At 62.4% G+C, this 56971-nt stretch carries 53 protein-coding genes; 30 read left to right on the top strand and 23 right to left on the bottom strand.

The features are described 5' to 3' along the window. Positions 1–352: 352 nt before the first annotated feature. Entirely contained in the window at positions 353–2323 is a 1971-nt protein-coding gene (locus tag BLT09_RS25370) for a putative bifunctional diguanylate cyclase/phosphodiesterase (RefSeq protein ID WP_413468447.1), read from the bottom strand. Positions 2324–2657: 334 nt separating this feature from the next. On the opposite strand from BLT09_RS25370, the gene BLT09_RS25365 reads away from it, so the two are divergent. Beyond that, complete coding sequence (locus tag BLT09_RS25365) at positions 2658–3692, top strand: class I SAM-dependent methyltransferase (protein ID WP_091598145.1); 1035 nt, start codon at positions 2658–2660, stop codon at positions 3690–3692. 54 nt (positions 3693–3746) lie between these two features. Here the strand turns inward: BLT09_RS25365 and BLT09_RS25360 are convergent, their stop codons facing one another. After that, entirely contained in the window at positions 3747–4667 is a 921-nt protein-coding gene (locus tag BLT09_RS25360) for a sugar kinase (protein ID WP_091598142.1), read from the bottom strand. Between the two features lie 208 nt (positions 4668–4875). Between BLT09_RS25360 and BLT09_RS25355 the strand changes: the two genes are divergently transcribed. The 3 genes from BLT09_RS25355 to BLT09_RS25345 all read left to right on the top strand — a co-directional run bounded on the left by BLT09_RS25355 (position 4876) and on the right by BLT09_RS25345 (position 7432). Next, positions 4876–5340 carry a FixH family protein gene (locus tag BLT09_RS25355; protein ID WP_091598139.1) on the top strand — a complete coding sequence of 155 codons (465 nt, stop codon included), beginning with the start codon at positions 4876–4878 and terminating at the stop codon, positions 5338–5340. Between the two features lie 13 nt (positions 5341–5353). Continuing rightward, on the top strand, positions 5354–6556 hold the full coding sequence (locus BLT09_RS25350; protein ID WP_091598306.1) for a cytochrome-c peroxidase: 1203 nt from the start codon (positions 5354–5356) through the stop codon (positions 6554–6556). Positions 6557–6700: 144 nt separating this feature from the next. Beyond that, complete coding sequence (locus BLT09_RS25345; RefSeq protein WP_091598136.1) at positions 6701–7432, top strand: cysteine hydrolase family protein; 732 nt, start codon at positions 6701–6703, stop codon at positions 7430–7432. A 21-nt stretch (positions 7433–7453) separates the two neighbouring features. Here BLT09_RS25345 and BLT09_RS25340 read toward each other — a convergent pair whose 3' ends face one another. Next, entirely contained in the window at positions 7454–7906 is a 453-nt protein-coding gene (locus tag BLT09_RS25340; RefSeq protein ID WP_023803583.1) for an Lrp/AsnC family transcriptional regulator, read from the bottom strand. 162 nt (positions 7907–8068) lie between these two features. Here BLT09_RS25340 and putA point away from each other — a divergent pair, with 162 nt between their 5' ends. After that, a complete protein-coding gene (putA, locus tag BLT09_RS25335; RefSeq protein ID WP_091598133.1) occupies positions 8069–11680 on the top strand; it encodes a bifunctional proline dehydrogenase/L-glutamate gamma-semialdehyde dehydrogenase PutA in 3612 nt (1203 codons plus the stop codon). 278 nt (positions 11681–11958) lie between these two features. Here the strand turns inward: putA and hmuQ are convergent, their stop codons facing one another. The 4 genes from hmuQ to BLT09_RS25315 all read right to left on the bottom strand — a co-directional run bounded on the left by hmuQ (position 11959) and on the right by BLT09_RS25315 (position 16095). Further along, a complete protein-coding gene (gene hmuQ / locus BLT09_RS25330) occupies positions 11959–12273 on the bottom strand; it encodes a heme-degrading protein HmuQ (RefSeq protein ID WP_023803585.1) in 315 nt (104 codons plus the stop codon). A 66-nt stretch (positions 12274–12339) separates the two neighbouring features. After that, positions 12340–13329 (bottom strand): TonB family protein, encoded by a 990-nt coding sequence (locus BLT09_RS25325; RefSeq protein WP_091598303.1) that lies wholly within the window; start codon positions 13327–13329, stop codon positions 12340–12342. Positions 13330–13426: 97 nt separating this feature from the next. Next, a complete protein-coding gene (locus BLT09_RS25320; protein ID WP_091598130.1) occupies positions 13427–13870 on the bottom strand; it encodes a hypothetical protein in 444 nt (147 codons plus the stop codon). A gap of 5 nt (positions 13871–13875) precedes the next feature. Next, positions 13876–16095, bottom strand: coding sequence for a TonB-dependent hemoglobin/transferrin/lactoferrin family receptor (locus tag BLT09_RS25315; protein WP_091598127.1), 2220 nt, complete (start codon positions 16093–16095; stop codon positions 13876–13878). A gap of 206 nt (positions 16096–16301) precedes the next feature. On the opposite strand from BLT09_RS25315, the gene hemP reads away from it, so the two are divergent. From hemP to BLT09_RS25290, 5 genes are read left to right on the top strand one after another with little or no spacing between them, the layout of a single operon-like run. Continuing rightward, a complete protein-coding gene (gene hemP, locus BLT09_RS25310; RefSeq protein ID WP_091598124.1) occupies positions 16302–16538 on the top strand; it encodes a hemin uptake protein HemP in 237 nt (78 codons plus the stop codon). Between the two features lie 11 nt (positions 16539–16549). Next, a complete protein-coding gene (locus tag BLT09_RS25305) occupies positions 16550–17611 on the top strand; it encodes a hemin-degrading factor (RefSeq protein ID WP_091598121.1) in 1062 nt (353 codons plus the stop codon). A gap of 47 nt (positions 17612–17658) precedes the next feature. After that, on the top strand, positions 17659–18525 hold the full coding sequence (locus tag BLT09_RS25300; RefSeq protein WP_167366536.1) for a heme/hemin ABC transporter substrate-binding protein: 867 nt from the start codon (positions 17659–17661) through the stop codon (positions 18523–18525). 11 nt (positions 18526–18536) lie between these two features. Beyond that, positions 18537–19637 carry a FecCD family ABC transporter permease gene (locus tag BLT09_RS25295; protein WP_091598115.1) on the top strand — a complete coding sequence of 367 codons (1101 nt, stop codon included), beginning with the start codon at positions 18537–18539 and terminating at the stop codon, positions 19635–19637. 25 nt (positions 19638–19662) lie between these two features. Next, positions 19663–20451: a heme ABC transporter ATP-binding protein gene (locus tag BLT09_RS25290; protein WP_091598112.1), complete on the top strand. Its 789-nt coding sequence runs from the start codon at positions 19663–19665 to the stop codon at positions 20449–20451. Positions 20452–20670: 219 nt separating this feature from the next. Here BLT09_RS25290 and rirA read toward each other — a convergent pair whose 3' ends face one another. Beyond that, positions 20671–21132, bottom strand: a complete 462-nt coding sequence (gene rirA, locus BLT09_RS25285; RefSeq protein WP_091598109.1) for an iron-responsive transcriptional regulator RirA — start codon at positions 21130–21132, stop codon at positions 20671–20673. A 198-nt stretch (positions 21133–21330) separates the two neighbouring features. On the opposite strand from rirA, the gene BLT09_RS25280 reads away from it, so the two are divergent. From BLT09_RS25280 to BLT09_RS25270, 3 genes are all read left to right on the top strand, one after another. Then, the gene (locus tag BLT09_RS25280) at positions 21331–22626 is read left to right on the top strand and encodes a DUF445 domain-containing protein (RefSeq protein ID WP_091598106.1); all 1296 of its coding nucleotides are present in this window, start codon (positions 21331–21333) and stop codon (positions 22624–22626) included. 95 nt (positions 22627–22721) lie between these two features. Next, the gene (locus BLT09_RS25275) at positions 22722–23150 is read left to right on the top strand and encodes a phasin family protein (RefSeq protein ID WP_091598103.1); all 429 of its coding nucleotides are present in this window, start codon (positions 22722–22724) and stop codon (positions 23148–23150) included. Positions 23151–23380: 230 nt separating this feature from the next. Continuing rightward, positions 23381–23881: a MaoC family dehydratase gene (locus BLT09_RS25270; RefSeq protein ID WP_091598100.1), complete on the top strand. Its 501-nt coding sequence runs from the start codon at positions 23381–23383 to the stop codon at positions 23879–23881. Between the two features lie 21 nt (positions 23882–23902). Here the strand turns inward: BLT09_RS25270 and BLT09_RS25265 are convergent, their stop codons facing one another. Then, on the bottom strand, positions 23903–25306 hold the full coding sequence (locus tag BLT09_RS25265) for an aminotransferase-like domain-containing protein (protein WP_091598097.1): 1404 nt from the start codon (positions 25304–25306) through the stop codon (positions 23903–23905). A gap of 106 nt (positions 25307–25412) precedes the next feature. Between BLT09_RS25265 and BLT09_RS25260 the strand changes: the two genes are divergently transcribed. Beyond that, entirely contained in the window at positions 25413–26276 is an 864-nt protein-coding gene (locus BLT09_RS25260; RefSeq protein ID WP_091598094.1) for a DMT family transporter, read from the top strand. 206 nt (positions 26277–26482) lie between these two features. On the opposite strand, the gene BLT09_RS25255 is transcribed toward BLT09_RS25260, so the two are convergent. Then, a complete protein-coding gene (locus tag BLT09_RS25255) occupies positions 26483–27523 on the bottom strand; it encodes a zinc-dependent alcohol dehydrogenase family protein (RefSeq protein WP_091598091.1) in 1041 nt (346 codons plus the stop codon). A gap of 29 nt (positions 27524–27552) precedes the next feature. Next, complete coding sequence (gene maiA, locus BLT09_RS25250; RefSeq protein WP_091598088.1) at positions 27553–28203, bottom strand: maleylacetoacetate isomerase; 651 nt, start codon at positions 28201–28203, stop codon at positions 27553–27555. A gap of 303 nt (positions 28204–28506) precedes the next feature. On the opposite strand from maiA, the gene BLT09_RS25245 reads away from it, so the two are divergent. After that, positions 28507–29190: a response regulator gene (locus BLT09_RS25245; protein WP_023803603.1), complete on the top strand. Its 684-nt coding sequence runs from the start codon at positions 28507–28509 to the stop codon at positions 29188–29190. 122 nt (positions 29191–29312) lie between these two features. On the opposite strand, the gene BLT09_RS25240 is transcribed toward BLT09_RS25245, so the two are convergent. Both BLT09_RS25240 and BLT09_RS25235 read right to left on the bottom strand, forming a co-directional pair. Next, the gene (locus BLT09_RS25240) at positions 29313–30653 is read right to left on the bottom strand and encodes an ATP-binding response regulator (protein ID WP_091598085.1); all 1341 of its coding nucleotides are present in this window, start codon (positions 30651–30653) and stop codon (positions 29313–29315) included. Positions 30654–30661: 8 nt separating this feature from the next. Beyond that, on the bottom strand, positions 30662–31741 hold the full coding sequence (locus tag BLT09_RS25235; protein ID WP_413468446.1) for an FIST signal transduction protein: 1080 nt from the start codon (positions 31739–31741) through the stop codon (positions 30662–30664). 293 nt (positions 31742–32034) lie between these two features. Between BLT09_RS25235 and BLT09_RS25230 the strand changes: the two genes are divergently transcribed. The 4 genes from BLT09_RS25230 (at position 32035) to BLT09_RS25215 (ending at position 36656) form a co-directional block, all read left to right on the top strand. Next, positions 32035–32466 (top strand): hypothetical protein, encoded by a 432-nt coding sequence (locus tag BLT09_RS25230; RefSeq protein ID WP_091598079.1) that lies wholly within the window; start codon positions 32035–32037, stop codon positions 32464–32466. A 263-nt stretch (positions 32467–32729) separates the two neighbouring features. Next, a complete protein-coding gene (locus tag BLT09_RS25225; protein ID WP_091598300.1) occupies positions 32730–33224 on the top strand; it encodes a (2Fe-2S)-binding protein in 495 nt (164 codons plus the stop codon). A 118-nt stretch (positions 33225–33342) separates the two neighbouring features. Then, entirely contained in the window at positions 33343–35691 is a 2349-nt protein-coding gene (locus tag BLT09_RS25220) for a xanthine dehydrogenase family protein molybdopterin-binding subunit (RefSeq protein ID WP_091598076.1), read from the top strand. 167 nt (positions 35692–35858) lie between these two features. Further along, positions 35859–36656, top strand: coding sequence for an FAD binding domain-containing protein (locus BLT09_RS25215; protein WP_091598072.1), 798 nt, complete (start codon positions 35859–35861; stop codon positions 36654–36656). Positions 36657–36772: 116 nt separating this feature from the next. On the opposite strand, the gene BLT09_RS25210 is transcribed toward BLT09_RS25215, so the two are convergent. From BLT09_RS25210 to BLT09_RS25200, 3 genes are all read right to left on the bottom strand, one after another. Next, positions 36773–37288 carry a GNAT family N-acetyltransferase gene (locus tag BLT09_RS25210; RefSeq protein WP_091598069.1) on the bottom strand — a complete coding sequence of 172 codons (516 nt, stop codon included), beginning with the start codon at positions 37286–37288 and terminating at the stop codon, positions 36773–36775. Next, complete coding sequence (locus BLT09_RS25205) at positions 37285–38091, bottom strand: copper homeostasis protein CutC (RefSeq protein ID WP_091598066.1); 807 nt, start codon at positions 38089–38091, stop codon at positions 37285–37287. Before BLT09_RS25205 ends, BLT09_RS25210 begins: the two co-directional genes overlap by 4 nt. 179 nt (positions 38092–38270) lie before the next feature. Further along, positions 38271–39179, bottom strand: coding sequence for a LysR family transcriptional regulator (locus BLT09_RS25200; RefSeq protein WP_091598063.1), 909 nt, complete (start codon positions 39177–39179; stop codon positions 38271–38273). 141 nt (positions 39180–39320) lie between these two features. Between BLT09_RS25200 and BLT09_RS25195 the strand changes: the two genes are divergently transcribed. From BLT09_RS25195 to BLT09_RS25185, 3 genes are read left to right on the top strand one after another with little or no spacing between them, the layout of a single operon-like run. Beyond that, positions 39321–39824, top strand: a complete 504-nt coding sequence (locus BLT09_RS25195; protein WP_091598297.1) for a nuclear transport factor 2 family protein — start codon at positions 39321–39323, stop codon at positions 39822–39824. A gap of 57 nt (positions 39825–39881) precedes the next feature. Further along, complete coding sequence (locus BLT09_RS25190; RefSeq protein ID WP_091598060.1) at positions 39882–40859, top strand: alpha/beta hydrolase; 978 nt, start codon at positions 39882–39884, stop codon at positions 40857–40859. Further along, positions 40856–41410 carry a nuclear transport factor 2 family protein gene (locus BLT09_RS25185; RefSeq protein WP_091598057.1) on the top strand — a complete coding sequence of 185 codons (555 nt, stop codon included), beginning with the start codon at positions 40856–40858 and terminating at the stop codon, positions 41408–41410. The genes BLT09_RS25190 and BLT09_RS25185 overlap by 4 nt, the downstream gene beginning before the upstream one ends. A 61-nt stretch (positions 41411–41471) precedes the next feature. Here BLT09_RS25185 and BLT09_RS25180 read toward each other — a convergent pair whose 3' ends face one another. Further along, the gene (locus BLT09_RS25180; RefSeq protein WP_091598054.1) at positions 41472–42326 is read right to left on the bottom strand and encodes an AraC family transcriptional regulator; all 855 of its coding nucleotides are present in this window, start codon (positions 42324–42326) and stop codon (positions 41472–41474) included. 100 nt (positions 42327–42426) lie between these two features. Between BLT09_RS25180 and BLT09_RS25175 the strand changes: the two genes are divergently transcribed. Continuing rightward, positions 42427–43599 carry an amidohydrolase gene (locus BLT09_RS25175; protein WP_091598051.1) on the top strand — a complete coding sequence of 391 codons (1173 nt, stop codon included), beginning with the start codon at positions 42427–42429 and terminating at the stop codon, positions 43597–43599. A 104-nt stretch (positions 43600–43703) separates the two neighbouring features. Here BLT09_RS25175 and BLT09_RS25170 read toward each other — a convergent pair whose 3' ends face one another. The 3 genes from BLT09_RS25170 to BLT09_RS25160 all read right to left on the bottom strand — a co-directional run bounded on the left by BLT09_RS25170 (position 43704) and on the right by BLT09_RS25160 (position 45147). After that, positions 43704–44162, bottom strand: coding sequence for a hypothetical protein (locus BLT09_RS25170; RefSeq protein WP_091598049.1), 459 nt, complete (start codon positions 44160–44162; stop codon positions 43704–43706). Positions 44163–44221: 59 nt separating this feature from the next. Beyond that, positions 44222–44521, bottom strand: a complete 300-nt coding sequence (locus tag BLT09_RS25165; RefSeq protein WP_031256955.1) for a DUF1236 domain-containing protein — start codon at positions 44519–44521, stop codon at positions 44222–44224. A 326-nt stretch (positions 44522–44847) separates the two neighbouring features. After that, a complete protein-coding gene (locus tag BLT09_RS25160; protein ID WP_027156174.1) occupies positions 44848–45147 on the bottom strand; it encodes a DUF1236 domain-containing protein in 300 nt (99 codons plus the stop codon). A gap of 354 nt (positions 45148–45501) precedes the next feature. Here BLT09_RS25160 and BLT09_RS35135 point away from each other — a divergent pair, with 354 nt between their 5' ends. From BLT09_RS35135 to BLT09_RS25145, 3 genes are all read left to right on the top strand, one after another. Beyond that, entirely contained in the window at positions 45502–45822 is a 321-nt protein-coding gene (locus BLT09_RS35135) for a DUF3606 domain-containing protein (RefSeq protein ID WP_236473786.1), read from the top strand. A gap of 278 nt (positions 45823–46100) precedes the next feature. Beyond that, entirely contained in the window at positions 46101–47504 is a 1404-nt protein-coding gene (locus BLT09_RS25150) for a sensor histidine kinase (RefSeq protein ID WP_091598294.1), read from the top strand. Next, positions 47504–48178: a LuxR C-terminal-related transcriptional regulator gene (locus BLT09_RS25145; RefSeq protein ID WP_091598045.1), complete on the top strand. Its 675-nt coding sequence runs from the start codon at positions 47504–47506 to the stop codon at positions 48176–48178. The genes BLT09_RS25150 and BLT09_RS25145 overlap by 1 nt, the downstream gene beginning before the upstream one ends. 34 nt (positions 48179–48212) lie before the next feature. Here the strand turns inward: BLT09_RS25145 and BLT09_RS33895 are convergent, their stop codons facing one another. Further along, positions 48213–48827, bottom strand: coding sequence for a hypothetical protein (locus BLT09_RS33895; RefSeq protein ID WP_208602543.1), 615 nt, complete (start codon positions 48825–48827; stop codon positions 48213–48215). A gap of 842 nt (positions 48828–49669) precedes the next feature. Continuing rightward, entirely contained in the window at positions 49670–50371 is a 702-nt protein-coding gene (locus tag BLT09_RS25135; protein ID WP_091598291.1) for a DUF1236 domain-containing protein, read from the bottom strand. A gap of 740 nt (positions 50372–51111) precedes the next feature. Here BLT09_RS25135 and BLT09_RS25130 point away from each other — a divergent pair. The 4 genes from BLT09_RS25130 to pssA all read left to right on the top strand — a co-directional run bounded on the left by BLT09_RS25130 (position 51112) and on the right by pssA (position 55472). Then, entirely contained in the window at positions 51112–51414 is a 303-nt protein-coding gene (locus BLT09_RS25130) for a DUF982 domain-containing protein (RefSeq protein ID WP_023803628.1), read from the top strand. Positions 51415–51984: 570 nt separating this feature from the next. After that, positions 51985–52359, top strand: coding sequence for a c-type cytochrome (locus BLT09_RS25125; RefSeq protein ID WP_091598042.1), 375 nt, complete (start codon positions 51985–51987; stop codon positions 52357–52359). Between the two features lie 570 nt (positions 52360–52929). Next, positions 52930–54615 (top strand): sulfatase-like hydrolase/transferase, encoded by a 1686-nt coding sequence (locus BLT09_RS25120; RefSeq protein WP_167366532.1) that lies wholly within the window; start codon positions 52930–52932, stop codon positions 54613–54615. Between the two features lie 32 nt (positions 54616–54647). Next, positions 54648–55472, top strand: a complete 825-nt coding sequence (gene pssA, locus BLT09_RS25115; RefSeq protein WP_091598036.1) for a CDP-diacylglycerol--serine O-phosphatidyltransferase — start codon at positions 54648–54650, stop codon at positions 55470–55472. 455 nt (positions 55473–55927) lie between these two features. On the opposite strand, the gene BLT09_RS25110 is transcribed toward pssA, so the two are convergent. Then, a protein-coding gene (locus BLT09_RS25110; protein ID WP_091600579.1) for an IS630 family transposase occupies positions 55928–56874 on the bottom strand; the annotation gives its coding sequence in 2 pieces (ribosomal slippage) (positions 55928–56533 and positions 56536–56874; 945 coding nt in all). Between the last annotated feature and the right edge of the window lie 97 nt (positions 56875–56971).

The following is a 56971-nucleotide window of genomic DNA, read 5'->3' as shown; positions in this document are numbered from 1 at the left end:
GCCGCGCGAAACGATGGCGATGATCGCCAGTAGTTCGGCCAGTTCGCGGCGGCGGCGCAACCGGCGAACAGCTGATCTCCCCGCGTCCAGCCTGCTCCCAGCATGCAGTCGACGATCGCCTGAAAGCTTGGCTCCATCGCCTCCTGGCAGTCGATCTCACGGTCGGGATAGTCGCCCCGTCCTTCTCGCTCGGTTCCGCCTCGCCGATGTCGAGCTGCGGTATTTGGGCGACAGCTATCGGGAGCGGCTTCGATAGGAGAGACCCCAGCAATTGGATGCACGCATTCGGCTGGGACAAAGCCGCTGGAAGCGGCGACGATCGCTTGCAGGGCTCAGATCGCTCCGCCGCCATTCATGCCGACTTGACGATCGACAATGTGCGTTTGTAGGTGGCCGGTTTGGTGCGGAAATTCGCGGCGGGAGCAGGTCGGCCGACGTGAAAGCCCTGGATCTTATCGATGTCGAAGTCGCGGATAAGGGCCAGCTGCTCGTCGGTTTCCACCCCCTCGACCAGGATTTTATGGCCGCGATTTCGCACCAGGGCAATAATGTCCTGCAGCATCGCCTTGCCCCTTGGGGTGCCGCAGTCATGCAGGAACGAGCGGTCGATCTTCACCGTATCGAAATCGATGAGACGAAGCCATGAGAGGCCCGCGAAGCCCGTCCCGAAGTCGTCAAGCCATACCCTGACGCCCAGCAGCTTCAGATCGCTGATGCAGCGCAGAATGTCGGAGTGCATCTCCATCTCCAGCCCTTCGGTGATTTCGAGGGCCAGCCTGCTGCCGGCGACGCCGGTCTCGCTCAAAATCGTCGCAACCGAAGCTGCGAAGCCGGGCGTCTTGAGCTGAATTGGAGAGACGTTGACGCTGACGACACGGACGTGATCGTCCGCCAGGAGTTCAGTGCACACTGTCCTTATGGCCCAGCGCCCGAGTTCCAGGACCGCGCCGGTTCGTTCCGCAACAGGAATGAACAGACTCGGCGGAACCGATGTGCCGTCCAGCATTTTGAGGCGCATCAGAGCCTCGACGGCTTCAACCCGGCCAGACGCCACATTCTGGATGGGCTGATAGACGAGTGAAACGAGATCCTGGCCGATCGCGATCTTCAGCAAAGCCGCAATATTCTCGCTCTCGTCGCTGCTCTGGGGATCGTTTGGATCGAACAGCCAGGTACAATTGCGACCGCCTGCTTTTGCCAGATAGAGCGCACGATCGGCCTCGTGGATGATCTTCTCCAGCTTGGCGCCGGTCTGCGGCCTGGTGAAGGCAGCGCCAACGCTCACCGTCACCACCGAGGTGCCGTCCCTGCGCTGCTGGTGGGGAAGCGCGAGGTTCTCCACCGTGCTTCGAATGGCTTCCGCGAGACCTGCAACCTGTTCCCTTTTCTCCATGCGAGCCAGGACGATGAATTCTTCCCCGCCGTAGCGGCCGATTGAGCCATTGTGCTGCTTGATCATCTCGGCAAGAGCATTGGCGACGAGTATCAGGCAGCGGTCGCCTTCCTGATGTCCGTAGTAGTCGTTGAACCTTTTGAAGAAGTCCACGTCGATGAGGATCGCCACAAAAACGCTGCCATGCCTTTGCCAATCGCTCCAGTAGTCGCGCAGCTTCTCGTCAATCGCCCGCCGGTTCTCCAGACCCGTAAGCGGATCGGTTCTCGACAGACTCAACAGCGCCTGTCCGCGCTCGGTGGCTTCCTTGTGCTGGATTTTGGCTTCGAGGGCGTTGAGGAAGACGTTGTAACGTTCCTCGTTCAGCTTCCAGTTTACGTAAGATGTAAATGTGAAGCATGATATGTAGAAAGTTCCAAATACCATCTTGTATGCTAATGCGGAAGGCACAAAGTAGTTTACAATATACAGTATTATTAGAATTATACTTGAAGTCACGATAGACAGGCTGAATTTAAACGTAAAAAATAGATTGGCGCTCATCATAAAGATGGTGCCGAAGACCATGTAATAAGAGACGCTTTCCTTGTCCGCACCCGTAACCGCTGGGGACAACCAACCAACATAGCCAAAGATGATGGCAGCGGCGCAAGTCACGTCAATCCATTCCGTGGCGACCCCCCGGCGAAGTTGTGCTTCCAGGGTCAACAGCGCCGTCACTCCGACCGCGAAGCGTGCCATGATCGTATAGAGTGCGACATCCGGAATCAGCAGCAGGTCCGTTGCCGAAAACAGCAGGTAGATGGTAACGGCGATCCAAAGCCCCGGCCTGGCGTCCATTCTTCGCTTCGCCTGGCCTTCCTCTCGGTAGAGTTTGCGGAGCTCGTCGGAGCGCGGCTCGTAGCGCTCAAGCGGTTCCGCATGGGCCATATCGGCCAATGCGGATGACGCATATTCGTTCGTCACCGTAAGCCCCATTTGAACCGGGCTTTGCATGCCGAACTCATTTCTAGCTTCTGCCCCCACGCCGGCCGACTCCTCAGGCGCGACAGCGAATTGCGGCGCCTCGCAAGCAATATGCAGTCGCGCATATAGGTTTGCGTTAACTCGTATCGGGAATCCGACCCGCAAGGCGCCCAAAAAATCAGCATGGTTGGCGGGAATTTAACGACACCGCTAAAATGCCGGAGATGTGTCTTGGCAAAGATAAAATTTTAGGCAATATCTAACTATATCTAGTTAAATGTAATTATGGAGTTCTGCGGTGGCAACCATCCTCGATGGCAAAAGTCTGATTACTGCCGAGATGATCGCCGCCAGTCTCCCTCGAAGAAAGCTCGAGCCTCATAGCGAAGCGTTCGAGACCGCTCGCGTCGAGCTCGCGCTCATTCTCCACATCACGCACCAGCAGATTGAGCAACGAAAAGACCCCGCGGAGATCATTCGCCGTCTGATGTCGCATCTCGAAGCAATGCGTTCCAAGGTTCATCCGGACGTTTGGCAAGCATTGATGCCGGTGGTGCGGGGCCACCCGGTCCTGGAGTACTTTCTTGAGGATCCGCTCACGCGGTGGTCCCACGACAAGCCCAGAGGTTATTCCGGCGACGCACAGTTGCTCGACTACATCTATTGTGATCCGCACGTGGCGGAGAGCGTGGCAAACGCCTCGGAGGTCGGCAAGGCGCTCTACAGGCATACCAAGGATGTGCCGTCGTGCGTCGCGGCGCGCGAACGACGCGATCTTTTGACCCGATATGTCGATGAGATTGCGACCAGGAATGGACCTCAAACCGAGGTCCTGGCGATTGCGGCCGGCCATTTAAGGGAGGCCAATCGCTCGGCCGCCTTACAGGAGGGCCGTCTCAAGCGCTGGGTTGCGCTCGATCAGGATCCTCAGAGCGTTGGATTGATCACGCGCGACTTTCAGGGCACTGCGGTAGAGGCCATCGACGGCTCGGTGCGAACCATGCTCACGAGGGGCCACAAGCTTGGCAAGTTCGACTTCATCTATGCCTCCGGCCTTTACGACTACCTTGCGCACAACGTCGCCGTGAAGCTCACGAAAACCTGCCTGCAGATGTTGAAGCCGAACGGGACATTTCTCTTCGCGAACTACGCAGAGGGCAACCCTGACGCCGGCTACCGGGAGACGTTCATGAACTGGGTGTTGCTGCTGCGGTCGGAGGCCGATATGTGGAACATCGTCAATGCCAGCGTCGACCGAAACACCGTCGAGGCGCAGGTGTTCTTTGGCGAGAACCGCAACGTCCTCTACGGCGTCATCGAAAAGCGCGGATAACGACCGCCCGGGCTGCAAGCTTGTGGCGGTTGGCGGCAGCCAGTCCGATTGCGTTTAATCTTCGAACGCTGCGCTTAACGTCTCGAATGGCGCCAGCGCGCCGCGCACCTGGACGACTGCGGCGGCGACGCGATGCGCGCGCAGCACCGCCTCGGTCGGGGCATGGCCGGCAAGCCGGGCGGCGAGATAGGCGCCATTGAAGGAATCGCCGGCGCCGGTGGTGTCGACCGGGGCGGCGACATGCACGGCCGGAACGGGTTGCAGGGTCCCGCTTGTGGCGATCAGCGCCGGTTCCTCACCGTTCTTGACGACGACTTCGCCGACCAGCTTTCGCAGCCGTTCCGCGGTTTTCTGCGGCGCTGCGTCGCCGAACAGCATCTGCTCGTCGGGAAAGGTCGGCAGCGCGATGTCAGTGACTGCCAGCGCATCGAGGATCGCGGTCTGTGCTTCCTCGCGCTGGCCCCACAGCCGCGGCCGATAATTGGGATCGAAGGCGACAAGCGAGCCGGCGGCGCGCGCCTTGGCCACTGCCGCCAAAAGTGTCTTGCGCGCGGCGTCGTCCAGAATTGCCAAAGTGATTCCGGAAAAGTAAACAAGCGCCTGATTTTCAAGGCTTTTCGCCAAAGCGACCGCGTCGGAGGCAAGCTGCCTCGCGGCGGCGTCGCCGCGCCAGTAGGTGAAGGAGCGTTCGGCGCCAGTCAGCGTGATTGCATAAAGGCCGGGCCGGGCGCCTGGTATAATCGGGCTGGCGCCGATGCCGATGCCGTTTCGCGCGAAGAAATCGATCTGGTCGCGCGAGAACGGGTCGTCGCCGAAGGCCGACACATAGGTCGCCGGCCGGTCACCGCTCAGCGCATGCAGCGCCCACAGCGTATTGAATGTGTCGCCGGCAAAGCCCATGCGCCAGTTCGGACCGGCCTGGCCTGAAAGCTCGAGCATGCATTCACCGATCGATGCGACGCCGTTTCCTGCCATGTATCTCTCTCCCGGTGCATGTCGCCCACAGCTTGCGCAGCGGTTTTGGGATAACGACATGCACAAACCAAGACCCGGTGCTGTAGCTTTTTGCGGGCGCCAGCGCCATGCTTGGCGGCAGCGGATTTTTGCGCCGGCGGCGTTTTCTCAGCTGCGCGACGGGACGCGATCCGCTCAGTGAGACGTTATTTCTGGAAGAGGAACAGGTTTGGCATCGTTATGGCGCTACGTTCTGGCAGGTGTTGGTCTGGCTGCCTTGCTGGCCGGCGTTCTCGCCGCCGTCTATGTGACCGCGCCGCAAGCGCCTCGGCCTGCTGGTTACGAGATGGCCGGCTCCGAGATTGCCCGGTCGAAAGAGACGGCGAACGGCCTGTTTGTAGCCAGTTTCGAGCCGGAGCGGGGCGTTATCCGTCAAGGCGAGCTGCAATCCTGGCTGCTGACCCTGAAGACAAATGCGGGCACCCCGGTGGAGGGCGCTGCGATCTCGATATCCGGCGGCATGCCGCAGCACAGGCACGGTCTGCCGACCAGCCCGCACGCGACCGATTATCTGGGCGATGGCCGCTATCGCATCGGCGGGGTGAAATTCACAATGAGCGGATTGTGGCAACTGCATTTCGCCATTTCCGCGGCGGCCGGATCCGACACGGTGGTCTTCAATGTGCTGCTCTGAGCGCTGCAGCAAGATGAACCGCTTTTCGCGACTTTTCGCGCTGCTGGCGATGGCTGTGCTTGCCGGCTGCGGCAAGCCTGAGTTTTCCGATGCCGAAAAGAAGACCATCGCCTCGCTGGCGCTGTCAGCCCTGCCGCCGCTGAAAGCCGACACCACCAACCGCTTCGCCGACGTGCCGGCCGCCGCCGCGCTCGGCGCGACGCTGTTTTTCGATGCCGGGATGAGCGGCGACGGCAAGGTTTCCTGCTCGACCTGCCACAAGATCGACCGGCAGTTCCAGGACGATCTGCCGCGAGCGGTCGGTGTCGGCCGCACCAACCGGCGCACCATGCCGCTGGCCGGCGTTGCGCATGACGCATGGTTCTTCTGGGACGGGCGGCGCGACAGTCTCTGGGCGCAGGCGCTGGCGCCGCTGGAAAATCCGCTGGAGCAGGCCGGCAACCGCGCCGCCTACGCGCATTATATCAAGGCGCGATTCGGCGAGCGCTACGAGCGCATCTTCGGGCCGCTGCCCGACCTTTCAAATGTGCCGGCCAATGCCAGTCCGCTCGGCGGCGATGCCGAGAAGGCTGCCTGGAATGCCATGTCCGGTGCGCAAGCCGAGGACGTCAACCGCGTCTTCGCCAATATCGGCAAGGCGATCGCCGCCTTCGAGCGATCGATCGCGCCACCGCAGACGCGCTTCGACCGGTTCGCTGCCGCTTTGGATACCGGTATACAGGCGCCGCAAGGCGACGATGCCTTGTCGCCCGAAGAAATCCTCGGGCTAAAGCTGTTCATCGGCAAGGCCAATTGCGTGACCTGCCATAACGGGCCGCGTTTTACGGACGGCGGTTTTCACAATACCGGCGTGCCGTCGGTGGCGAACCTGCCGCCGGATCGCGGCCGCATAGACGCGGTACGCCAAGTCGAGGCCGATCCGTTCAACTGTTTCGGCGCGTTTCGCGATGGCGACGCCGGCGCCTGCGGCGAGCTGCGCTTCATGGTCAAGGCCGGGCCGGAACTCGTCCGCGCCTACAAGACGCCGTCGCTGCGCGGCGCCGCCACCCGCGCGCCCTACATGCATGCCGGGCAGTTTTCCTCGCTCGAGGAGGTTGTGGCGCATTATTCGAAGGCGCCTGCCAGTGTCGAGGGTTTATCCGAGATCCAGCCGCTGCAGCTTTCGGACCGCGAGCGCGCGGCGCTGGTGACGTTCTTGAAGACGCTGGCGGAGTGAAGCCGGGTTTGTTTTCGACAAGAGCGGACCACTGTCTTGGGCCGCCAAGCACCGATGTAGCCCCCTTTGTTGACACGATGCAGGGTCGCTGATCATGATAACCAAGGCGCAAAGTGCGATACCTCAGGCTGTGGGAGGATAAAAATGCAGCCACTTGTCATCGACGCAAAGCCTCAACCTGTTTCAATTGACCCCGCCAAGACTGCGGTTCTCGTCGTGGACATGCAGAATGACTTCGGCTCGAAAGGCGGTATGTTCGACAGAGCCGGCATCGATATCTCCGGGATTCAACGGGCTGTCGGCCCTACTGCAAGCGTAATAGCGGCCGCTCGCAAATTGAGACTGCCCGTCATTTATCTGAAGATGGGGTATCATTCCGACCTTTCGGATCTCGGGACATCGGACGCGCCCAACCGTATCCGACACCTCCAGATTTTTGGGGTCGGTGAGAGCATGACAGCGCCGGATGGCAGCGAGAGCCGGATTCTGATCCGCGACACCTGGGGAACAGATATCGTCAACGACCTAAAGCCGGAGGCGGGGGATGTTGTCCTTTACAAAACCCGGTTCAGCGGCTTCTACCAGACCGAACTCGATGCTGTTCTGAAGTCCGCAGGCATCGAACAGCTCATCGTGACAGGATGCACGACCAGCGTGTGTGTGGAATCGACAATTCGGGATGCCTTCTTCAGGGACTATCACTGCATCCTGCTGACGGATTGCACGAGCGAGCCGATCGCGTTGGACTCCCCAAGGAGCAACCATGACGCCTCGATCACGCTCGTGCAGATACTCTTTGGATGGACATCGACGTCCGACCATTTCTTGAGGGCAATCGAGGAGCAATTCCAGGAGCGTCTTGAACGAGCCGGATGAACTGACGAGCTCATTGAGCGCCTACCGGTCCTTGACCGTCTCCATCGCCACGAAAGTCGAGGTCTGGGCGACGTGGGGCAGGGCGGAGATGCGCTCGCCGAGTACGCGGCGGTAGGCGGCGATGTCGGTGGTGCGGACTTTCAGCAGATAATCGAAGCTCGACGCCATCATGTGGCATTGCTCGATCTCCGGCACCGCCTGCACTGCGCGGTTGAAGGCGTCGAGCGCGGCCGAGCGGGTGTCCGACAGTTTCACCTGGACGAAGGCGACATGGCCTTCGCCCATGCGCTCACGGTCGACGATCGCCTGGTAGCCTCGGATGATGCCGTCCTTTTCAAGCCGCTTGACCCGCGCCTGCACCGGCGTCTTCGACAGGCCGACCTTTGCCGCGAGTTCCGACATCGAAAGCCGGCCGTCGCTGCCCAGCGCCGAAAGGATGTTCCTGTCGATGCGGTCCAATTGGTCTTCTGTCATCAAATATCTGGTCAAATTGGAGGAAATCCGGCCAAATGATAGATCAATCGACCTCTCATGTCGATTTCTTTGGACCGATCGAAACTACGCTTTGTGCTAGCTTGCGTCATTCGGTCCGGTGACCGCCGGACCGCTCCCTGATGCTCGCTCCACAGGACCGTCATGCCAGCGCTCGAAGCCATCCACCAGCAGATCCGTGCCAATTACTTGCCTGACGAAGACGAGGCCGTGAAGCGGCTGGCCGAGGCGACAGGGCTTTCGACGAAAGAGCGCAAGGCAATCTCGGCCCGCGCCGCCGATCTGGTGCGGGCGGTGCGCGGCTCGTCCGATCCGCGGCTGATGGAAGTTTTTCTGTCCGCTTACGGCCTGTCCACCAAGGAGGGCGTCGCGCTGATGTGCCTGGCCGAAGCGCTGCTGCGGGTGCCGGACACCGAGACGATGGACGACCTCATCGCCGACAAGATCGCGCCGCATGACTGGTCGGCGCATTCGGGCGGCTCGAGCTCGATCTTCGTCAATGCGTCGACCTGGGCGCTGATGCTGACCGGCCGGGTGCTCGACGAAGGCGAGGACGGCATCGAAGGCACGCTGCGCGCCATGGTGCGCCGGCTGGGCGAGCCGGTCATCCGCAGGGCGGTCGCTGCCGCCATGCGCGAAATGGGCGAGCAGTTCGTGCTCGGCCGCACCATTGCCGAGGCCGTCAAGCGCGGCCGGCCGATGACCCAGAAAGGCTATCTCTATTCCTTTGACATGCTGGGCGAAGCGGCCCGCACCGAGGCCGACGCACTGCGCTATCTCAAGGCCTATGCCGACGCCATCTCGTCGCTCGATGCCGGCGCCAACGGCCCCGACATCCGCCAGAATCACGGCATCTCGGTCAAGCTGTCGGCGCTGCATCCGCGCTACGAGGCGACGCAGAAGGAAAAAATGCTGCCTGTGATGGCCGAGCGGCTTTTGTCGCTGGCGCTGGCGGCGCGCCATTCGCGCATGGGCCTCAACATCGACGCCGAGGAGGCCGACCGCCTCGACCTGTCGCTCGAAATCATCGAGCGGGTGCTGGCCGAGCCGGAGCTTGCCGGCTGGAACGGTTTTGGCGTCGTCGTCCAGGCCTATGGCCCGCGCGCCGCCTTCGTCATCGACTGGCTCTATGCGCTGGCGAAGAAGCACGACCGCACCATCATGGTGCGGCTGGTCAAGGGCGCTTACTGGGACACCGAGATCAAGCGGGCGCAGGCGCTCGGGCTCGACGGCTATCCGGTCTTCACCCGCAAGGCCAACACCGACGTCTCCTATCTGGCCTGCGCGAAAAAGCTGCTGTCGATGACCGACCGCATCTATCCGCAATTCGCCACCCACAACGCCCACACCGTCGCCGCCGTCCTGTCGATGGCCGTTGATCGCCACTCCTTCGAGTTCCAGCGCCTGCACGGCATGGGCGAGGCGCTGCATGAGACGGTGCGGCGGGCCGAGGGCACGCGCTGCCGCATCTATGCGCCGGTCGGCGCGCATTCCGACCTGCTTGCCTATCTGGTCCGCCGGCTGCTCGAAAACGGCGCCAACTCCTCATTCGTCCACCAACTCACCGACGAGGAGGTCGAGCCGGAGGATATTGCCCGCGACCCGCTCGAAACCGTCGAGAAACAGGGGCCGGCCGCCAATCCGGCGATCCCCCGCCCGTCGGCGATCTTCGGTGCTGCCCGCCGCAATTCGAAGGGGTTCGACATCACCGATCCGGTGACGCTGGCCGCGATCGACAAGGCCAGGGCTGAATTCGCGCGTCCGGACCGCTGGCACGCCAGGCCGATCACCCGTGCCGCCGGCTACGGCAAACAGCGTCCGGTGGTCAATCCGGCAAAACCCGACGAGGTGGTCGGCACGGTCAGCGAGGCCACCGCCAAGCAGGTTGCGACCGCCGTACGCATCGCCATGGAGGCGCAACCGGCCTGGGCGAAGCGCGCCGTCGCCGAGCGCGCCGCCATCCTCAACCGCGCGGCCGACCTCTATGAGGCCAACGCCATCGAATTCTTCGCGCTCGCCACACGCGAGGCCGGCAAATCGCTGGCCGACGGCGTCGCCGAAGTGCGCGAGGCAGTCGATTTCCTGCGCTATTACGCGACCGAGGCGGCCAATGCCGAAACGGGAACCGAGGCGCGCGGCGTGATCGCGTGCATCTCGCCATGGAATTTTCCGCTCGCCATCTTCAACGGCCAGATTGCGGCAGCACTCGTCACCGGCAATTCGGTCATCGCCAAGCCGGCCGAGCAAACGCCGCTGATTGCCTTCCGCGCGGTCGAATTGCTGCGCGAAGCCGGTGTGCCGGAAGACGTCATCCAGCTTCTGCCCGGCGACGGTCCCTCGGTCGGCGGCCCGCTGACCGCCGACCCGCGCATTGCCGGCGTCTGCTTCACCGGCTCGACCGAGGTCGCCAAGCTGATCGAAAAGCAGCTGGCCGAGACCGCCGCGCCCGACGCCATGCTGATCGCCGAGACCGGCGGGTTGAATGCGATGATCGTCGATTCCACTGCGCTGCCCGAGCAGGCGGTGCGCGACATCCTGGCCTCGGCCTTCCAGAGCGCCGGCCAGCGCTGCTCGGCGCTGCGCGTGCTCTACGTGCAGAAGGACGTCGAGAAGAAGATGCTGGACATGCTGAAAGGCGCGATGGAAGCGCTCAGCCTCGGCGATCCCTGGCGGATATCGACCGATGTCGGGCCAGTCATCGACGAGGAGGCACAAAAATCGATCCGCGACTATTGCACTGAGATGGGCCTGCAAGGCCGGCTGATCGCCAAGCTCGAAGCGCCGAAGGATGGCCGCTTCGTGGCGCCGCATGTGTTTCGGGTCAAGGGCATCGAGGACATCGAGCGCGAGGTGTTCGGGCCGGTGCTGCATGTCGCCAGCTTCGACGCCGACGATATCGACGGGGTCATCGCCGCGATCAACCGCAAGGGTTATGGCCTGACCTTCGGCCTGCACACCCGCATCGAAGGCCGCGCCCAGCATTTCGTCGACGGCATCCATGCCGGCAACATCTATGTCAACCGCAACCAGATCGGCGCCGTGGTCGGCTCGCAGCCGTTCGGCGGCGAAGGACTTTCCGGCACCGGGCCGAAGGCCGGCGGGCCGCACTATCTCAGGCGGTTCCGCAAGGGGCCGCAGGCGGGCACGCCTGTTCTTGACGGCCGCAAGGTGACGGCGACCGAACTTGCCGACAATCTGCCGGACCCGACGCTCGACGGCTGGTCGACGCGGGCTGACCGGGTGGCGGTGCTGAGGAAGCATTTGCGCGGCAAGGGTGCTGCGGCCATCGGTGCCGCCGCAAGCATCGATTTCGGCCAGGTCGATTTGCCCGGACCGACCGGCGAGGCTAACACGCTGTCGCTGTCGCCGCGCGGCCGCGCGCTGTGCCTGGGACCGGACGCCGACACGCTGCTTGCCCAGACCATCCAGGCGCTCGCCGCCGGCAATGCGGTGCTGGCCGTCGCGCCGGGTGCGCCGGCAGCACTGTCATCACTGACCGGCAAGGGCCTGCCGCTGGCGGCCATCGACGGCCGGCCCGACCCGGTCGAGGCACGCGCACTGCGTGTCGACGTCGTTGCCTTTTCCGGCACGCCCGAGGCCGCTCGCATCGTGCGCAAGGTGATCGCCGACCGCGCCGGCCCGATCGTGCCGCTGGTCAGCGAAGTGCTCAACCCGGCCGCCTATGCGCATGAGCGCGCCGTCTGCGTCGACACCACGGCCGCCGGTGGCAACGCCAGCCTGCTGGCCGCGGCGTAAGGGAAGGCCGGGTGCGCTCATCTCGGGCAGGGCAATCACTTCAGGTTTGCGCTGCCGGCGAAGCTGCCGATCTCCCCCGTTGCGGGGGAGATGTCCGGTAGGACAGAGGGGGGTGTGAAGGATCGCCAACTTTCGACTTTAGCCACTCCCAACGGGAAATTCGCCTGAGGGCGTGGCTGTGACAGTTTGATAGGTCGGCGGGACAGCACCCCCCTCTGCCCTGCCGGGCATCTCCCCCGCAACGGGGGAGATCGGCAGCTTCGCCGGCGGCGACCTACTCACGCGCCCTCGACGACCGAAAAGCCCTCGAACTGCGGATGGCCGAGATAGTGCACCTTGGTGGAGCCGGCGTTGCGGTGCGCGGCGCGGAAATTCTCGGATTTGGTCCAGGCGACGAAATCCTCATGGCTCGCCCACACGGTGTGCGAGGCGAACAGCGTGTAGCCTTCGGCCTCGTTGACCGGACCACGCAGCAGATGAAATTCTTTAAAGCCTTTCATCTCCGAAAGACTTGAATCACGGTTCTTCCAGACGTCCTCGAAGGCCTCCTCGGAGCCGTTCTGGACCTTGAAGCGGTTCATGGCGATGTACATTGGCTGTCCTTTCGGGATTGGTGAATTGTGACGGTTGATGGTGGCCGAAACGATGAGGCGAGGCTGTTAAAATGGACCGATCCGCGCTTTAAACACCCAGCTTGACTTGCCGGTTTCGCTTGGAATGGGAGGGAACGGCGCCTGCTTGCGCACCAGTGTCAACGCGAATTGGTCAAGCTCCGCAGAACCTGAGCTTTCGGCAAGCTGTATATCGCTGATGCTGCCGTCGGCCATGACAACGAAAACGACCCTGGCATTGTTGCGAGCGCTCGCCTGTATCGCTTTCGAAACATGACGGTTGGCGCGGGCAAGCTTCTTCTGGACTTCACCGCTGTAGCCGGATTCGATCGCATTGCCTGCCGCTGCCTGCTCCTTGCCCTTGCTGGAAGCCACCGCGTCGCGTTCCTCGCCATCGGCGGCGCCGCGGGCCTCGTTGGTTTCGCCGGCTCCGACAGGACCTGATGTCGGGCTCGGCCTTGGCGTCGGGATCGGCGGCTGTCCGACATCGGCAGGAGGCGCCTCGGTGCTTTGCGCCGGAGCAGCCGGCTCTGCCGGCGTTTCGATCTTCGGAGCCACGCGCTGCTCGTCCAGCCGCGGGCTGTCGGCCATCATGTCTGGCGCGGCAGTGGGTTGCTCGACAATCTGCGGCAAGGGCGCGGGCGGCTGCGTGGCCATTTCCCTGATCGGCCGGTCACCGGTGGGCCGGTCGGCAGGCGGCTCTGGCTTGGTCTGGGGCTTGACCTCAGGCTTGGCTGGCCGCGGGTCGGGCACCAGGGTGACGTTCATCGCGCCCGGCACCTTACCATTCAAGGCGCTGCCGACCACATCGGCGCCGGTTCGATCGGCGCCTTCCATCTCGATTGCGTCCCCGGCATCAAACGTGCCGGCAGGTGGGATGAGAAAAGCGGCCGCCACCGCCGCATGAAACAGGCAGGAGGCGACGATCGCCGCCGTCCAATTGCGGCTCATGGCTGACGGTCGGGCAGGCGCAAGCGGTCCGGTCGGCGCAAGCGCCAGTTCGCCATCGGCGTCGGGGAGGGGACTGATGTTCTGCATGGCTCGCGGCGAGACCTGCCGCAACCGGCGCGGACTTGTCAAATCATTTGCCCTGGCGGCAACAGGCCGGCCTCGCACCCGCTTCCAGTCTGCCTTCTCAGACCCCGAAGGCGATGCCGGTCTTGGTCTCGGTCTTCAGTCCGCGCATGCAAGCGTCCGGCTTGATGCCGGTGCCGGCGCATTCGGTCGAGCTGTTGATCAGCACGCGGCTGACCTTGGCGCAGTCGGCGCCGGCAAGATCGAAACGCGTCACCTTGGTCTTGCCCGCCGGCAGGTCCTTGAAGTCGAGCACCGTCAGCCGGTCGACGACGCCGGCCTCGTTGAACAGCGCGATCTCGAACGCTGCCTTCGAGAGGTCGGCGCCGAGCGTGTTGTTGACCACGAAGGTCAGACGGCAGCCTTTTTCGGAGGCCTGCGCGCCATTAAGCTCAAGCGTGAGAGCAGGGGCCGGCGCGGACTGTTGCGCCCACGCCGGACCCATCGCAAGCGGCATGGCCAGCACCGAGGTCAGCAGGCGAAGCGATGCCGTCAAGCTTTTCATTGTCGTCAGCCTCCAAATCGCATTGTCGCCGCCAGCTTCAGCGTGACGCCAGGCTCGTAAACTACAACAGTGGCGGGTGCATTCAACGGGTTGGTGTATTTGACGCCGAACAAATTGTCAGCGCGAAAATCGACCTTGAGATTGTCGGTCGCCTGGTAGCTGGCGAAGACGTTGACCAGCGTGTAGTCCCTGGCCACCGGATTGCCCTTCGGCCTGCCATTATACTGCACCTCGCCGCCGACGGTCAGCTTGTCCTCCAGAAAGCGGAAGCCGAGTTGCCCGGTGACCTGCGAAGAGGGGACGGTGACAAGGTCTGCCCGCTCGCCGTCGTAGGAGATGGTGTGGCCATCGATGATCGACGCGGAAAGCCCGGCGAAACCCCAGCCGGCGTCATAGACGGCTTCCATTTCAAAGCCGCGGATCCTGGCTTCTGCAAAGTTCTGGTACTGGAAGCAGATCGGGATGCCGGGGCCGAACGGGCAGCCGCTGGTCGGGTCGAAGGCCGACAAGGTGACGCCTTCGATGTAGTCGTCGACATCGTTGTTGAAGTAGGCCGCCTTGAAACGAAACGCGTCGCCGGCCTCGACGATGTCGTCGTGCTTGTAGTTGACACCGAATTCGACGGTCTTGCCGGTTTCAGGCTTCAGATCGGGATTGGGGAGGAAGGGAAAGCTGACGCCTGCCGGATGATTGCCGCTGATGAGGGTTTCCGACAGCGACGGGGAGCGATATCCCTCGGCATAGGTGCCGTAGAATTGCAGTCCCGCAAGGCTGGCGGTTTCGAACGGCGAGACGCCGACGGTGATGCGCGGCGACAGCCGGTCGCCGGAGGTTTCGCCGACATCGCTTTCCAGCTTGTAGCTGTCGTAACGCAGGCCGGCGATGATTTCGAGCCAGCCCCAGGTGAGCTTGTCCTGGATGTAGGCGCCGGAAACGTTTCGATTGCCCGAAGGGGTATAGAAACTGGCGCCGCCTGCGTCGCCACCCGTCTCGACGTCGTCGCCAACCCAGTCACCGCCATAGGTCAGCTCGTGCGCAATGCCGGCGGTTTCGAACCGCGAGGTGTTCCAGATGTCGATGCCCGAAGTGCCGACATCGAAGGTCGACATCGAGCCCGCCGGCAGGACGATGGGAAGACCGGTGACTGGATCAAAGCGGTTTTGCGGAACCAGGCTCGTCATCTCCATGTTGGTCTTGTTGTAGGACGCGTTGACGTGGAGATCGAGCCAGCTCTTGTCCGCATCGGTGATGTTGTAGCGCGCCGTGAAGGTATTCGCCTCGAGGTCGACGTCATTCACCGGCGTGCCGCCGCTGACCTCGTTCCAGCCGTCGCTCGTGCCATTCCAGCCCAGCTTCAGTTCGCTGTTTTCGTTGGGGCGGATGGTTGTCTTCAGCAAGCCGCTCAAAACGTCGAAGCCGGTGCCGTCGACCGTATCGCCGCCGCCATCCTTGTAGTCGTCATAGTCGCGATAGACGATGTTGCCGAGGACATCCCAGTTTTCGTTGAAACGGTAGGCGCCGGCAGCGCTGGTCGTCCAGCCTTCGCCGTTGCTCTCATAGCGTCCGGTCGCAGACGCCGCCCATGTCTCGCCGTCGCGAAGATAGTCGTTCGCGTCCTTGGTCTCGAACAGGACAACGCCGCCAATGGCGCCCGAGCCGTAGGTGTTGGCGACCGGGCCGCGAATGACGTCGACGGATTTGATGAGTTCCGGGTCGATATAGAAGGTCGATTGCGGGCCGTGGTCGGAGCGCTGGAAATTCTGCCGCGCTCCGTCGACGATGACCGCGACGCGGCCGAAATCCTGCAAGCCACGGATGTTGACGCTGGAGCTGACGCGCCTTGCGTCGGCCTGGACCGCTACACCCGGCACACCCAACAGCATCTCGTTGGGCGTCGTCGCCATGCGGCGTTGCAATTGCTCCTGATCGATATGGCTGACCGAAGCCAGGGAATCGATCGCCGTCTCGCCAGTGCGGCTGACGACCAGGATCTGGTCGAGCAGCGTTGCGCCTGCCGCGGCCGGCTGTTCAGGCGTCTGCGCCTGTTCGGCCTGCTGCTGATCTGTTGCAGGTTGGGCGGCCTGTTGGGCATTGGCCGACGGGGTAAGCAGAGCGATCGCCGCAGCGCCCGCCAGCAATGCCGCCATGCCCGTTGCCATCGATCGATGCTCCGGATCTGGGTTGCTATTCGCCAGACCCAGCCGTCCCCAATTCCCCAACCCCATGCCCCAACTCCAAAAATCCTGGTTCGATGCTGGCCGGCTTGATGCGCCGGCATTTTTCGTCGTGTCCGGCTTCTTAAATCTTGACTCATCTAGTCCGGTATTGCACTGACTAGTAAACATGAGTATTCAAGTCAAGAAATGAATCGGCATTTCACGCACCGCCGCCCCAGCCGACCAGGCCCGGCCCAGGAAAGGGATCGAACCAGATGAACACGCACAATCCCAAGGACTTTCGGCCCAATGACTTTCGGCCCAATGACTTTCGCGATCGCGTCCGCCGTTCCGACGACAATTCGGCTCGTTTCGATCGGATTGCGTTGACGGTGAGGACCCTGTCCAGCAACGCCTTGTTCCAGGGCGAGCACGAGATCGGCATCGAGCATCACGGAGCGCTCTACCGGCTAAAAATCACCCGCCAGGGCAAGCTCATCCTCAACAAGTAGGTAATAAAAATATGGACCAGCGCGTAAGGCCCGCGCCGCACGAGATCCGGCGGGCGCGGGCAGACAATCCGAAGACGCGCGAGCGCGATCTCGCCGCCCAGCTTGGCATTTCGGAGGCCGAGTTGGTCGCCGCGCATTGCGGCGACGGCGTCCTCCGCGTCGAGCCGCGCGTCAATGATCTTTTGACCGGCCTCGAGGCCGTCGGCGAGGTCATGGCGCTGACGCGCAATGAAAGCGCCGTGCACGAGAAGATTGGCGTCTACGACAAGGTCGTGACCGGCAACCACAATGCCATGGTGCTCGGCGAGAACATCGACCTGCGCATCTTCCCGAAAGCCTGGGCGCACGGCTTTGCCGTCGAAAAGCGCGACGGCGGCGATATCAGGCGCAGCCTGCAGTTCTTCGATGCAGCAGGCGTGGCGGTGCACAAGGTGCATCTGCGGCCGGCGTCGAACCTCTATGCCTATCAGAAGCTGGTGGCCGAACTTGAATCGCCAAACCAGGAGTCGACGGTTTCGATTTCAGAAGGCGGGCTTGAAAGCGAGGCCAAGGCTTCCGCCGCTTCCGCTGACGTCGACGATCTGCGCGACCGCTGGAGCCGGCTGACCGACGTGCATCAGTTCTTCGGCATGCTGAAGACGCTGAAGCTCGACCGCCGCCAGGCGCTGCGCATGGTTGGCCAGGATTACGCCTGGCTGCTCGACAACGATGCCGTCAGCGCCATGTTCCATCATGCCGCTGAGGGCGAGATGCCGATCATGTGCTTTGTCGGCAATAGCGGCTGCATCCAGATCCATTCGGGCCCGATCAAGTCGATCAAGCCGATGGGGCCGTGGATCAACGTGCTGGACGAGACCTTCCACCTGCATCTGCGGGCCGACCACATCCAAGAGGTCTGGGCCGTGCGCAAGCCGACCAAGGATGGCCATGTCACGTCTCTCGAAGCCTATGGCGCCGACGGCAAGATGATCATCCAGTTCTTCGGCAAGCGCCACGAAGGCGAAAGCGAGCGCGAGGACTGGCGGTTTCTGGCAGAGAACCTGCCGCGCATTCCAAGCCCGACCGCAGCCTGAGGACAACCACAATGGCTGCTTTGCTTGAACGGGCGCGTGTTTTTGGAATGGCGCTTGGGGCCACGATGTGCCTTTGCGTGGCCTTCGCGCTGCCGGCCCGCGCTGCCGAAGGCACGGAGGTCTTTGCGGACCCGTCGAAGATAGCGGCCATCGGCGGTTCGATCACCGAGATTGTCTTTGCCCTCGGCGAGCAGGATCGGCTGGTCGCGCGCGATTCGACCAGCCGATATCCCGAGGCGGCGCTCAAGCTGCCTGACGTCGGTTACATGCGCCAGCTGTCGCCGGAAGGCGTGCTGTCGGTCAATCCGTCGGGCATCCTGGCGCTGCACGGCAGCGGGCCGAAGGAAACCGTCGACGTGCTGAAGAAGACGAGCATCCCGTTCATCGAGGTGCCCGAGCGCTACGACCACGAAGGCATTCTCGAAAAGATCCGCATCGTCGGCAAGGCGCTTGGCGCCGACGCCAAGGCCGCTGCGCTGGCAGCCGAGATCGACGCCAAGCTGAAGGCCGCCGAAAAGCAGACCGCCTCGATCAAGGACCGCAAGCGCGTCCTGTTCGTGCTGTCGATGCGGGGCGGCAAGATTCTCGCTTCCGGCAGCAACAGCGCCGCCGACGGCATCATCAGACTTTCGGGCGGCGTCAACGCGGTCGACGGCTATTCCGGCTACAAACAGTTGTCCGACGAGGCTGTCATCACCGCCAGGCCCGACGTGATCCTGATGATGAACAACGCCGGTCCCGGCGTGTCGGACGACGAATTGTTCGCGAACCCGTCCATCCGGTCGACACCGGCGGGCACGGCGCGCAAGGTGGTCCGCATGGATGGCGGTTATCTGCTCGGCTTCGGGCCGCGCACCGCCGACGTCATCCGCGACCTTGCCGCCTCGCTCTACGGCGGGCAGGCCGCGGACTGAGCGGGCGCCCGATGGTGGATCAATCGATCGCTGGTGCGGGCACTGTGGCGACAGCATCCGACGGCGACCGCTCGGGGCGCGCGCGCATCGCCATCCTGGCTTTGTGCCTCGGACTTGCCGTTGCCGTCCTGTTGTCGCTGACATCAGGCGCATCGGATGCCTCGGCCGTCAGCGTCGTCGGCGACTGGCTGTTGGGTGCAGCACCCGGCAATGAGGCGCTGAGCGCGCGCGACCGCCTGATCGTCTACGACATCCGCCTGCCGCGCGTCACGCTCGGTGTGCTGATCGGCGCAGCACTGGCCGTCTCCGGCGCGGTGATGCAGGGGCTGTTCCGCAACCCGCTGGCAGACCCCGGTCTCATCGGTGTTTCGGCCGGAGCGAGCCTCGGCGCGGTGTCCGTCATCGTGCTTGGCGCCACAGTGCTGGCGCCGATAACTTCGATGCTGGGCACACTCGCTCTGCCGCTGGCGGCGTTCTGCGGCGGGCTGGCGACGACATTGGTGCTTTATCAGGTGGCCACCCGGCGCGGCCAAACCTCGGTCGCCACCATGCTGCTCGCCGGCATCGCGCTGGCGGCCCTTGCCATGGCGCTGACCGGTATCCTGATCTTCATGGCCGACGACCGGCAGTTGCGCGACCTGACTTTCTGGCAGCTCGGCTCGCTCGCCGGCGCGACCTGGCAGAAAATCGGCTCCGTTGGGCCGGTGATCGTGCTGGCGTTGGCCGCGATGCCGTTCCTGGCGCGCGGCCTCAACGCGCTGGCGCTGGGCGAAGCCACCGCCGGCCATCTCGGCATTCCGGTGCAGCGGCTGAAATACACGGCCATCGTCGGCGTCTCGGCGGCGGTCGGGGCGTCTGTCGCCGTCAGCGGCGGCATCGGCTTTGTCGGCATCGTCGTGCCGCATCTGCTGCGCCTGGCCATCGGCCCGGACAATCGTTATCTGCTGCCGGCCTCGGCCCTGCTTGGCGCTTGCCTGCTGCTGCTGGCCGACGCCGTCGCCCGCACCATTGTGGCGCCGGCGGAGCTGCCGATCGGCATCGTCACCGCGATCGCCGGCGCGCCGTTCTTCCTTTGGATCCTGCTGCGCAAGCGTGGGGTTATTGACCTATGAGAGGTGACCTGTGAGAGGGGTTTGCATGATCGAAGCGCGGGATGTCTCTGTGGCGATCGGCGGCAAGGGCATCGTCGCCAATGTCGATTTCGACATGCGGCCCGGTGAGATCGCGGCCATCGTCGGTCCCAACGGTTCGGGCAAGACGACCTTCCTGAGGGCGCTGTCCGGCGATCTTGCCTATTCGGGAGAGGTCACCATCAACGGTCGCGACCTGTCGGTGATGAAGCCGGTCGAGGCAGCCATGCTGCGCGCCGTGCTGCCGCAGGCGACGACGCTGTCGTTTCCGTTCACGGTGCGAGAGATCGTCAGGCTTGGCCTGCTCGGCGGGCGCTCGGGCGCGCTGCCCGGCGAGGACGAGCGCCTGCCCGAACGGGCGCTGGCGCGCGTCGATCTCGACGGCTTTGCCGGCCGTTTCTACCAGGAGCTTTCGGGCGGCGAGCAGCAGCGCGTGCAGTTGGCCCGTGTGCTCTGCCAGGTCTGGGCGCCGGTCCTCGACGGCAAACCGCGCTATCTCTTCCTCGACGAGCCGGTTTCCAGCCTCGACATCAAGCACCAATTGATCATCATGAACATCGCCCGCGATTTCGCCAGGCGGGGCGGCGGCGTTGTCGCGATCCTGCATGACCTCAATTTGACGGCGATGTATGCCGACCGGATCTTCGTCATGCACCGCGGCAGGCTTGCCGCCACCGGCTCACCGCAGGACGTGCTGAGCGACGATCTGATCGAAAAAGTATTCGATTGCCGGCTGCGGGTCGGCGTGCTGCCGGCCGGAGACATGCCGTTCGTGCTGCCGCAGTCAGCGGTGTAAGTTCCAGCTGGCAAGGTCGGCGCCGCCCCTTCTTCCTTCTCCCCTTGTGGGAGAAGGTGGATTGGCGCGCAGCGCCAAGACGGTTGAGGGGTGTTGGACGGAACGCTGTTGGTGCCAAGCTGGAACACCCCTCATCCGACCTCGCTTCGCGAGGCCACCTTCTCCCACAAGGGGAGAAGGGAGAGTTGCAAGCGCTGTTCGGCTATGGCTCGACCCGACTCAAGCGGCCGGCGCCCTTTGCACCAGCATGTCGATGCCGAGCAGGTGGCGCACGTTCGGGCGCGCTGCCACCATGTCGGCGATCGTATAGCGCTCGAGCACGGCGAAGAAGGCGTTGAGCGCCTCGCGCAGCGACGAATTCAGTGCGCAACTGTCGACCAGCGGACATTCGGCGGCGTCGTTCTCGAAGCATTCGGCCATGGCGAAGCTCTCTTCGGTCACGCGCACGACGTCGAATAGGGTGATCGATTCGGCCGGCCGGCCGAGCCTGACGCCGCCGTTCCTGCCGCGCACCGTCTCGACCAGACCATGCTCGACCAAAGGCTGCAGGATCTTGAAAAGAAAGAGCTCGGACACCGAATAGGCGGCAGCGATCTCCGGGATGCGGCTCAGCCGGTCGGTATTCGCGGCGCAATACATCAGAATGCGCATGGCGTAGTTGGTCTGGCGTGTCAGCCGCATTGTGTCCTCACGAAGCAATAGCTCAACCCTAATATGGCCTATACCTTGGAATAATTCCAGACAAGCGCCGCATGATAGTTGAATATTTTTATCATGTTTGTGTGGGCGGTCGTGCAAACCACGACCCTGATATGGCGCGCATTCGGGTGGGCGGATCACTAAGTTAAGTCCGCGACATCGACCAGGAGCAGTTCATCCATGCCACAATCATCACCGGCTTTGGCATCCGCCCGGTTCGATGCCGACGCGGAGGCCAAGCTTTCGGCGCTTCGGCGCACAAAAGTCGTCGCCACCGCAGCGCTCGCGCTCTGCGTCCTCATCTTTGCGATGGCCAAGTCGTTCGAGGGCCGCTATCCGTGGCTGGGTTTCGTCGCCGCTTTCGCCGAGGCGGCGACGATCGGCGGGCTGGCCGACTGGTATGCGGTGGTGGCGCTGTTCAGACGGCCGCTCGGCCTGCCGATCCCGCACACCGCGATCATCCCGGAGAACCAGAACCGCATCGCCGACAATCTCGGCCGCTTCATCGAGGTGAATTTCCTGGCGCCCGAACCGGTGCGCGAAAAGCTTGCCGAGGTCGATTTTTCCGCGCTCGTTGCCGACTGGCTTGCCGACCCCAACCGCGCCGCCGATCTGTCGCATTTCGTCGGCCGGCTGGTGCCGCAGACACTGGCGGCGATCGAGCAATCCGGCCTGCGCGGCTTCGTCAGCAGCCGCATGCTGGAGCAGATCGAAAAGGTGCCGCTGGCGCCGCTCGCCGCCGAGTTGCTGTCGGTGCTGACCGATGATCGCCGCCACCAAAGACTGTTCGACGAATTCACCAAGGTCGTCGGCCGCTTCCTGAGCGACGAGGCGGCGCTGGCGACGATGCGCGAGAAGATCCGCGAGGAATTGCCGTCGCTGTTCAACCTGTTTCGCGCCGACGCCTATCTGCTGAAGAAGATCGTCGCCTCAGCCGGTTCGCTGCTCGACGAGGTGAGGGCCGATCCCGATCACCCGATGCGCGCCGAGTTCGACCGTTTTGTCCTGAGCTTCGTCGAGCGGCTGAGGACGTCCAAGCAATATGCCAAGCGCGCCGAGAAACTGAAGCGTGATTTCCTCGCCCGGCCGGAGCTGAAGGCGCTGGCCGGCGACATGTGGGAAAGCCTCAGTGTGTTCATCGAGCACGACGCCAAGGCGCCGAATTCGATGATCCGCGCCCATCTCGCCAACATGTTTGTCGAGGTCGGCCGCCATCTTGCCGGTGACGCCCAGATCAGGGCCGACATGAACCAGGGGTTTATCGTTGCGCTGTCGTCGTTCGTCGAAAGCCAGAAGAGCGGCGTCTCGAAATTCATCGCCGATCAGGTCAAGCGCTGGGACCTTGCGCAACTGACCAGGCTGATCGAAATGAACATCGGCAGGGACCTGCAATATATCCGCTTCAACGGCATGGTCATCGGCGGCCTGGCCGGCGTCGTGCTCCACACTTTGGAACGGCTGTTCCTCGTCGGCTGAGGCGCGATGTGTGCGCGGCCGAATGGACCGCGAAGCTCCGCTGTTCTATTGTTTCTCTTCAGCTGCCGAATTCGCAGCAACAGAGGAAAACCACCATGGCAAAGCGACCGGAATCTGACACCTTCATCGACATGTTCGGCAGGTTCGGCCGCGACCTGAAGCTGCCGAACGTCGATGTCGAGGCGATCCTCAGCCATCATCGCAAGAACCTCGAGGCACTCGAAAAGTCGGCCAGGGCAAGTGCTGCCGGAGCGTCGTCGATGCTCTCCAGGCAACGCGAGCTGCTGCAGGACACGCTGCACGAGATCGCCGACATGGCACAGGACTACAGGGCGCCGGGCGATCCTCGGGAGCTGATGGCCAAGCAAACGGCGTTCGCCAGGAAATCCTTCGAAACCGCATTGAAGAATGCCGGCGAGGTGGCCGAACTGGCCAGGAAATCCGGCACCGAATCGGTCGAGATCCTGCGCGAGCGCATCAAGGAGGCGATGGAGGAAATCCGCAGCGGCTACGACAAGAAGTAGGCTGTTTCCCAAGCCGCTGGACTTTTCTGTCGTCATCCCGGCTGGCGAAAGCCTTGGTGTTGGTCCCGCCGAGGCGCACAAAGTTCCTTTTGCTCGATAATCCTGTTGCCAGCTCTACACCGGCACTGGCGCGATCCGGCCGAGGATATCGCGGCGGAACACACCGAGCGAATTGACAGAGGCGGCCGGTTCGTGGTCCGGAGGCAGGGCAAGCGATCGGGAAAGCAGGAATGACGCAAATACGGCTGAGGCCGCCGCCGACCTACGAACAGCTCAGGACGATGACAGGGCAGGAGCTTGGCGTGTCGGACTGGACGACGGTCGACCAGAGCCGCATCGACCAGTTCGCCGAATGCACCGGCGACCGCCAATGGATCCATGTCGATCCAGAGCGGGCGAAGCGGCAGAGCCCGTTCCGCGCCACCATCGCGCATGGCTATCTGACGCTGTCGATGATCGGCGCGCTGGCGCTCGACATGGGCATCGTGCCGGAAAACACGCAAGCCGTCTTCAATTATGGTTTTGACAAGGTGCGGTTCCTGGCGCCGGTCAGGGCCGGCGCGCGCATCAGGCTGCGGATCACGCTGTTGTCCATGGAGGACAAGGGCCCCGGCCAGTATCTGATGAAGGCGGCCAACATCGTTGAGATCGAAGGTGAGAAGAAGCCGGCGCTGACCGCCGAAACCCTGGTCATGCTCTATGAGCGGCGGCGCAGGCGGGCAGGGCCGTGAGGGGCGAAGAGCAGCGAAAAATCAACGCGACATCGCCTCTTCGAGCGTCCTGAAAATTCTCTCGTCCGCCGACTGCGCGACGTTGAAGCGCAGGAAACGGCTGGCGGTTTGGGACAGGCTGAACGCATTGCCGGGCGCCAGAACGACATTGGCCGGCAAGGCGCGGCGGGCTATATCAGCTGCATCGACGCCTTCCGGCAGTCTGCACCACAAGAACATGCCGGTCGGCTGGTCGATCCACGGCACGATGCCGATCGCCTTCAGGCGGGTGCTTGTCTCAGCCATAGCGCGGGAAAGCCGCGTGCGCAGCAGATCGACGTGCTTGCGATAGCTGCCGTCCTTCAGCAGCGTCAGCACCAGTTGGCAGGCAAGCCTGCCGCTGCCGAAGGACGTGGCGATCTTGAGATCGGTCAGTCCTTCCATCCAGTCGCGCGGAGCCGCGATGAAGCCGCAGCGCACCGACGCCGAAAGCGTCTTGGAGAAGCTTCCGATATGGACGACGCGACTAAGCCCGTCGAACGCCGCCAGCCTGGGTGCGGGGGTGTGTTCGAAATCGGCAAAGATATCGTCTTCGATGATCGTCAGATCCGATTGGTCGGCGAGCTTGAGCAATCGATGGGCGACGACCGGCGACAGAATTGCACCCGTTGGATTGTGAAGCGCGGAATTGGTGATGTAGAGGCGCGGCCGGTGCTCGACCAGCGCCTGCGCAAACAGCTCGATATCCGGTCCCGACGGCGTGTAGGCAACGCCGACCACCTTGGCCCGGTGCGCGCGCAGCAGGGCATGGAAGTTGAAATAGCAGGGGTCGTCCACCAGCACCGTGTCGCCCGGCTCGAGCAGGAACCGGCACAGGAGATCGATGGCCTGGGTGCCCGATTCCGTCAGCATGAGCTGGTCGGGAGACGCCTCGATGCCATGCTCTGCCATGCGCCGTGCGAGCAGATGCCGCAGCGGCGGCAGCCCGAGCGGGGTGCCGTAATCGGTCAGCGTGACATCTTCGCCGCGTGCCATTGTCCGCAGCGCCCGGCGCAATCCAGCCTCCGGCATCCACGAGGCAGGCAGCCAGCCGCAGCCGGGTTTGAGCACACTGTCGCCGGCTTCCAGCGACTGGCGCGAAACCCAGAGTGGATCGACGACACGGTCAAGCCTGGGGCCGATCTCGGCCAGCGACAAGGGAGCCAGCGGTCCGGCGGCGTAAAAACCCGAGCCGGGACGCGAGCGGATGACGCCTTCTGCGGCAAGACGCTCATAGGCTTCGACCACTGTGGATTTCGAAACCTGCATGGTTTTCGCGAAAGCCCGGATCGAAGGCAATCGCGTTCCCGGTGTCAGGCTGCGCGCGGCGATCCTGTGCCTGATCGTCGTCATGACGCTTTCGACGAGCGTCCCGCTGCCCTCATTTGCCGTCGCCTGCTCGTCCATCCGTACTGCTCAAGCTACCATGACAGTTTTATCGAACTGTACCTCATTGTCTCTGGCGGTGCCATAGGTCCGGCCCGATAGAGGGCGAGAACATCAGGAGCGTGCGATGGACAAGACGGCGGGCGGCTGGATCAACGGATTCGTAGGCGTGCTGATTTTCAGCGGATCGCTTCCGGCAACGCGGGTTGCGGTGATGGATTTCGATCCGGCCTTCCTGACCGTCGCCCGCGCTGCCACTGCAGGCATACTCGGCCTCGCGCTCCTGCTCGTCTTTCGCCAGAAGCGTCCGGAACGGCAGGATCTGTTGTCGCTGGCCGTCGTGGCGCTCGGCGTCGTGGTCGGCTTTCCGCTGCTGACCGCGCTGGCGCTCAAGCACGTCACCTCGGCCCATTCCATCATCTTCATCGGCCTGTTGCCGCTGGCGACCGCGATCTTCGGCGTCATTCGCGGCGGCGATCGCCCCAAACCGGCTTTCTGGCTGTTTTCATGCCTTGGCAGCGCCCTGGTTGCCGGTTTTGCAATGACCCAAAGTGTCTCGGCCTCGCCGCTTGGCGACATGCTGATGCTGGCAGCAATCATCGTGTGCGGACTGGGCTATGCGGAAGGCGCCACGCTGTCGCGCAAACTTGGCGGCTGGCAGGTGATCTCATGGGCGCTGGTGTTGTCGCTGCCGGTCATGCTGGCGCTGACGCTCATCACCATGCCACCGTCGATCGAAAACGTCGGCAAGGCCGCCTGGATCGGCCTGGCCTATGTCTCGCTGTTCAGCATGCTGATTGGTTTTGTGTTCTGGTATCGCGGGCTGGCGCAAGGCGGCATCGCCGCGGTCGGGCAGTTGCAACTTCTGCAGCCTTTCTTCGGCCTCGGCCTCGCGGCAATGCTGCTGCACGAGCAGGTCAGCCCCGCCATGATCGCCGTCACCGCCGCCGTCGTGCTCTGCGTGGTCGGTGCGAAGAAATATGCTAGATAGGCGCCAGCCCTTCTTCCTTCTCCCCTTGTGGGAGAAGGTGGATTGGCGCGCAGCGCCAAGACGGAAGAGGGGTGCTGGCCGGAGTGCTGTCGGTGCCAAGCTGGAGCACCCCTCTTCCGGCCGCGGAGCCTGTCCTCGGGCTTGCCGGAGGCAAGACCCGTGGGCGGCCACCTTCTCCCAAAAGGGGAGAAGGGGGAGCCGCACGGCTAGAACTTCGTCACCACGCCGATGCCGATGCCTTCGAAGCCGCCCATCGCCATCAAGGCCGCGGGCGCCTCATCGAGGCTGATCCGCTTGCCGACCAGCAATTCGGGTTTCAGCTTGCCGGTGCGGATCATCTCCATCATCGCCTGGTAGCGGTAGGCTTGCATGCCGTGGCTGCCGCGGATTTCGAGCTCGAAGGCGATCACCTTGTCCATCGGGATCTGCGGCCTGGCGTTATCGCCGAGCATCAGCCCGACCTGGACATGGCGGCCGCGCCGGCGCAGGTTGGCGATCGAGTTGAACGAGGTCGTCGGATGGCCGAGCGCGTCCATCGACATGTGCGCGCCGCCATTGGTGATCTGCTTGACCGCCTTGACCACGTTCGGCGTCGTGGCGGCATTGATCGTCGCCACCGCGCCGATTTTTTTGGCGAAGTCCAGCTTCTCGTCGGTCAGGTCGATTGCGATCACGTTGGCGCCCATGGCGCTGGCGATCATGATCGCCGACAGGCCGACGCCGCCGCAGCCATGCACGGCCACCCATTCGCCTGGCGTCACCCGGCCCTGGTCGACAATGGCGCGGAACGAGGTGACGAAGCGGCAGCCAAGGCTGGCGGCGGTGGCGAATTCCATCTCGTCCGGCAAGCGGACCAGATTGGTGTCGGCATGGTCGATGGCGACATATTCGGCGAACGAGCCCCAGCCGGTGAAGCCGGGCTGGGTCTGGTGCTCGCAGACCTGATGGTTGCCGGAGCTGCATTCGAAGCAACGGCCGCAACCGACGGCGAACGGCACGGTGACGCGCTCGCCGGTCTTCCAGCGGGTCACCTGGCTGCCGGCGGCCACCACGACGCCGGCAAGCTCGTGGCCCGGCACATGCGGCAGGCGGATGCCGTCGTCGTGGCCCATCCAGCCATGCCAGTCGCTGCGGCAGAGCCCGGTCGCCTCGACCTTGATGACAACGCCGCCCAGTGCCGGCTCCGGATCGGCAACAGTCTGGATCGTCGGCACCTCGCCGAATTTTTCGAAGACAACGGCTTTCATCGTCAATTCCTCATAATTGGATAGCGCTGCTATTCGGCATCGATCTGGTTCTCCGGCGCAGCCTTTTGGAAGGCCGGCAGCGCCATGCAGGCGGCGTGGATGCGTGTGACCGTCGGGTAGGGCGCTAGGTCGACGCCGAAACGGGCGTTGCTGGTGACCTGCGCGGCCAGGCAGATGTCGGCCAGCCCCGGCGTGTCGCCATGGCAGAACGTTTTTGTTTCAGGCGATGAAACAAGAATCTTTTCAAGCGGGTGGAAACCTTCGTTCACCCAGTGCCGGAACCAGTTGGCGACGTCCTCGTCGCCGGCGCCGAATAGCGTGCGCAGCGAGGTCAGCACGCGCAGGTTGTTCACCGGATGGATGTCGCAGGCGATCATCTGCGCCAGCATCCTGACGCGGGCCCGGCCAGGCGCGTCCTGCGGCAAAAGCGGCGGTTCGGGCCTGGTCTCGTCGAGAAATTCAATGATCGCCAGCGATTGCGTCAGCAGCGTGCCATCGCCCAGGATCAGCGCCGGCACCAGTCCTTGCGGATTGACCGAGAGATAGGCGGGCTCCAGATGCTCGCCGTGGCGCAGATGATGCGGCACATATTGGTAGGTCAGGCCCTTCATCTCCAGTGCGATCCGCACCCGGTAGGAGGTGGAGGAGCGGTAGTAGTTATGCAGGACGAGGTCGCTCATTCCTGCACATTCGGCCGATTTGGACGACCGGGCAAGGCATGATGGTCCGGAAATTGCCATCTGAGAAACCGTTTGGAAATTCTACTCTGGCGGCCATCTGATGGCGTTTTCTGCGCTTCCGGTGCTCACGGACCCAAATGTCCGCTGCGCGCCGGTTCTCGAAACCACCACCATATGACTCGCCAGAGCGAATTTCGAAACAGTCTCTCCGCCCTTCGGCCAGGGATGGCGATGTACTATTTGCCAATAATCTGGCCATGGTCGCTGGGCTATTCTATCCTGCCCTGAACTGAAACGAACGCCATGACCGCAGTCAACGATCGCGCCCGGTTTCTGATCATCGACGACCACCCGCTGTTTCGCGAGGCGCTGCACAGCGCTGTGCAGATGGCCTATCCGGACGTCGACACTGTCGAGGCGCGCTCGATCACCGAGGCGTTCGAGCTCCTGGCGGACGCCAAGCCATTCGATCTCGCGCTGCTCGACCTCAGCATGCCCGACGTGCATGGCTTCGACGGACTGCTGCAGCTTCGGACCCGATATCCGCGCCTGCCGGTGGTCATCGTTTCGGGGCATGAGGAGCCAAAAATCATTTCCGAGGCGCTGTCCTATGGCGCGGCCGGCTTCATCCCGAAATCGGCGCGCAAGAGCGACCTGGCCGCCGCCATCCGTTCGGTGATGGAAGGCGCGATCTACGTGCCCGAAACCTATGAAGGCCAGCCGCCGGACGCCGACAGCACCGACCGCGCCGAGATGGTGCAGCGGCTTGCCAAACTGACGCCGCAGCAATTGCGGGTGCTGCAGATGCTGCGCCAGGGCTTGCTCAACAAGCAGATCGCCTACGAGCTGCAGGTCGGCGAAACCACCGTCAAGGCGCATGTCTCCGAGATCCTGCGCAAGCTCAACGTCTACAGCCGGACGCAAGCCGTCATCGAGGTTTCAAAACTCGACAGTGCCGAGCTGTTTCGCGGCCAGGCGGGGTTTTAGGCGCACCCGTTAGGGTGAATAAACCGTCACCGAGAACTTACCTTTCCGTCCAAGGACGAGAAATCACGGTGACAGTGCACCATTTTCCTGTCGCTCGCGGTCTTCTGCCAACGTCTTTGGGATCAAGCCAACAGATGCGCCAGCAGGGCGCGCAGCTGCGCCGGTTTCAGCGGCTTGCGCATCAACTCGATGCCGGCGGCGCGGGCGGCTTTGGCGACGGTCTCCGAACCGTCGGCGGTGACGATCAGCGCCGGCACGGCGCGGCTGAGATAATCGCGGACCTCGGCGATCGTGGTGGTGCCGAGGTCGCCGCCGTCGAGATGCTGGTCGGCGATGACGATGTCCGGCACCCAGTCCGTATCGCCGAGCATCTCGAGCGCGGCATCGGTCGAGGTGGCAGGGCGCACCAGGCATTGCCAGCGCTCGAGGAGGGATGTCATCGCCTGCAGCACCTCGACGTCGTTCTCGACCAGCAGCACCTTCGTGCCGAACAGACCGTAGCCGCGCGGCCGCTCCATGTCGGCGCTGCTGGCAATGGGATCGACGCTGGCGCCGATCCCGACCGGAACGTCGATGTGGAAAATCGTGCCGTGTCCGACTTTCGACGAGAACGTCACGGGATGGCCGAGTGCGGCGGCGATGCGGCGCACGATGGCCAGGCCCAGTCCCAGCCCACCGCCGGCTAGCCCGGCATCGGTCGGGAACGTGCCGCGGTGGAACTCCTCGAACACCGCCTCGCGCTGGTCGTCGGGGATACCGCAGCCGGTATCGGCGACATCGATGCGGATCGTGTCGCCGCGATGCCTGGTGCCGACCAGCACGCCGCCGGAGCGGGTGTAGCGCAGCGCGTTGGAAAGGATGTTCTGCAGGATGCGGCGCAGCAAGGTGCGGTCCGAGCGCACGACGGCGTTGACCGGCCGGAATTTCAGCGTCAGGCCCTTCAACTCGGCGACCGGCAGGAAATCCGAGCGCAGCGACGAAAACAGCACCTCCAGGCTGACGTCGCCGATATCGGGCTGCACGACGCCGGCATCGAGCTTGGAGATGTCGAGCAGGGTGCGGAGCAGATCCTCCATCGTCTCCAGCGACCGCTCGACCTGCCGGACCAGTTTTTTGCCTTCGTCGCTGGTCTGCACTTCGGCCAGCGCCGAGACGGAGAGATGCGCGGCGTTCAGCGGTTGCAGCACGTCGTGGCTGGCGGCTGCAAGGAATCTGGTCTTGGACAGGTTCGCCAGTTCGGCGTTTTCCTTGGCCGCGCTCAAATCGATGTTGGATTGTTCCAATCTGCGCAATGTCGAGTGCAGTTCCTCGGTGCGCGTACGCACTCGATTCTCGAGCGAAATCGCGGTCTGGAACAGCGAGAACGCGTTGCCTTGCTGGTCCATCGAGCGCTCGACGCGGCTGACAAGGGCTGCGTTGATCTTCTTCAGCTTCTCCAGGTCGTTGATGTTCCTGAGCGGCATGAAACCTCCTATTCCGCCGCCTGCCGCTCTCCGAAGGCGATGCCGGTGAACGTCTGGTTCAGATGCATCGACCGGTACTGCTCGCCATAGGTGCCGAAGCCGATGACGTTGTTGACCTTGTAGAGTTCCGAAATCTCCCGAAAGACCTGGCGGTTGCGCGCATCGAGCCTGCGCAGGACGCAGTCAAAAGCGAGGATCATGTCGATGCCGCCAAGCCTTTCCTCGACATCCCTGAAGGCGGCACGCGTCGATTCAACCATGTTCTTGGGTCGGGCGATGGACAGGACGACGCCATCGTCGATGGCGCAGAAGAACGACAGCGAGCCGTCCGCGTGCATCTTCTGGATCGAGCGGCAGTAAAATTCGCCGCCGACTTTCACCACCACCGGGTGCGAAGCGAAACTCAGCGGCGTCAGCATCTGCGGGATGACGCCGACCGAGGCGGCGTATTCCTCGGCGGCATTGGTGGCGTTGAATTCGCGCACGGTGCGGTGATCGGGATCGGACGCGGTCACCACCAGCTTCTCGTCGGTGGGCACGAAATTGTCGGTCTTGAACACGTGGAAAGGAATTTCCGTGGTGATCAGCACGATGATGGCGCAGTCGCAGGCAACCTTGCCGTTCGAGATCAGCCGCGTCGTCTCGAATTTCAAATCATCGCCGGCCGACCCGCCGATCAGTGGAATATCGTCGAGCCCCCAATGGATGGCGGAGGTGACCGCTTCCTCGGCATAGGACAGCCCGTCGATCAGGCAGAGCGCGAAAGTGGTGTCGGCTCGCTCGTGCCCGACGCGGCCGCGTAACGAACGCCTCAGCGCCTCGACTTCGCCGGTGATCCCGTCCATGGCCGAAGACGACAGATTTTCGACCATGGTGCTGGCTGCCGAAAAAGATACGGAGGGAAGCAGCATGGCCATGACCTGGCCGTCCTCCAGGCCTTTGGGCGTAATCTCGCCGGCCGTCGAGCAGCCGGCATAGCGGAGCGCCGGCGCGTGGTTCTCCAGCGCTTCCGAAAGGGCGACTGCCTCAAGCAGGCTTTGCGAGAAAAACAGCAGGGCAAACCCAGCGTCGATGGCCGCGGCTTCCACTGCCACCGCCCGGGCGAACGCATCCGCGTCGGGTTCGTCGGTGGTGAGAACCGATAGGCCGCATGCATAGCGCGTCCGTGAACTGGCCAGCGGCTTCCTCCTCTATTTCCTCCGACGCTCTTTTTGTGCGCGGCTCTTTTTTTGATCCTGGCGCGCCGGCGTCGAAGTCATTGTTGTCTTCAAGTGCTACTTTGGCAATGAGCCAACATGACGGAATTGAATTTTCTGCTGTTTTTGACGGCATCGGCGCTCAGAAACGTCAGATCCAAAACCACAGCGGAAGGGAGTTACCCATGGACGCCCAGGTCAGGAAGCTATTCGAACGCTACGAGCGGCTTTTCCGGAAATCCCTCGCCGGTGATGCCGACATGGACGAAGCCACATCGGTCTATGCTTCCGCCTTCATTGCGGCGTCGCCTGCCGGCATCCTGATCGGGAAGAAGGACGACCAGCTCAAGCAGGCTATGGAACAAGGCTATGCTCGCTATCGAGCGATCGGTACCAAGGAGATGCGAATACGCGATGTTCGCATTTCGCCGATAGACGAGCATCATTGCGTTGCCCACGTCGCCTGGACGTCGATCTTTGCGCGCAAAGGCCAGACCGACGTCACGATCGATTTCGACGTCCACTACCTCGTGCAGAAACTGGCGGGAGAGCCTAAAATATTCGGCTGGGTGTCAGGCGACGAGCAGGAGGTTCTCAGAAAGCACGGCATCGGCTGAAATCGGCCTGGCCAGCACCATTGCCGCTGATGGCCGGAAGGCGGCATCGCCAGGCGACCATGGTTCGTTACGCTCGGCCGTTTGCCTGTCTTTGCGTGACCGAAAGTACAATAGGCGGATTTTCGGCCGAACTGCATTCTCGTAATCTCGGCATTCCGCGGCACTATTTCCCGTGCTCTAAGCGGTATAAGAATAGCGGACAGATGGAGGGCTCGGGCACCACCGACGCCAAAAACGACCAAGGTAGCACCCAGGGAGGTTTCATGTCGGAGATATCATTGACGGTGAACGGAAAGCGGGTCAGCGGCGCTGCCGAAGACCGGACGCTTCTGGTTCATTTCTTGAGGGAGAATCTCGGCCTGACCGGGACGCATGTCGGCTGCGACACCTCGCAATGCGGCGCCTGTGTGATCCATGTCGACGGCAAGGCGGTAAAATCCTGCACGATGCTTGCGGTGCAAGCCTCCGGGTCGAGCGTCGTGACCATCGAAGGTCTGGCTGACGGCGCCGACCTCCATCCGATGCAGGCGGCGTTCAAGGAGCATCACGGCCTGCAATGCGGTTTCTGCACGCCGGGCATGATCATGGCGGCGACCGACATGGTCAACCGCCATCCCGAAGGCCTCGACGAGGCCACGGTGCGGGCCGAGCTCGAAGGCAATATCTGCCGCTGCACCGGCTACCACAACATCGTGAAGGCGATCCTCGCCGCATCGGAGACGATGTCTTCGAAGGGCAAGGACAAGCAAGCGGCATGACGGATGAAGGGAATAGGGGAGTAGGGGAGTAGGGGAGTAACCGATTTGGCTCTTAATCCCCTACTGCCCTACTCCCTTACTCCCCTATTCCCCTAATTTTTCGGGAGGAATTTCTGCGATGGGCATTGAAGGTGTTGGCGCTCGTGTAGCGCGCAAGGAAGACAAGCGGTTCATTACCGGCGCCGGGCGCTATGTCGACGACATGGTGGTTCCCGGCATGAAGCATGCGGCCTTCGTGCGCAGTCCGCACGCGCATGCTGAGATCAAGAAGATCGATGTCAAAAAAGCCCAGGCCATGCCGGGTGTCATCGGCGTGCTGACCGGCAAGGAGCTCAAGGCCGACGGCATCGGCAATATCATCTGCGGCTGGATGATCCATTCCAAGGACGGCTCGCCGATGAAGATGGGGGCGTGGTCGCCGCTGGCCTTCGACAGGGTCCGCTATGTCGGCGACGCGGTGGTCGTCGTGATCGCCGAGACCAAGGGGCAGGCGCGCGACGCGGCCGAAGCGGTCGACATCAGCTACGAGGAACTGAAGGCAGTCGTCGACGCTCCCAAGGCGCTCGAAAGGAGTGCGCCACAGATCCATCCGGAAGCCGACGGCAATCTGATTTTCGACTGGGAGCTCGGCGACAGCGCGGCGACCAACGCGGCAATCAAGGCGGCTGCCCACATCACCCGCATGAAGATCGTCAACAACCGGCTGGTGCCCAACGCGATGGAGCCGCGCGCAGCGCTTGGTCACTACGACAAGGCCGAGGACCACTATACCTGCTGGACGACCTCGCAGAACCCGCATCTCGCGCGCCTGGTGATGAGCGCCTTCTACAATGTCGCGCCGGAAAACAAGCTGCGCGTCATCGCGCCGGATGTCGGCGGCGGCTTCGGTTCGAAGATCTACATCTACCCGGAAGAAATCGTCTGCCTGTGGGCCTCGAAGAAGACCGGCGTGCCGGTCAAATGGGTGGCCGACCGCACCGAGAGCTTTCTCACCGACGCCCATGGCCGCGACCATGTCTCGACGGTCGAAATGGCGTTCGACAAGGACAACAGGATCACCGGGCTGAAGGTCGACACCATCGCCAATCTCGGCGCCTACATGTCGCTGTTCTCGTCCTGCGTGCCGACCTATCTCTACGCGACGCTGTTGTCGGGCCAGTACGACATCCCGGCGATCCACGCCAATGTGCGCGCCGTCTACACCAACACCGCGCCGGTCGACGCCTATCGCGGGGCAGGGCGGCCGGAGGCCACCTATCTGCTCGAACGCACCATGGAGACCGCCGCACGCGAGCTGGGCGTGTCTCCGGCGGAGCTTCGCCGAAAGAACTTCATCACCTCGTTCCCGCACCAGACACCGGTCATCATGAACTATGATGCCGGCGATTATGCCGCTTCGCTGGACGCGGCGATGGCCGCTGCCGATTATGCCGGTTTTGCCCAGCGCAAGGCCGACGCCGCCAGCAGAGGCAAGCTGCGCGGCATCGGCATGAGCTGCTATATCGAGGCCTGCGGGCTGGCGCCGTCGGCGGCGGTCGGCAGTCTTGGAGCGGGTGTCGGCCTTTGGGAAAGTGCCGAGGTGCGCGTCAACGCCGCCGGAACCATCGAGGTGCTGACCGGCTCGCACAGCCACGGCCAGGGCCATGAGACGACCTTCGCCCAGCTGGTCAACCAGCGCTTCGGCGTGCCGATCGACAGCGTCTCGATCGTCCATGGCGATACCGACAAGGTGCAGATGGGCATGGGCACCTACGGCTCGCGCTCGGGCGCCGTCGGCATGTCGGCCGTCGCCAAGGCGCTCGACAAGGTCGAGGCCAAGGCCAAGAAGATCGCCGCCCATCTGCTCGAGGCCGACGAGGGCGACATCGTCATCGAAAATGGCGCCCTGAAGGTCGCCGGCACCGACAAACAAGTGCCGTGGTTCCAGATGGCGCTTGCTGCCTACACCGCCCACAACCTGCCCGGCGGCATGGAGCCGGGGTTGAAGGAGACCTCATTCTACGATCCGTCGAACTTCACCTTCCCGGCCGGCTGCTATGTCTGCGAGGTCGAGATCGATCCCGAGACCGGCGTGACCGAGGTCGTCCAGTTCGTCGCGGCTGACGATTTCGGCAACATCATCAACCCGATGATCGTCGAAGGCCAGGTGCATGGCGGCGTCGCCCAGGGAATCGGCCAGGCCTTGCTGGAGGGCACCCGCTACGACGCCAGCGGTCAGCTTTTGACGGCGAGCTACATGGACTACGCCATGCCGCGCGCCGACGACCTGCCGTCGTTCAAGGTCTCGACCTCGAACACGCCGTGCCCGGGCAATCCGCTCGGAATCAAGGGCTGCGGCGAGGCCGGCGCCATCGGCTCACCGCCGGCCGTGATCAATGCCATCACCGACGCCATCGGCATCACCGATATCGCCATGCCCGCATCGCCGTCCACGGTCTGGGCAGCGATCCGGGCGACGAAACACTGAAAGGAGTGAATAGTGAATAGTGAATAGTGAATAGAAAAGCACTTCGCTAAGGCGGTACCTCACTACTAACTACTAACTACTACTAACTACTAACTACTAACTACTAACTACTATTCACCATTCACCATTCACCATTCACTATTCACTATCTCGCACGGGAGAATCCCATGTACCCAGTCAACTATCACCGCGCCGCCTCCGTTGCCGATGCCGCCAAGCTGCTCAAGACCGGCGATGCGAAGCTCTTGTCGGGCGGCATGACGCTGATCCCGGCGATGAAGACGCGGCTTGCCGCGCCTTCCGACCTTGTCGACCTGTCGCGAATCAAGGAATTGCAAGGCGTCAAGGTGTCGGGCAAGACCGTCACCATCGGCGCCGCCACCACGCATCACGATGTCGCCAGCGACGAGAAGCTGAACAAGGCGTGTCCGGCGCTCGCCCATATGGCGTCCCGGATCGGCGATCCTGCGGTGCGCTACAAGGGCACAATCGGTGGCTCGATCGCCAACAACGACCCCGCCGCCGATTATCCGGCGGCACTTCTGGCCCTCGACGCCACCGTCGTCACCAACAAGCGCGAGATCGCCGCCGACGCATTCTTCACGGGGCTGTTCGAAACGGCGCTGGAGGACGGCGAGATCGTCACCGCGGTGACCTTCACCGCGCCGGCCAAGGCGGCCTATGAAAAGTTCCGCAATCCGGCATCGCGCTATGCGATCGTCGGTGTGTTCGTGGCCAACGGCGCGGACGGAGTCCGCGTTGCCGTGACTGGGGCCGGCGACAGCGGCGTCTTTCGTTCGAAGGAAATCGAGGCGGCGCTTGCCACGAATTTCGACGCCGCCGCCCTCAACGGAGTGAAAGTGCCGGCGAATGATTTGATGAGCGACATCCACGCCTCGGCCGATTATCGCGCCAATCTGATCGTGGTGATGGCCAAGCGCGCAGTGGCCGCCGCCAACGCATGAAGGAGGGGAGTAGGGGAGTAGGGCAGTAGGGCAGTAGGGCAGTATGTTGACGGTGCTCGCCGGCCAGCCAATTTATCCTGTTCCCTACTCCCCTACTCCCCTACTCCCCTACTGCCCTACTGCCCTACCTGCCTTACATAGTAGCGCACCGCCTTCTTGCCGCCGTGGATCACCGCGTCACCGACCTCGACGAAGCCGAGCGCTGCGTGAAAGGCATCCGAAGCCGGGTTGGGCGGTTCGGCATTCACCTCGCAGGTGACGATGGTCTGGCCCGCACGCGAGACATGGTCGAACAGATCCTCATAGAGCCGCCGGGCATGGCCGCGGCCACGCGCTTCTTCCGCGACGACGACGCGGTCGACATAGACGAAGCGCGGATAGCGCTCGCGGAACCACAGGAAGTTCGGGCTGTCGTAGCGGGCGTCCTGGTCGAAGGTCATGATGAAGGCTTCGAGCGCGCCGATGCGGCGCGCATAGAACGCCTCGCCGAGCAGGAAGGACAGGCGTCCTGGCTCAAGCCACGACAACTCGGCCGCGTGTTCGTTGTTAAGGGCGAGGATGGCGGTCTCGTCCTGCGGCGAAACCCGGTCGATCGGCAGGCGTGCCCGTTTGTTTTCGTCCTTCGCGATCATGCTCTCGCCGCCGCAATCGTCGCCGCCATCAGCGCCGCGTCGGTCACCGTGTTGCGGTACTCGCGGTCGAGGTCGGTTCCGCCCATGCCAACCCGGGGATTGCGGTAACGCATGGCGCTCGGCACGTCTTTGAGTGCGGCGAAATGCATTTCGGTCAGTCCGGTTCTTTCCCGCACCTCGGCGATGTTGTTCGGGTCGAGCCCGCCGCAGCCGAGGATGATGATGCGCTTCCCCGCCTGCCGGACGAGGGCCGCCAGCAGGGCCGCGCCCTCCAATGCGGTGTCGCGCTGGCCGCTGGTCAGCACGCGGCCGACCTTGCTGCGGATCAGCGCTTCCAGCGCGTCAGTCGGATCGCGTGTCATGTCGAAGGCACGGTGGCAGGTGACGTTCAAATGCCCTGCCGCCTGCACAAATTCGCTCATCCGCCTTTCGTCGATGGTACCGTCGGCATTCAGGCAGCCGACGACGACACCGGCGACGCCAAGCTCGCGCAGCGCGCTCACATCGGCGAGCATCGAACCGTACTCGGCGTCACTGTAGAGAAAATCGCCGCCGCGCGGCCGCACGATGACGTGGAATGGAATCGTCGCCAGTTCGACGGCTGCGCGCACCATGCCAAAACTCGGTGTGACGCCGCCCTCGACGAGGCTGGCGCAGAGCTCGACCCGGTCGGCGCCGGCGGCTTGCGCGGCGAGCAGGCCATCGATGCCTTCGACGCAGATTTCGATCAGCGGCAGGCGAGGGCGTTCGGTGTCGGTCACAGGGCGATCCGTTGCTGATTCAAGATTTGCAGCCCTTAGCATCGGGCTCCGTGCCGCGAAAGCCGGAACTCTTGGCTCAACGCGACGGGTCGTTGCCGTTCGCAATGCGGCCAATCAACGCCTTCAACCGCCTCAACGCCGCCACCCGGCAGATGGTCGGCGCCTGGGGTGAACCGGACCGGCTCGCCGATCTGTGCCGTGGCTGGTTTCGCGGCGGCGCGTCAGATCCGCAAATTGTGGGCGTTGGCGCGGACGAAATCGATGAAGGCCCGCAGCTTTGGCGGGACGAGGCGACGGCTGGGATAATAGAGGTGGAGCGGTTCGTAGGTGGGACAGAAAGGCTCCAGCACCTTGACCAGCGCGCCTGAGGCGAGAAGCGGCGCAGCGAGGCCTTCGACGGCAAAGGCGAGGCCAAGCCCTTGCGCGGCGGCGGTGATGCAGAGCGGCAGTGTGTTCACGACCAGACATGGGTCGGGCGTGAACTCGACCTGGCGTCCATCGACAACAAACTCCCAGGGCGAGATGGCGCGGGTGCGGGTGAAGGCGAAGGCGATGCAGCGGTGGGCAGCGAGGTCGGCGGGTCGTTTTGGCGAGCCGTTACGCGCGAGGTAGTCGGGGCTGCCCAACACCACCGTCTGCAACGGCCCGCCCAGACGCGCGCCGATCATATCCTTCTCGAGAAGCTCGCCGATCCGCAGGCCGGCATCGAAGCCCTGCGCGGCGATATCGACGAAATTGTCGTCGAAGATCAGGCTAAGCCGCACCTCCGGGTAGGCATCCATGAACGGCCCCATCAGCGGCTCGATCAGCAGCGGCGCGGCGATCCACGGCAGGCTCAGGCGCAGCGTGCCGGCGGGGCGGTCGCGGGTCTCGCGCAGTGCCGCGCCGGCCGCCCGGATCTCCTCGGCCGCTGGGCGCACGTGGTCGAAATAGTGGGCGCCGGCTTCGGTCAGGCCAACGCTGCGGGTCGTGCGGTTGAGGAGCCGCACCCCGAGACGCTCCTCGAGGCCCTTGACCGCCTCGCTGAGCGAGGCCGGGGCGACGCCGAGTTCGGCAGCGGCGCGGGTGAAGCTTTTTGCCTCCGCGACCTTCACGAAGGCGACGATGCCGCTGAACTGGTCGAGTCGCATTGTGAGGATATTCCAAATAGCCTTGTCGAACTCTACGGGTTTTTCCGGTGAACCAAAAGCGTCATGTTGGTCCGACGAACGGGCTTCGCTGTCGCGACGGCCCGAAAGGCAAGACGGCCGAAAGGGAAGGAGACAGGACCGATGACCAGGCTCGCTTCGCTCGCCGCCGGCGCTCTCCTGGCGGTGTCCGCCGCCCCCGCCAACGGCGGCCCGCAGGAAGACCGCAACATCCAGTTGATCAAGGACTATTACGCAGCCTATGCGACCGGGAACCCGGAGGCGGTTCGGCCCTTCCTGGCGGCCGACATCGTGTGGCGCATTCCCGGCCACCATCCGCTAGCCGGCGACAAGCGCGGGCCGGAGGAAGTGGTCGCCTTCTTCCGTGGCCTGGCCGACGGCAAATTCAGGACTGAGCCGATCTTCTTCCAGGCGCAGGGCGATCTCGTCGTCGACATCCATCGCGGCTGGTCGAACGTCGGCTCAGGTCCCGAGATCGACCAGCTTTTCGCCCTGATGTTTCGCATCAAGGACGGCAAGATCACCGAGGCGCAGAATTTCTTGACCGACATGTACCAGTCGGACACCTTCTACTGGACGCACTACAAGCTGAAGCCACTGCCCGGCCGACTGGCGGATGACCGCTGAGACGGCGGCCTTAATCCGTCGCGCCGCGCTTTCGCTCCAGGCCAAAGGAGATTTACGATGTTGAAAATCCTGACGCTGGCCACGGCAACCGCCGCCGCCCTCGGCTCAAGCGCCTTCGCCGCATCGCGCGTCGAGCGCGTTGCTTTCGCCTCGCACGGTGAGCAGATCGTCGGCGATCTCTATCTGCCCGAGGATCTGGACGCGAAACCTCGGCCCGCGCTGGTCGTGACCGGCGCCTGGATGACGGTGAAGGAACAGATGCCGGCCCGCTATGCCCGCGAGTTGGCCGACCGCGGCTTCGTCGCATTGACCTTCGATTTTCGCGGTTGGGGCGAGAGCGGCGGCGCCCGCCGCCAGTATGAGGACCCCAGCGCCAAGGTCGCCGACATCGAGGCGGCGGTCGCCTATCTCGCGGCCCGGCCAGAGATCAGCAAGGACCGCATCGGCGGGCTCGGCATTTGCGCCAGCTCCGGCTACATGGTCACTGCCGCCGCCAAAAATGCCGCGATCAAGTCGGTCGCTTTGGTCGCGCCCTGGCTGCACGATGCCGAGGTGGTCGAGCAGACCTATGGCGGCAAGGACGGCATGGCCAGGCTTGAAGCCGTGGGTGATGCGACCGAGGCCGCCTATCGCCGCACCGGCAAGCAGACATTCCTGCCCGCCGCCAGCCTGGCCGACGAGCGGGCGATCATGTTCAAGGTGCCTTACTATACAGAGGCTGGTCGCGGCATGATCCCGGCCTGGCGCAACGAGGCCGATCCGGCCTTCTGGCGCGGCTGGCTGACATTCGATGCGATCCAGGCTGCCCGGCGCCTGCATCAGCCCTTGCTGATGGTGCACAGCGAGGCGGCTGCCATCCCGCAGGGCGCGCACAAATTTTACGGGCGGCTGACCGGGCCGAAGCAGGAGCTGTGGCTCGACAACGTCACCCAGTTCGACTTCTACGACCGCGCTGCGCCGGTGAAGACAGCGAGCGACGCCGTTGAGGCGCATTTCCGCGCCACGCTGGGCGGTGCAGGGGAGGCGGGACAATGAGCCCCGTCACCCGCCGGTTTGTTTTGGCCTTGGTAGTTTTTGCCGCGACGCTTGCCGCTCTGCCCGCCTTGAGCACCATGCAGTCCACGGCTGCGCTGACGAGCGAAGACAAGACCGCCATCGCCGAGGCGGTGGCGGGGATTGGCCTCTATGCCGATTTGCGCGAATGGGATCGGGTAAAATCCTATTTCACGACCCGCGTCACGACAGACTATAGCAGCCTTTTCGGTGGCGAAGCCGCGACCAGCGACCGCGACGCGCTGATTGCTCAGTGGCAAGGCCTGCTGCCGGGCTTCGACGCCACCCAGCACCTTATCACCAACATCGTTGTCGAAGGCGCGGGCAACGACGCGGTCGCGCGCAGCCATGTTCGCGCTAGCCATTGGATCGACACGCGGTTCTGGACGGTCGGCGCCAGCTATCTGCACCGGCTGGTGCGGACGCCCGAAGGCTGGCGCGTCAGCGCCATCTCGACCCATCGCTTGTACGAGGAGGGCGACCGCGCCGTGCTGGCCGCCGCTGCGGACCGGGTGGAGGCGGCGGCGAAATGACAACGCAAGCTTGCGTCGGGAACGGATTGGCGCCGACATTGGTGTTCCGGCCACTGTCCGATCATTTCATTTCGATGTGAACTCGTTTTGGTTCGGGAGCTTTGCCTCTCCTGAACATGCCCGGCGTCATGCCATGCATGGTCCGGAACGCACGGGAAAGATGGCTCTGGTCGGCAAAACCTGACGCAATGGCGGCCTCGGCGAGGCCGAGCCCCTGTTCGATCAAGGAGCTGGCGCGACGCAGTCTCCGGTCGCGGATATAGGCTGCAGGTGTCAGGCCAATCGCCTTCTTGAAATCCCGGATGACCTGAAACCGGGTGACGGACGCGGCGTCGGCAAGCCGCTGCAGGTCGAGCTGCGAGCCAAGGTCGCTTTCGACAAGCTCCTCGTAGAGCGAGAACCTCCGTCGCGATCCCGAGCCTTCGATCTCCTCTACCCGCCCGCTGCAATCGCCATGCCGAACGATGAGATGTCTCAAGGCGACGAGCAGCGACGTCTCGGCTTGCGTCGCGTCCGGTGAGGTCGAGCTCTGGTGCGCTGCCATCAACGCTGCGGCGAGATCGCTGTCTTCGATATTCCGATGTGAGAAGACCGGAGCGTCAGCCCTGCCCAGCTCGTGGGCGAGGCCCGCCATCAGCGGCACCGGGGGATAAAACGTCCGGTAGGCCCAGCCTTCATCCGCACCTTGTTCCCCGTCATGCCACTCCTCGGGATTGACGACAGCAATGGTGCCCGCCGGAGCGACTATTTTGTGGCGCCCGATGCGGATGCGTTCGCAGCCAGCCGTGATCAGCGCGATCACATAGGTTGGGTGCGTGTGCAGATCATAGCGATGCTGCGTGAAGCGCGCCTTGAACAGGCAAAGCTCAGGGAAGCTGGGGTGGCGCCAGTATTTCCTGGTCTCTGTCGCGTCCACGGCTTTTGTCCCTGCAGCGGTCAATCTGGTTCAAGACGCCTGTTGTGCGACCTTCTAATCGTGATCCAAACCGCCCTTTGCGGCTTGGAAGGAGAGCATCATGCTGCATAATGACCCGATCGCCGCTCTGACTCCAGAGGTCATAGCCTGGCGGCACCACATCCATTGCAATCCCGAACTCGGATTCAAGGAATATGAAACGGCGCGTTTCATTGCCGAGAAACTGCGCGCCTTTGGCCTCGACGAGGTGCATGAGGGGATCGGCGGCACCGGGGTCGTCGGCGTCCTGCGCAGCGGCACGGGCACACGCGCCATCGGTCTTCGCGCCGAGCTGGACGCGCTTCCCATCGTGGAGAGGACCGGCTTGCCCTATGCGTCCAGGAACGAGGGCGTGATGCACGCCTGCGGCCATGACGGCCACACCGCCATGCTGCTCGGCGCGGCCAGCCTGCTCAGCCAATCCCGCGCCTTCGACGGCACCGTCTACTTCGTCTTCCAGCCAGCCGAAGAAAACGAAGGCGGCAGCCTGCGCGTGATCGAAGACGGCCTGTTCGAGCGTTTCCCGGTCGAGGCGATCCATGCCGTCCACAACTGGCCGGGCCTGGGGCAGGGGACGATCGCCGCTCGCGCCGGGGCACAGATGGCGGCCGTCGACAATTTCGAGCTGACCTTCGAGGGTTTTGGCGCGCATGCCGCCATGCCGCAACTCGGCGACGATCCGATCCTGGCCGCGGGCGCCTTCGTCCAGGCCGTTCAGCGTATCGCCAGCCGCTCGGTCGATCCGCAAACCGCGCTGGTCGTCAGCCTCACCCAGATCCACGGCGGCAATGTCGGCAACATCGTGCCGGGCAGGGTCTGGCTGCAGGGCACTTGCCGGTTTTTCGAGCCCGGTCATTCCGATCATTGCGAGAAGCTGATCGGCGAGATCGCCCACGGCATTGCCGCAGCCCATGCGCTCAAGGCCACGCTCGACTACAAGAAGGGTTATCCGCCGCTCATCAACACGGCTGACGCCACGGCCCGCGCCATCGCGGCAGCCGCCGCCACCGTCGGCAGCGAGAACGTCTCGACCGAGTTCAGCCCGAGCCTCGGCTGCGAGGATTTCGCCTTCATGATCCGCGCGGCAGGCGGCTGCTACGCGTGGGTCGGCGTCGGCGATGTCGGGCCCGGCGAGGGCCTGCACGGCGACCGCTACGTCTTCAATGACGAGATCGTGCCGACCGTGCTGGGCTACTACGTCAATCTGGTCGAGCAGACGCTTCCCGCCTCGTGAACCGTCAGAGGGAAAACTGACGGCTCAGCGGGAAACCCCGATCTGAATGCGATTCGTGCGCGATAAGCCGGGAAGGAGTCAGGCGCGAACCAACCCGACACATCTCAGCCGGCTGTGGCCACGAGTTGCGTTACGCGAACAGGATTTTCCAGCACTGTCAGTGCGGTATCGGCCTGATTTTCATCGACCTGCGCCATCACAAAAATGACGCCTTGTTCAACGTTCGGCTCACCCGGCTGTTTGGCAACATCGGCAGATGCCTGGAGAAGCCCACCAGCAAGGCCGCCGCAGGCCCCACCGACGAGAGTTAGGCCAGCCACCGCTTCGACAGGATCAATGCCCGTGGCCTCAAAAGCACCCAGGCCGATTAACAGACCAGCGGCCGCGCCAAGCGCGGCACCCCCCGGACCACGCAGGACAGCCCTGATTTCGTCGTCGTAAGGTCCGATGACGCTGATCTGTTCTTGAGAAACTCCTGCCGCCTGAAGCGCGGCAACGGCACGCGCTGCCTGGTCGCGGGAATCGAAAAGTCTGCTGATTGTTCGCATTTTGACACTGCCCATCGCATAGTCGCCCGCCGCTCGTTTCGAAGCGGCGGGCGTCTCCTCCCCTCGCGTTCAGGTCACTGAATGATCTTGACGATCTTGCGTGTGCCGGGATCAACAAGAACGGTGCGATTGTCAACGACGACGTAGCGATACTCGACGTCGGGAACCTCGTGAAGCTCGACCGTCTCGGGTATCGTTGAACCGATATTGAGTTCCACCCCAGGGAGTTCCACGGATGCGAGCGGCTGCTTTTTCACATATTCCCTGATCACGGTCTCCTGTTCAGGCGCGATGATCACGTCCTGAGCGGCAACAGCGCCAACGCTGGCCAGCAGAAAAAGGCCCGCGGCTGCGGTGGAAAGATGCATTCTCATAACTGCCTCCTTTATGTCTGTGACTTGTAAGCCCATTTGCGCCGGACGGGATCAGCGCCTTGCTTATCCAAACTTGAGGCAGCCGCAAACGTTCCTTAGCTGGGCTTCGGTCCGATTCGGCAGGGCCTTTGCGTAGGACCTAAGTCTGACGCGTCGCGCCCAAAGGGCGATGCCGCGGGTTTCGGGGCGCACCGACTGCACGCTTCAATTGCTATGAACCATGGGCGCTATGAAACCGTAGGCGCTATGAACCGTAGGCGACAGCGAAACGGCAAGAAGGCCCGCCGCGTCCAAGCGGCGAGCTTCTCCTCCCCAGGCCATTTCAGTCAATCGATGATTTTAACGATCCTGCGTGTGCCTGGATCAACAAGAACGGTCCGATTGTCGACGACGACGTAGCGATATTGGACGTCGGGAACCTCATGAAGCTCGACCGTCTCGGGCAGCGCCGAGCCGATATTGAGCTCCACGCCAAGCAGGTTCACCGAGGCGAGCGGCTGCTTTTTCACATACTCCCTGATGACGGTCTCCTGTTCGGGCTGGATGATCACGTCCTGGGCAGCCACGGCGCCGACACTTGCCAGCAGCAGAAATCCTGCGGCTGCAGTGGAAAGATGCATTCTCATAAGTTTTTCCTTCCTAATGAGCTGTCTTGCGCTGGGACGCATCTTCGTCGCGCCAAGCTCGCCTTCAACAACGAGACAGCTGCAAACGTTCCGCGGCTGGGCTTCGGTCCGACCAGAGACGCCGTGCCGTTGGACCTAAGTCTGAATTGTCGTGCGCAAAGGGCGACGATGGCGTGTGGCCCGGAACCACGACTGCCAGCACTCGTTGCTCGCCGTGCGTCACGGGAGGAATCGATGGAGAATAGTGTTCACCAAGCCCGCTGGCTACTTGCACCGGTCTTCGCTGTCTCCATTGCCTTCCTGGCAATTGGAACAGTCGTCAGCTGACGAACGACCGACTTGACGATGTGGCTGATGGACGAAGATATCTGCGCAGCTAAGTCCCTTCCTGCGCCGATAAGGGACCACCCGCCATTCCTCGATTTGGCGGGTGGTCCCTCGTTTGCGTCCAATGTTCAAACGAGCTTTATTGGGAAAACGGAAATGGACGACAACAACAAAGATCGATCGTTTCTCGACCGCGACCGCCTGTCGGTGGACCAGTATTACGAGGTGGAGCATTTCGCGCGAGAAAATGGCGTTTCGCCCAGCCAGGTCAGCAGGCTGATCAAAAAGAACGGCAACGATCGGATGACCCTTACGCAAGCGGTGAGAGCATTGCGCGACCGGAAGTGAAAGTACGCAGCACCTTCCGCCGCCCTGCCAAGGGCGACAGGTGCCGGCAGCACGTGGTTGAGGCGTCATATTTGCTGCCTCGCTCAACCATGGCAGTGGCGCTTGCGCAAAAAACCGCAAGGTTGCGGTTTTCGTCCAGCCTGCAAGCCCTAAGTTCCCTTGTTATTGATCGGTGCAGATCAAAGATGGCGTCACTTAGCGTCGTTCGACGACAGATTGGCTGGTTCTCTCGAATCGTGCCGCTGGCGCGACGCGCCGCCGACCGGGCCGGTGGAGATATGGCGCCATACAGACCGACAAGATTGCTCGATCGGTGGAATGCACTGTCGCTGGCCACTCAGTTTCTGCTCGCCGGCGGGCTGTTTTCGCTGTCGGCGATGATCGTGGTTGGAATGTCCGTGACAAGCCAGATTGAAGCCGCGGTCACCCGGAACTCGGCCGCCTCTACCGCTCTTTACGTCGACAGCGTCATCGCGCCGCTGCTTCCCGACATGCGCAGGAGCGAGATGCTGGACGAGAGCGTTGCGCACGCGCTGGATGAAACGCTGGGACAAGGCGCGCTCGGCAAAAGGCTCGAATCGTTCAAGCTATGGCGCCGCGATGGCACCATCCTCTATTCAACCACTAAAAGTCTGGTCGGGAAGCGCTTTCCACTCAGCGACAATCTCCGGGCCGCATTCGCCGGCGACATGGTTGCTGAAATGGACAGGCACTACGATAACCAGGCTGAGAGGGACAGCGGCCTGCATCTTCTTGAAATCTATAATCCGATGCTTCAGCCATGGTCGGGCGAAGTCGTGGCTGTTTTGGAATTCGAGGAGATCGCCACCGATTTTGAAAAGGATCTCCGGCAGGCACTCGTTCGGACCTGGTTCGATGTCGCAGCCGTCACCGCGGGTTTTTTCCTCGGTCTTTCGGTGATCGTTTTTCGTGGCAGCCGCACGATTCGTTCGCAGAGCCGCTCCTTGAAGCAGCGCATTGCCGAACTTTCCGTCCTGGTTGCTCAAAACAGAATGTTGAGGCTGCGGGTGCAGCGTGCTTCGCAGCGCGCCACGGCACTTAACGAACGTTACCTCAGGCGGATCGGCGCTGACCTGCACGACGGGCCGGCGCAACTGGTTGCCCTCGCTGCGCTAGGGATTGACAGCCCCGTGCTAGCCGATCCTGCCACGCCGGCTGCGGCGCGCGCGCGGGAATTGCAGGTGGTCAAAGCGAATCTGGACGATGCGATGCGAGAAATCAGGAATGTCAGCAAGGGTCTTATGCTGCCGCATGTCGAGAATGCCGAGTTGACGGAAATCCTCGAGCTTGCCGTGCGAGCGCACGAAGAGCGGACTGGCGTCAAAGTGATGCTGTCCATGACCGGGAACCACACACCCTTGTCGCCAGCGGCCAAGATCTGCATCTTTCGCTTCATTCAGGAGGCGCTGAACAACGGCTTCCACCATGCCGGGGGTGCCGGTCAATCAGTCGCGAAACATTTCGACGGGGAGCGCGTTTCTATCGAGGTTTCCGACACCGGCCCAGGTTTCGACCCGAAGATCATCCACCCTGAACGGCTGGGGCTCATCGGGCTGCGTGAGCGGGTAGAAAGCCTCGGCGGCCAATTTGATGTAACATCTTCACAGGATGGCACGGTGGTGAAAATGGTTCTCAACACAGTCGAAATAGGACAGCCGTGATGGCAGCGGCCATAAAGCTCGCCATTGTCGATGACCATCCGCTGTTCAGGGAAGGCGTTGTGCGCACCCTCGAGCAGATCGGCGGGTTCGAGATCGTTGCCCAAGGCAGCAGTAGAGATGACGCCTTGCGGATATCGGAAGACCAGCAACTCGATATTCTGCTGATGGACATCTCGGTGCCTGGAGGGGGCCTCAGCGCGGTCGAACCGGCCCTGGAGCGGCACCCGGATCTGAAAATCGTGATGCTGACCGTTTCGGAGGAAAACCAGCACGTCATGACCGCCTTGCAGAGCGGGGCAAGAGGCTACGTCCTGAAAGGCGTCGGGTCGAGAACCCTGGCCGCCATACTGCGCACGGTGGCGATGGGCGAACGGTATGTTTGCCCGCAATTGTCGGCGCGCGTGTTGGTCGACCTGTCGAGCCAATCAACCGCGATCGAGAAACCCGACGTGCTGGCCGAACTCACCAGTCGCGAAAGAGAGATCCTGACGCTCGTTGCCGCGGGATTGAGCAACAAGCGGATCGGTCTTCAGCTGAACCTGCACGAGAAAACCATAAAGCATCACATGACGCGGATTCTGGCCAAGCTCAATGTGAGCAACCGGACCGAAGCCGCGATGACATTGCGCGACGCGACCGAGCATCAGCATCCGCCTGTCGGCGATCCTGCATGAAGCAAGACAGCCTTGCGGCCTGTGGAACGCGCCATCACTCGATCATCCGGAGCAGTCTTGGCCGATCGGATTTCTTTGCCTGCCGCCGAATGATGGTGCGGCCCATGGCATCGCGCATCTCATAATGGCCGCCGTCGATGCGCTCGCTGAGCCCGTTGGAATGCACCACACCCACGCTTGCCCCGCGCACCTCGATCCGGTCTCCAGTGGTCACGTTGATATACGTTTTGGGCTTGTTGCCAGGATTTAGCGCGGTAGCCGGATTTGTCGGGGGAGTGACGTTCAGTGCTTTTGTTTCGTTCGCATTGCCGTTCGGGTCCGTGGCCTGTGGGGCTGCGGCATTTCCAGGGTCTGTGGCATTTCCAGGGTCTGTCGCATTTCCAGGAGCGTTTCCAGAGTTGCCGGGGCTTTCAGTGTCTCCTGAGTTGCCGGAACCAGAGTTGCCGGAGCCAGTGTTGCCGGAGCCAGTGTTGCCGGAGCCAGTGTTGCCGGAGCCGGAGTTGCCGGAGCCGGAGTTGCCGGAATCAGAGTTGCCGGAGTCTGAGTTCCCAGCGTTCCCAGAGTTCCCTTGTGCCCAGGCGGCCTGTGGGCTTAGCGTCAGGGACAGGCCGTCCTGTGCCACACGGTAGGGGCTGACGACGAGAACCAAGGCCGATGCGCTCAGGCAGATGGCGACGCGAAGCCCTCGAAGAGATTTGAGACTGCGCTGCGATTGAGGCCGGGCAGGCCGCGCACCGGCGAGAACTCTTGTCTCACAATGCTTCGGGCGCTGCGGCCGTATTGCGTCTGTGATCAATGAATTTGCCAATAGCACGCCAGAATATCCTTTTACCGTCACACCCTATGTTGCATCTCTGCCTATTTCGAATTCGCCCAAGTCAATCCTTCGCCCAAGCCAATCTTCTGAACTGCACCGATTTGTCAGGCTTTCGCCATGATCGGGCTGTGTCAAGACCCACCAGTCTCAAGGGGGAGAACCGGTGGGTCTCGCTGGCGCAGGAAGGGACTCATGACTGCGCGAGTGCGTTGCCTTCATCGGTGGACCTCATCAGCCGATGAAAAGCCCAACGGCTGCAACCCCGAACACCAGGCCAAATATCGGAAAAAGCAGCCAACGTGCCTGGTGAATGCTGGGGTCCATTGCAGCCTCCTGTCACGGTGTCGGCATCGCAACGACGCCAGCAGGAGCTCGGTTCCTACAAACTCCCCCATTTCAGCCTTTTGCCATAGCGGTCCCGGACCAAAGCACTGCCTGGGCCAGCCCATGGTCGGCAAGCGGCCAGACCGAAGTCCTAGCTCAGGCCTTTTGAGCAGGGAGGACGCCGTCCAGATGTATCCAGGTGGGAAGCGGCTGGAAGGAACCTCGACACGCAGAAAGCCTGTCAGTTTGAAAAGGCGTAATAGCCGTGCCTTCGGTGGCAGAGACTGGTCATGCAGACGAGGGGTCCGCCGTGGGGGCAGCGGACCCCTCGTTTAGCCCGAACTAGGGCGTCAGGTCAGAATAAGGACGATCTTGAATGTATCCGGGTCGACGATGACGATACGGCCATCGGCCAACACGAAATACTGGTACTCTTCGTAAGCTGGGACGATCTCGATGATTCGCCGTGGCAGAGGACGCAGTTCAACCCTCTGCCGCGGAACCTCGACACCGACTGAGATGTCAAAGTCGACGTCGGCAACCGGTTCGACCTTTTCCTGCTTGAGGATCTGGGTGACTTGCGTTTTCTGCTCAACGGTCACATTGCTGATCGCGCCGGTCTCCGTCTCATCCTGTGACTGAGTAGTGCCCTGGGTCTGCTGCTCGGTGGCAGTACCGGCCTCGCCCTGAGTCTGTTGCTCGGTGGTGGCGCCGGCCTCGCCCTGGGTCTGCTGTTCGGTCTGCGTCTTGGCCTTGTCCTGCGCCTGTTGCTCGGTTGTGGCGCCAGCCTCGCCTTGAGTCTGCTGCTCGGTGGTTACGCCGGCTTTACCCTGGGCTTGCTCGTCGGTCTTCATCTTCGCCTTGCCTTGAGCCTGCTCCTCGGTGGTGGCGCCGGCCTTACCCTGTTCGCCCATCGCACCTTCCGGGCAACCGGCCGAGCCGGCCGGGCAGTCGGTGCCGGACTGGCTTTGGGCCGGCTGCTGTTCCTGAGCGAATGCTGCGCCACAGCCAACGCCTATGGCCAGCATACTGGTGATCAGAACTTTTTTCACGAGACGTCTCCTTCGAAAAGTCTGTCCCTTCATGGGGAAAACCACCTCTGGAATGTTTTGTTCCAAGCGAATTGACCGGGCGCGGAAGCCGCGTCCAGGCGCGCGCCGGACTGAGCCAGCAAGCGCGCCGAATAGGCCGTGTTCTTGTTCCAGCAGAGGCGCGGGCTCTCCGTTCGGCCCACTGTTCCAACTGGCGGTTGGTAGACGCCGGGCAGCCGGCACGCGAATGATTTTTCTCGGTCCGCGCGCACCGGGCACATCTCAGCCCCCAAGCCGTGCTTGGTGACCGCTTGATCGCCCCGTCGCACCTGCGGGTACGGCGGACTTTTTTTGCCTGCGCCAGCCTGTGAGGCTGGAACACTGTCCTGCGACGAAAGTTTAGTGCCAGCAGCGTAGTATTGTCCCCTCATACAATGCTGCGAGATCGGTAGCTCCGGTCAACCCGCGTCTTCTCCCCGAGGGCGCGGGCTTTTCTGCTGTTGTCCAGGCCTTCCGGCGTGACGATGCTGCCGACGGCCTTTGCGAGAGTTCGGTTTCATCGGGAGCGATGGCGTTCAGACCGTCCTCGGTTGGAGGTTGCAGCGGCACAGAGCGACGTTCCGCATGCCGTCTCTGTCCTGCGAGGCGTTTTGCTTCAGCCCTTCCTTGACAGCAAAAAGGGCGCTTCACATATTTTCCGCAGCCGTCGCTCGCGGCTCTCGTGGAAGCTCAAACACTCGTTCAGTTGAATGGAGGTTCTAATGAACGACAGGACTTTCGACCGGCCTGTTTTCGTCAGGAAAGGGGAGTTCATGGTGGAGGAAATCGAATGCCTGGCTGATGCTTTCGAGTTCCTGCAGGAATGGCCGAACAATCGCAGAGGGCCGATCTTTGACACGGCTTTCCGCGCCTGCCAGCGCGCCTATGATGGCCAGGTTCCCATTTCAGTTGCACGCGAGGCCTTCGCCGGCTTCGCGAGATCGGCCAAGATCCTTGAGGACGTCTCTGCGGCAATGCCCTGGATGACGGCACAGAAAACCGGTCGCGGTGGCGTGACTGCGTAACCGATGTAGCTGCCTGAAGCGCGTCGCGCTGGAATGGACTCATGCGACGCATGCGGCGCGCTTAGTTTTTTGAAGTTATGCACGCCGTATTGCAAAACGCTGCGCACCCTCGGTTCCAGCCCGAGGACGTGCTTTTGCGCGACATGCATCAGCGGAAAGATGGCCGGCGCCGCAGGGAGCGGGGGAGGTGGGGTTGCCGAGGTTGGCGCCGGCCAGGCGGCGTTGGGGTTCGCCACGAAGGAAGCGTAGCAAAGTTTGCCAGATCGGTTATGGCGTGATCGCGGAAGTTCGCCGGGCCTGCCTGTGCCTCAGGGGATTTCCCTTCCAACGTTGTTTGTTCGAGGGGCTTTACCTGCGCGCGCTCGCCGAATTGGAGCGGCGTGCTCGCCGATCGGAACTGCGTACTTAGAAATCGCACTTCTGGGCTTATGCAACGAACGCCAGCTAATCCGACTTTGGCACAGAGGTTATCGTCGCCGGATAGAAGCCCGAGCAAATCGAAGTCGGATCATCTCTTCACTAAGCTTTTCCGGTCGGGCTTTTTGGCCGTCCAATTCGGGAACAATTAGCGTGAAAAGAATTCTGCTCAGCGTCGCGTCCTCTGCCTTGGCCCTTCTGTCGGTATTTGTCCCTGCCTTTGCGGAGGGAGATGCTGCGCTGGGGCAAAGAGCGTTTCAACGCTGCTCAGGATGTCATTCAACCGCCGACCAGAGAAAAGCCGGCCCCGGCCTCGGCGGCATTGTCGGACGGCCCGCCGGATCTATGGAGGGGTTCCGTTATTCGGAAGCCCTGAAGTCGTCCGGATTGGTATGGGACGAGGCAACGCTCGACCGGTTTCTAGCGGCGCCCCGCGAGGTTGTTCCGAAAACGACGATGACGATGGGCGTGTCCAAGCCTGAGGACCGACAGAATATTGTCGCATACCTGAAGTCCTTGTCGCAGTAGGCTCGAATTTGCATCCCGGAATGCGGGCATCGTTTTCGAATCCGCCCGCCATCGGAAAGTGGCGAGCCACCTTCCGCAATGCGCCGGCCTCCAACCCTGAGCACACGTGCAGTCTCTGCGACCTGCGGCAACGGACCCGCTTTGTTCTGACGTCCACCCCAACATGGCCAGGTGCTTTTCGAAGGTGAGCGGTGTTCGACGCCGCGCAGGCCTGCTTCGTTCCAGACTTTGAACCGTAATGTCTTCGCCTACATGATTCCGTCCGCACGTGGTCCGTCAGAGAGGCGTCCGAGGACGTCGCGCAGGTATCCTGTTCCCCATCGGGCTGATGCTAGGCCTGCTTCTACTCCCTTTGCTTGGTGCATGGCTTATAGGCACCGCCTTTCTGCTGTCCGACAACGTCATCTATCTGTCATATTGTGAACTTCCCGAAAACTTAGCCGACGATAGACTCCCCGCCTGAACACCCCAAAGCGTGGCCAATGCTGGGCGACAGAGAAGGGGGAGGGAATGGGGAGGCAAGGCGGTGTCAATGCGACAAGGGGGGCACTTCTTGCCCTGAAATGCGCGTTGCTGCTCGCAGTGATCCTCCTCACCAATCATGGCTTTATCGACCGCATCCGTTTGCTCATTGACGATCAGCGCCAGCTGACCTTGATGATCTTCAGCATCATCTGGGTCATCTCTGTGTTGGCAGTGTTGGCCGCTGCCTTTCATCCCAACTGGATCATTCGGCTCCTGTGGGCCGTCCCCCTCGCGATATCAAGCGCCGCAGCCTATGGCTATTACCTTGTCCAAGGGTCCGAGTTCTTCATCTTCGACGTTCTCAATTTCTGGACGGTCCGTCACGAGGCTCACAGGGCGTCCGAATTTTATTCCAACGCGATTTGGTGGTCGGTCGCTGTCGCGATATTGGGTGTTGTCGCAATCGCCATGCCCCCCTCCCTTCCGCCACTGGCGACACGTAAGACCAGATACTGGTCACCACTAGTGCCCATGTTGCCGATCGTCCTCATTGCGGGCGTGGTTATTTATCGAGAGGGCAAAGGTTCAGAAGCGTTGCCAAAGCAGTTCTCGCCACTGTCCCTGGCAGCGATCGCAGCTTACAAGTTGAACAGTGGAACGTTCCCGGAGCGGGAAATCGTATCCATGACGCCGGAACGAAAACAGGCGCGGGCTATCGTGCTGCTGGTCGACGAAAGCATTCGGTCCGACTTCGTAAGTCTTGAGCCCCGTAACCCCGTCACTCCGCAACTGGCCGAACTCAGAAGCCGATTGATTGATTTTGGCCCCGCTGTGTCCGGCTCGAATTGTTCTCTTCAATCGAACGCATTGCTTCGCTTCATGGCCTATACTCGAAATCTAGTCCAGTCAGTCAAGGCGAGCCCGACAGTTTGGCAGTATGCAAAGAGGGCAGGTTATCGCACCGTGTTCATAGACGCCCAGGCAGGTTTCGTCACCGTCTATGGCAAACTGCAAAACTACATGACGCCCGCCGAAGCGATTTCGATCGACCGATTCTACAAGTTGGACAATGCAATTCGAACGCATGATCTCGACGATGAACTCGTTAATATCGTGCTCAAGGAAATGAGCGTCGGCGATCCTGTTTTTATCTACGCAAACAAGAATGGCGCGCATTTCCCCTACAGTGACGGGTCGCCTGCGGAGTTTGCATCCGACGCCGGCACCTCAGGGACGCTTCAATCCTATGCAAACGCGGTGCGCTGGTCGACAGACCGCACTTTGTCCCGTTTGATCGATGGGGCCGACTGGAGGGACGCAACGATGATTTACACGTCGGACCATGGACAAAATTTCAGCGCCGGCCGTCTCACGCACTGCAGTTCATATACGAATGTAGACCCGAACGAAGCCATAGTTCCAATGTTGGTTTCAACCGGGGATGAGGAGCTTCGGGCCCGCTTTGAGAAAGTCGCCACGCAATATCCGAACATGGCCACTCATTTTGCGATAGCGCCAACGCTGTTGGAGTTGATGGGGTACCGACCATCCGAAATATCGGCTCGATACGAAAGCTCCCTCCTTCACGGCCTTACATCGCAGCTTCAGTTCGTAACAGACGATATCCTCGGATTGTTCTCCAATCGTCCCGCTTGGCACTCCGTCGATCCAACGATTCAAAAGGGTCGCCAGCGGCTTGACCTCCTGGTTACGCTGACGAACTCGCGTCCGAATATTTGCGAGGGCGGCATTGGCTGCGTCGCAGAACCGGAACCAATCTCGAGCGAATAGCAGGGGATGGCAGAGAAAAAGGAAGATCGACAATGGCGAATGAACGCAAGTCGGCCGACGCGGCATTGAACGACGGCAAGAACACGCTATCGGATGGCCGCAAAACACATTCTCGACTTGTCCAGCAGATACCCAATGCCATAACAGCGCTGGCGCTTTGCTCGGGCTTGGCTTCCGTTCGCTTCTCGATCGAAAACGAGTTCGAATTCGCACTGTTGGCGATCGTCGTGGCAGCAGTGCTCGACGGTCTTGATGGCCGTCTGGCGAGGCGATTGCATGCGTCGTCACAGTTCGGAGCCGAATTTGACAGTCTTGCGGATTTTCTTAGCTTCGGCGTAGCGCCGATCGTCCTGCTTTTCTTTTGGGGCGAGGCATTGATGACCGGCCCGTTCAGCCTGTGCCTAATGGCATTCGCTCTTGCTTCGGCCGCGCGCCTGGCGCGCTTCAATGCGCAGTCAAATTCGGCAGCAGCGGCATGGCAGAAAGCGTATTTCACTGGGATGCCGACACCGGCCGCTGCCCTAACGGTTTTGTTGCCCATATCGCTGGCTCCGCCGACACCTGCAACTGTTCAGATTGCGGGGCTGCACGCAGCTCTGATCGCTTTCTTGATGGTTTCGACGATCCCGACTTTTTCCGGGAAGAAGTGGGCTTGCCAAGTCCCCAAGTGGATGATGATCGCGTTGTTCTTAGCAGTCGCAGGGTTAGTTGCGGCCGTCGTGCTCTACCCCAGCGAGTTTCTGGTTGTTCTGACTGTCCTTTATCTCGCCTCCATTCCGATCAGCTGGATCAGTTTCCGTCATGATGAGAAAATTCACGACGAAATCGATGTCGAAACCGCTCGGGTAGTGGAATGACATCTGGAAGCCTTGATGGCTGTCCAGGTCCCGACTCGGGCAGGCAGCAACTACCTCGCGGCAACGGCCGCCTCCCACCTATGGCGACCTTCCGAACGTCTGCAACGAGCAGGGCCGCGCCGCTCTTCCCCGATCTGTGAGGACGGTCTCGGGCGGGTACCAAGCGTTCGATTCAATCCACTCTAGCCGGGTTTATGCACAGCGCTAACGTTTGGCGGCCTAGGTGTTGATCTTCCGAAGCGGAAGCAGCAGTCCTTTTCAGGGCCGTTCGCCGCAACTGGCGCATCTACTGCTTTTCGATCCCCGTGAACGGCAATGCCGGCGCTGACCGCGCAAACGCGGACGTGCTCGCCTGTGTGACGCATTCAGAAACCACGTTTCTAAGGTCATGCAAATTGCGCTGTCTAATCCAGCATCGCCCGGCGAGCTAGCTTTAGCGCTAGAGCGGGATGAATTTAGGTTGGCGCATAGCCGGCCTCGATGAAGTAATTTCTGCATTCGGTTGACGTGACAGTGCCGAGGATTTGGCCGATGGCGTCACAGACGGTCTCGACCGTTCGCCTGGCAGCCTTGCGCAGCCAATGCTTGAGCTTGGCGAAGAATTTCTCAATAGGGTTGAGGTCGGGGGAGTATTTGGGCAGCAAGAACAGCCTGGCGCCGGCCGAGCGGATGGCACGGCGCACAGCCTTGCCCTTGTGCGAACCGAGATTGTCCATGATGACGATGTCACCGGGCTTGAGGGTGGGGACGAGAACCTTGTCGACATAGAGCTGGAAACGCTCGCCGTTGATCGGTCCGTCGATCAGCCATGGTGCATCGACACGGTCGTGGCGCAGTGCCGCCAAGAAGGTCATGGTCTTCCAATGACCGTGCGGCACCTTGGCCTTGATCCTCTCGCCGCGCGGCGCCCATCCTCTGAGCGGCGCCATATTGGTCTTGGTCCAGGTCTCGTCGATGAACACCAGGCGGGAAGGATCGATGCGGTCCTGATACTTTGCCCACTGGACCCGCCGGCGCGCCACATCGGGGCGATCCTGCTCAGCCGCGATCAGCGTCTTTTTTTGTGACTGAGCTTCTCGGCGTGAACGAACTCCCATACCGAGCGGTAATCGACCTTCAGGCCGTGATCGCCAAGCTCGGCCACAAGACCGCGCAGCGTGAACTCCGCCGCCCGGCAGCGTACCAACAGCCACTCCCGATGCTCTCCGGCAATCTTCTTCGGTCTGTGCCCACCCATCTTGCCAGGTGTCAGCTTGTTCGTCTCGCGCAAGCGGCGCACCCATCGGATGACCGTGCTGATTCCAACCCCGTAGCGCTCTGCCGCCTGACGTCGCGACAGGCCCTCCTGCTCAACCGACGCTACCACCCGCGTGCGAAGATCCATCGAGTAAGGCTTGCCCATCCATGCCGGCCTCCTGACCCAGCCAGCAGGTTGAATCAGATTTGCTCGCCTTCGGGAATCCCCTTTCGATTCAGACTCAATTCATCCCGCTCTAGCC

It is taken from the genome of Mesorhizobium muleiense, from assembly GCF_900099905.1.
Taxonomy (GTDB): Bacteria; Pseudomonadota; Alphaproteobacteria; order Rhizobiales; family Rhizobiaceae; genus Mesorhizobium; species Mesorhizobium muleiense.
The sequence above is the reverse complement of the archived record's forward strand: the minus strand, read 5'-3'. Positions and strand labels throughout refer to the sequence as shown.

Coding starts and splice junctions, on each gene's coding strand:
- BLT09_RS25245 (WP_023803603.1), top strand. CDS start 28,507: ATGACCGCAGTCAACGATCGCGCCCGGTTTCTGATCATCGACGACCAC.
- BLT09_RS25260 (WP_091598094.1), top strand. CDS start 25,413: ATGGACAAGACGGCGGGCGGCTGGATCAACGGATTCGTAGGCGTGCTG.
- BLT09_RS25170 (WP_091598049.1), bottom strand. CDS start 44,162: ATGGGCAGTGTCAAAATGCGAACAATCAGCAGACTTTTCGATTCCCGC.
- BLT09_RS25325 (WP_091598303.1), bottom strand. CDS start 13,329: ATGCAGAACATCAGTCCCCTCCCCGACGCCGATGGCGAACTGGCGCTT.
- BLT09_RS25225 (WP_091598300.1), top strand. CDS start 32,730: ATGTCGGAGATATCATTGACGGTGAACGGAAAGCGGGTCAGCGGCGCT.
- BLT09_RS25230 (WP_091598079.1), top strand. CDS start 32,035: ATGGACGCCCAGGTCAGGAAGCTATTCGAACGCTACGAGCGGCTTTTC.
- BLT09_RS25185 (WP_091598057.1), top strand. CDS start 40,856: ATGAGCCCCGTCACCCGCCGGTTTGTTTTGGCCTTGGTAGTTTTTGCC.
- BLT09_RS25360 (WP_091598142.1), bottom strand. CDS start 4,667: ATGGCAGGAAACGGCGTCGCATCGATCGGTGAATGCATGCTCGAGCTT.
- BLT09_RS25300 (WP_167366536.1), top strand. CDS start 17,659: ATGGCGCTTGGGGCCACGATGTGCCTTTGCGTGGCCTTCGCGCTGCCG.
- BLT09_RS25240 (WP_091598085.1), bottom strand. CDS start 30,653: ATGCCGCTCAGGAACATCAACGACCTGGAGAAGCTGAAGAAGATCAAC.
- BLT09_RS25275 (WP_091598103.1), top strand. CDS start 22,722: ATGGCAAAGCGACCGGAATCTGACACCTTCATCGACATGTTCGGCAGG.
- maiA (WP_091598088.1), bottom strand. CDS start 28,203: ATGAGCGACCTCGTCCTGCATAACTACTACCGCTCCTCCACCTCCTAC.
- BLT09_RS25265 (WP_091598097.1), bottom strand. CDS start 25,306: ATGGACGAGCAGGCGACGGCAAATGAGGGCAGCGGGACGCTCGTCGAA.
- BLT09_RS25200 (WP_091598063.1), bottom strand. CDS start 39,179: ATGCGACTCGACCAGTTCAGCGGCATCGTCGCCTTCGTGAAGGTCGCG.
- BLT09_RS25350 (WP_091598306.1), top strand. CDS start 5,354: ATGAACCGCTTTTCGCGACTTTTCGCGCTGCTGGCGATGGCTGTGCTT.
- BLT09_RS25130 (WP_023803628.1), top strand. CDS start 51,112: ATGAACGACAGGACTTTCGACCGGCCTGTTTTCGTCAGGAAAGGGGAG.
- BLT09_RS25210 (WP_091598069.1), bottom strand. CDS start 37,288: ATGATCGCGAAGGACGAAAACAAACGGGCACGCCTGCCGATCGACCGG.
- BLT09_RS25175 (WP_091598051.1), top strand. CDS start 42,427: ATGCTGCATAATGACCCGATCGCCGCTCTGACTCCAGAGGTCATAGCC.
- BLT09_RS25295 (WP_091598115.1), top strand. CDS start 18,537: ATGGTGGATCAATCGATCGCTGGTGCGGGCACTGTGGCGACAGCATCC.
- BLT09_RS25370 (WP_413468447.1), bottom strand. CDS start 2,323: ATGGCCCATGCGGAACCGCTTGAGCGCTACGAGCCGCGCTCCGACGAG.
- BLT09_RS25315 (WP_091598127.1), bottom strand. CDS start 16,095: ATGGGGTTGGGGAATTGGGGACGGCTGGGTCTGGCGAATAGCAACCCA.
- BLT09_RS25145 (WP_091598045.1), top strand. CDS start 47,504: ATGGCAGCGGCCATAAAGCTCGCCATTGTCGATGACCATCCGCTGTTC.
- BLT09_RS25345 (WP_091598136.1), top strand. CDS start 6,701: ATGCAGCCACTTGTCATCGACGCAAAGCCTCAACCTGTTTCAATTGAC.
- BLT09_RS25150 (WP_091598294.1), top strand. CDS start 46,101: ATGGCGCCATACAGACCGACAAGATTGCTCGATCGGTGGAATGCACTG.
- BLT09_RS25220 (WP_091598076.1), top strand. CDS start 33,343: ATGGGCATTGAAGGTGTTGGCGCTCGTGTAGCGCGCAAGGAAGACAAG.
- BLT09_RS25340 (WP_023803583.1), bottom strand. CDS start 7,906: ATGACAGAAGACCAATTGGACCGCATCGACAGGAACATCCTTTCGGCG.
- BLT09_RS25320 (WP_091598130.1), bottom strand. CDS start 13,870: ATGAAAAGCTTGACGGCATCGCTTCGCCTGCTGACCTCGGTGCTGGCC.
- BLT09_RS25165 (WP_031256955.1), bottom strand. CDS start 44,521: ATGAGAATGCATCTTTCCACCGCAGCCGCGGGCCTTTTTCTGCTGGCC.
- BLT09_RS25205 (WP_091598066.1), bottom strand. CDS start 38,091: ATGCTAAGGGCTGCAAATCTTGAATCAGCAACGGATCGCCCTGTGACC.
- BLT09_RS25305 (WP_091598121.1), top strand. CDS start 16,550: ATGGACCAGCGCGTAAGGCCCGCGCCGCACGAGATCCGGCGGGCGCGG.
- BLT09_RS25255 (WP_091598091.1), bottom strand. CDS start 27,523: ATGAAAGCCGTTGTCTTCGAAAAATTCGGCGAGGTGCCGACGATCCAG.
- BLT09_RS25195 (WP_091598297.1), top strand. CDS start 39,321: ATGACCAGGCTCGCTTCGCTCGCCGCCGGCGCTCTCCTGGCGGTGTCC.
- BLT09_RS35135 (WP_236473786.1), top strand. CDS start 45,502: ATGGACGAAGATATCTGCGCAGCTAAGTCCCTTCCTGCGCCGATAAGG.
- hemP (WP_091598124.1), top strand. CDS start 16,302: ATGAACACGCACAATCCCAAGGACTTTCGGCCCAATGACTTTCGGCCC.
- BLT09_RS25215 (WP_091598072.1), top strand. CDS start 35,859: ATGTACCCAGTCAACTATCACCGCGCCGCCTCCGTTGCCGATGCCGCC.
- BLT09_RS25190 (WP_091598060.1), top strand. CDS start 39,882: ATGTTGAAAATCCTGACGCTGGCCACGGCAACCGCCGCCGCCCTCGGC.
- BLT09_RS25270 (WP_091598100.1), top strand. CDS start 23,381: ATGACGCAAATACGGCTGAGGCCGCCGCCGACCTACGAACAGCTCAGG.
- BLT09_RS25280 (WP_091598106.1), top strand. CDS start 21,331: ATGCCACAATCATCACCGGCTTTGGCATCCGCCCGGTTCGATGCCGAC.
- BLT09_RS25160 (WP_027156174.1), bottom strand. CDS start 45,147: ATGAGAATGCATCTTTCCACTGCAGCCGCAGGATTTCTGCTGCTGGCA.
- rirA (WP_091598109.1), bottom strand. CDS start 21,132: ATGCGGCTGACACGCCAGACCAACTACGCCATGCGCATTCTGATGTAT.
- BLT09_RS25290 (WP_091598112.1), top strand. CDS start 19,663: ATGATCGAAGCGCGGGATGTCTCTGTGGCGATCGGCGGCAAGGGCATC.
- putA (WP_091598133.1), top strand. CDS start 8,069: ATGCCAGCGCTCGAAGCCATCCACCAGCAGATCCGTGCCAATTACTTG.
- pssA (WP_091598036.1), top strand. CDS start 54,648: ATGGCGAATGAACGCAAGTCGGCCGACGCGGCATTGAACGACGGCAAG.
- hmuQ (WP_023803585.1), bottom strand. CDS start 12,273: ATGTACATCGCCATGAACCGCTTCAAGGTCCAGAACGGCTCCGAGGAG.